Raw genomic sequence first — 53,823 nt, 5'->3', positions numbered from 1 at the left:
CGGCCCCTTCGCGCACTGGCGCCAGGACCTGCCCGCCTCGCTGGTCGTCTTCCTGGTGGCCGTCCCGCTCTGCGTGGGCGTCGCCGTCGCCTCCGGCGTGCCGGCCGAACGCGGCCTGATCACCGGCATCGTCGGCGGCCTGGTCGTCGGCCTGCTCCCCGGCAGCAGCCTCCAGGTCAGCGGGCCGGCCGCCGGACTGACCGTTCTCGTCTACGACGCCGTCCAGCAGTTCGGGCTCGCCTCCCTGGGGCCCCTCGTCCTCGCCGCCGGGGTCCTCCAGGTCACGATGGGCCTGCTGCGGATGGGCCGCTGGTTCCGCGCGATCTCCCTGTCGGTCGTCCACGGCATGCTCGCCGGGATCGGCCTCATCCTGATCCTCGGCCAGCTGTACGCCGTCTCGGGCCGCTCCGCGCCGGGCACCGGCCCCGCCAAGGTGGCCGGGCTCCCCGCGCTGCTCGGCGACTGGCTGACCGGCCGGGCCGCGATGACCGCCGTCCTCATGACCGCCGCCACGGTGGCCCTGCTGACGTGCTGGAAGAAGCTGCCCGGCCCCGTCCGCGCGGTGCCCGCCCCGCTGGCGGCGGTCGCCCTCGCCGCCGGTGCGACCGCGCTGTTCGACCTGGACGTCCCCAGGGTGGACGTGGACGGCCTGCTCGGCGCCGTCGCCGTCCCGACCGCGGACGGCTTCGGGGCCGTCGCGAGCGCGGCGGGCCTCGGCACCGTGCTCGCGTTCGCCGTCATCGCCTCCGCCGAGAGCCTGTTCAGCGCCGCCGCGGTCGACCAGATGCACGACGGACGCCGCACCGACTACGACCGGGAGCTCACCTCCCAGGGCGTCGGCAACGCCCTGTGCGGGCTGCTCGGCGCGCTGCCGATGACCGCCGTGATCGTCCGCAGCGCCGCCAACGTCCAGGCCGGCGCCCGGACCAGGACCTCCCGCGTCCTGCACGGTGTCTGGCTGCTGCTGTTCGCCGCGCTGCTGCCCGCCGTCCTGGGGCTGATCCCGCTCGCCGTCCTCGGCGGCGTCCTCATCCACGCCGGCGGCAAGCTGATCCCGCTGCGGCAGGGCGCGGCCCTGTGGCGGGCACACCGCGGCGAGGTCGTGGTGCTGACCGCCACCGCCGGCGCGATCGTCGTCACCAACCTCTTCGAGGGCGTACTGCTCGGGGTGGCCCTCGCCGTCGCCAAGAGCGCCTGGCAGACCTCCCGGTTGCACATCGATCTCACCGACGACGGTGACGGTCGACCGCTGCAGGTCCGGCTGAGCGGCAACGCCACCTTCCTGCGGCTGCCCCGCCTGCTGGACACGCTGGAGTCGCTGCCGACGGACCGCGCGGTCGACCTCGACTGGAGCGAACTGCGCCACCTCGACCACGCCTGCCGCAGCGCCCTGCTCACCTGGGCCGACCAGCACACCGCACGGGGCAGCACCGACGTACGGCTGAAGCCGCCACTGGTCATGAGCGCCTGACGATCGGACGGACGGCGGGTGGGCGGGGCGGTTCACGGAGCGCCCCGCCCACCCGCCGACGCGCCCTCGCGGAGCAGCCCGCGGCGGTTCACCGAGCCGACCGTCGACCGCCGCGGTGTCCCGGCCGGCGCCGGCCGGGCGTTCCGCTACCGTCCGGACTCCTCCGCCCCGACCCCGGCGGTGACCTCGGCCAGCTGGTCGAACGTGCGGTTGAGTACCGACCGGCGTTCGTCCTTGTAGCCCGGGGAGGGTTCCAGGTCGTCGACGGTCCGCTCCCAGACGGCCATGAACGCCGCCTTCCAGCCCGTGATCACGTCGGTTTCCGGCAGCTGGTGGACACCGTGGCCGGCCCGCGCCATGACGTGCAGCAGCTCCAGGTTGCACGGCACGGCGACGCCCCAGTACTCGTCCGGTTCGAGCTCGACGGGATCGCCGGCCATCGCCTCGGCGACCTCGGTGACGAGCCGGTCGATGAGGACCGACAGGTGGTCCAGCGCCGTGTCGCTCTCGAAGTTCCCACTGCCCCACGTGCCCACGAGGTCTCCTCTGAAGGGTGCCGCCGTCTGTCCCCGCCATCGAAGCAGGCGGCACTGACACCGCCGGGCGGCCGTCCGGTCGCGGCGACGGCGACAGCGACAGCGCCTTCCGGCGGCCGAGGAGCCGGACCGCTCAACGGGCCCACGCTCCCCCGTCGTTCGACCGTTCACCCCGGCCCGCCACGGATTCGGACACCGCGACGAAGGCCCGCACGAGGGGGCGGTCGTCTCCTCGGCGGGTGGCCAGGAAGACCCGGCTCACGGCGGAGGGCCCGTCGAGTTCGAGGCTCCGGGCACCCTCGGGGAGCAGCGTGGTGACGCCGTGGGGGGCGATGGTGACGCCCAGGCCGGCGGCGACCAGCATGGTGATGGTGTGCCAGTTCGAGCACTCCTGCGCGACCCGGACCTCGTTGCCAGTGTCCCGGATCGGCCGAGTGTTCACGTCGAAGGCGCGGGCCCCCGCCGAGCGCGGGAAGAGGATCAGGGGGTCGGCGGCCAGCGCCGCCGGTTGCACCCGCTCCCCCCTCGCGGCGGGGTGGTCGGCGGGGACGACCGCGACGAACCGTTCCGTCGCCAGGAGCGCGAGGTCGATGTCGTCGCGCTCCTCGGCGTCCCGGACGATCCCGATGTCGGCCGTGCCGCGTTCCAGGGCTGTCAGGACGTCGACGGTGAAGCCGTCGTGGAGCCTGACCTGGACGTCCGGGCGGCGGAGCGAGAAGGCGCGGAGCCGTTCACTGACGATCGCGGTGGCGGAGGTGATGAAGGCGACGTCCAGGCGGCCCGCCTCGCCGCGGCCGACCCGGCCGGCCTCGTCCAGATCGGCGGCCAGCCGGCCCAGGATGTCCCTCGCCCGCGGCCGGAACGTCACTCCGGCGTCCGTGAGGCGGACGCTCCGGGAGGTCCGCCGGAACAGCTCGACACCGACGATCCTCTCCAACTGCCTGATCTGCTGGGACAGGGCCGGCTGGGCGATGTGCAGCAGCCGGGCGGCACGACCGAAGTGCAACTCCTCGGCCAGCGCCAGGAAGTACCGCAGGTGCCGGAGCTCGATTCGCTGATCCATATCTCCAGCCTATGGATGGCGGCCGGCGTACGTATTGGACACCTGGGTGGGCACGGCCGCAGGCTGACGTGGTGCCGTCCAGGGAAGGAACCCGCCCCGTGCCGTACGCCTCAACCCCGCCCGTGGTCTCCTCGATCGCCTCGCCGAGCGACGCCGAGGCGTTCCGCACGCTGAACGAGGAGTGGATCGCGCGACTGTTCACCCTGGAGGAGGCGGACCGAGCCGTGCTCGGGGATCCGTTCGGCCGCATCGTCGACCCGGGCGGCGACGTGCTCCTGGCCCGCGAGCCGGACAGCGGAACCGTCGTGGGCTGCGTGGCGCTCCTGGCCCACCCCGACGCCGTGTTCGAGCTGGCGAAGATGGCCGTGGACCCCGACGCGCAGGGGCGTGGCATCGGCCGCCTGCTCGTGGCCGCCGCGATCGACCGGGCCCGCGAACTCGGCGGGACCAGGCTGTTCCTCGGCACCAACAGCAGGCTGGCCCCCGCCGTCCACCTCTACGAGGACGCCGGGTTCGTCAGGATCACCCGCGACCGGCTCCCGGTGGCCGACTACTACGCCCGCGCCGACATACTGATGGAACTGGGCTGAGGCCCGTGCCGCCCGTCCGTACCGCCTGCGCCTGCACCTGCACCTGCGGTGCGGACGGACGCGTGAACGGAGGAGGTCGGCATGGACGGTGGTCACCACGGTCGTGACGGCGGTGACTCGTGGCCCAGCGGTGTCGTCGTCGGCGGCGGCGGGCCCTTCGGCAGCGGCGGCGGCCGTGGCAGCGGCCCGGCAGCCCACCGGCACGATCACGGCCCGGGGTTCGGGAGCATCGAGGAACGTGACGCGCCCGGTGCGCGCAAAGCACCTCAGGACGGGGGGACGGCCATGGAGTTGCCCGACGGGATTCGTACGGAGATCAGGGCCCTGTGCCAGGAGGGTGATGCGCTGGTCGGACTGGGAGAGTTCGCCGAGGCCAAGCAGCGCTACCTCGAAGCCCTTCGGCTGCTGCCGGGCGACCACCGCGCATGGGCGGCCGCGACCTGGATCTACGTCGCGATCGGAGACGTGCACTTCCGACTGGGCGTCCACGACAGGGCCTACAAGTGCTTCCACAACGCGGTCCAGTGCCCCGACGGACTCGGCAATCCGTACGTCCACCTACGGTTGGGTCAGACCGCCTTCGAGCTGGGCGACCACGACCGCGCCGCGGACGAGCTGATCAGGGCCTTCATGGGAGGCGGGCCCGAGATCTTCGAGGAGGACGACCCCAAGTACCTCGGGTTCCTGCGGACTCGGGCCGACCTGAACCGCTCGGGCGCTGTCACCTCCTGACAGCCTGCCACCGGGCGAGCCACCCGGAACCCCATCCATGACCGCCCGGGGCCGGGCAGGTACCACGACGTCGAGCCCGGTCCGAGCCCCGCTGCGGCCGCTACGCGCCCGGGTCGACGCCGTCGGCAGCTCCTCGAACCTGGGCCGGCCGCCGCCCGATCTCGCCTGGCACCCGGGCCCGGTGGGCCCGGCGTCGGCCGGCCCCACCGGCTCACGGTCCGACGCTTCCTGCTACGCGGTCAGCTCATCAGCACGCTGAACGCCCTCCCGCTACGCATGCTCGGCAGCCCCCGCGCCCAGCGGGTTCAGCAACCACGTGGCGCGGTCCGGGTTGGGCGACCAGGGCTCGGTGGCGACGAGCACGGACGGGCGCCCGTCCAGCCGCCCGGTGCCCGCGAGCACGTCGCCGTCACCGGTCTGGACGTCCAGGGTCCCTGCCGCCGTGCCCAGCCGCCCGACTGGCACCACCGATAGCCCGCCCGGGGCCTCCCGGCCAGGAGAAGTCCCAACCGTCCACGGACACGGCCTCGACCTGGGCCTCGACGACCAGCTGGCCGAAGGCGCACTCGTCCGCATCGGTCCGCATCACGGCGGCGTAGGCGCCGTCCTGCCGGTGGATCGGCCAGCCGTCCAGCGGCCCCGTTCCCCGCTCCCCGCCTCTCGGCGGTTCCGTGACGGCCCCGAAAAACGGGTACTCACCGCCGGTACGGCCGCGCCATGATGGCGCCGCGGCGAACAGTTGCCGCTCCCGCCGACGCCCCCTGGAGGTCCTGACACCATGAGCCAGTCCGCCCTCGGCCGCTTCTACGACGATTTCGCCGACGACTACCACCTCCTCTACACCGACTGGAACGCCTCGCTCGCCCGTCAGGGCTCCGCGCTGGACGCCGTGGTCCGCGCGGCTCTCGGCGACGGCCCCGCCGAGGTGCTGGACTGCGCCTGCGGCATCGGCACCCAGGCGATCGGCCTGGCCGCCCTCGGCCACCGCGTCACCGGCACCGACCTCAGCCCGGTCGCCGCCGCCCGCGCCACCGCCGAGGCCGCCGGGCGCGGCCTCCGGCTGCCCACCGCCGCCGCCGACATGCGAGAACTCCCCTTCCCGGACGGCCGGTTCGACGTCGTCGTCTGCGCCGACAACGCGCTGCCCCACCTGCTCACGGCCGAGGACGTCCGCGCCGCGCTCGGTGAGATGCGACGGGTCCTGCGCCCGGGCGGACTACTCCTGGTCACCACCCGCCCGTACGACGAGCTGCGCCGCACCCGGCCCGCCTCCACTCCGCCGCAGACCGCCGAGCACGGCGGCCGACGGTCGGTCCTCTTCCAGCTCTGGCAGTGGCACGAGGACGGCGAGCGGTACGACCTGGAGCTCTTCCGGCTGCTGCCGGACGAGGCCGACGAGTGGCGGGTCGCAGTCCGCCGCTCCACGTACTGGGCGCTCACCCAGGACGAGCTGAGCGCCTTCGCCGCCGAGGCCGGCCTGGCCGGCATCCGCTGGGAGCAGCCCGCCGACACCGGCTTCTTCCAGCCCGTCCTGATCGCCCGGACGCCCTGACCTGCGCGGACGCAACGGCCTGCCGTGGCAGGGCCCTTTTGCGCCTCCACTTTTGCCGATCCATGTTAATTTTTACTCATGCGAGTAAATCCTGACTCCTCTCCTGACGCCCCCGCCTCCGGCCGGAGCGTCACCACTGATGCCCGACGCGCCCAGATCGTCGCCGCCGCGATCGGGACCGTCGCCGAACTCGGCTACGCCCGGGCCTCGTTCGCGCAGATCGCCAAGCGGGCGAAGCTCTCCAGCGTGCGGCTGATCTCGTACCACTTCCAGGACAAGGAAGACCTCTTCCAGGCCCTCGTCGACTCCGTCCAGGAGTCGGCGCAGGCCTTCATGCAGCCGCGCATCCATGCCAGGTCCGCGCCCGCCGCGCAGCTGGCCGCCTACATCGAGGCGAACCTGGAGTTCCTGGCGGAACACCCGGTCGAGGTACGGGCGCTGGTGGACGTCCTCGCCAACGCCCGCCGGGAGGACGGCAGCCCGCTGGTCAGCTCCGCCGGCTTCGACACCCCCGTCTCGCTGCTGGTCCGACACCTGCGGGACGGACAGCTCAGCGGTGACTTCCGGCCGTTCGACCCCGAGGCGATGGCCCTGGCGATCCGCGCCTCGATCGATGCGGCCGCCAACCGGCTGTCCGCCGGGGACGACTTCGACGTCCGCGCCTACGGGCGCGAGCTGGTCACCCTCTTCGCCCTCGCGACGGGGACCGAGGCCGGGACCGAGGAGACGAAGTGACCCTCCACGCCGCCCCGCGCCGAACCGCCCTCCTCTTACCCCTGCTGATCGATCTCGTCCTCCCTCTCGCCGTCTACTACAGGCTGCGCTCGGCAGGCGCGGACCAGTGGTGGGCCCTGCTGTGGTCCGCCGCCGTACCCGCGGTCACCGTGGTGGTACGGCTGGTCCGAACCCGCCGCGTCGACTTCCTGGCCCTGCTGATCCTCAGCATGATCGCCCTCGGTCTGGTGCTCTCGGTTCTCACCGGGGACGCCCGCACCCTGCTGATCCGCGAGGCCTGGACGGGCATGCTCGGCGGGCTCCTCGGGATCTGGCTGCTGGCCTCCGTCGGCTACGGGCGTCCGGCTCTGATGGTGGTCTTCCGCTCCTTCGTGCAGGCCAAGGCGGGCGAGGACGGGCTGCGTGCCTGGGAGGCACGCTGGGAGCAGGACTCCGCGTTCCGTCACGGCGTCCGGGTGCTCACCGCGGTCTGGGGCACTGCCAGCCTGCTCAACGCCCTTGCCCAACTGGCCTTCGCTTACCTCCTTCCCATCGACACCGCCCCGGCGGCCATGAACCTGTGCTGGCCGGTGATCGCCGCGCCGCTGCTCGTCTTCCACCTCCGGTACACCAAGCGCCACGGCCTGCGGGCCTGACCGGAACGGGGCCGGGCCGTCCGCGCTTCCTCCGCTACCCGCCCAACGCCACCACCGCCTCCGCGACCCGGCCCGCGCCGTCCTCCTTCGCCAGGGCGCGGGCCGCCTCCTGCGCCCGTTCCCGCAGTCGCCGCTCCTCGACGGCCTGACGGATGGCCTGCGCCAGCCGGTCGGCGGTCAGGTCGGCGAACCGGACGGGAGCGGTGGCGGCACCGAGCCGGCGGAGCCGGTCGGCCCAGAACGGCTGGTCCGCCGTCACCGGGACCGGGACGCTCGGCACACCCGCGCGCAGCGTCGCAGCCGCCGTGCCCGCACCCGCGTGGTGCACGACCGCCGCCATGCGCGGGAAGAGCCGGGCGTGCGGCAGTTCGCCGACCGTCAGCACGTCGTCGCCCTCCCCGGCGATCCCGGCCCAGCCGGCCTGCACCACGCCCCGGACTCCCGCCCGCCGCAGGGCCTCCACCGCCAGGGCGCTCAGCCGCTCGCCCTGCCCCGCCGCCATGCTGCCGAAGCCGATGAACACCGGCGGCGGCCCGGCCCGCAGGAAGTCCTCGACCTCGGCCGGGAGGCCGTAGTCCTCCGCCACGTACGGCCACCAGTTGCCGACCACCCGCAGCCCCTGCCGCCAGTCGGCCGGGCGCGGTACGAGGGTCGGGCTGAAGCCGTGCAGCACCGGCCAGTGCGCCCGCTCCACGGCCCGCCGGCGCGCGGTCTGGGAGAACGCCGGGAGGCCCAGCCGCGACCGCAGCCGGTGTGCGGCCCTGGTGTGCAGGCGGTCGACGACCCGTTGGCCGAGCGCTCCCGCCGTCCGGTTGCCCCAGCTCCCCAGCGAGCGGCCGCCCCCGACGACCGGCGGGAACTCCCGCGTCGGCAGCGTGGGTTGCAGGTAGACCCCGATGCTGGGGACGCCCATCGCCTCCGCGAGGTGCCAGCCCAGCGGCGCGGTGGTGGTGCTCAGCAGGAGCAGATCGGCTCCGGGTGCGGCAGCGTCCGCGAGCCCGTCACCCAGTTTCCCGATGAACGCCGCGGCCCGCGCGAGCAGTTCGGAGCGCCCGCCCGTCGGACCGGTGCCCGCCCCGCGCGGATCGACCGGGAGCGGGCGGAAGTCGAGGCCGCTGCCGGCCACCAGCTCGCGGAAGGTCTCGGGCGCCGCGAGCGCGACCTCGTGCCCCGCACCGCGCAGGTACGCCCCGAGACCGGTGTAGGGGGCGACGTCGCCGTGCGATCCGGCGGCCGTGACGAGGATTCTCATCGAGCCTCCTCCTCGGGGTCGCTCCCGCTGTGCCGCTCGGCGTTGGCGCCGATCGCCGCACGCAGGTAGCCGGCCAACCCCGGGCGCTGCTCGGCCGGCGGGACGACGAGGGCGAAGGCACGGGCGTCCGCCTCGTAGTCGTCGGCGATCCGGCAGTGCATCTCCGGCGGGCAGGGCGTGAACCACCGGGTGATGTGCTTCCGGTGCTGCTCGGCGAGGTCCAGCACCGTCCGGTGGTCGACCGGCAGTGCCCGGTCGAAGGCCTCCAGCAGTCGGCCGCGCCACTCCGCGGCCTCCGCCATCAGCTGCCGCCAGTCCTCCTTGGAGTGGGTGGCGGCGCGGGCCAGGGCCTCCTGGTGGCTGTCCCGCTCGCCCCACTTGAGGTGGGCGTCGGCCGCGTAGCTGAGGTCGAAGACGACGTCCCCGAAAACCTCGAAGCGCTCCTCCGGACTCAGCTCGACCCCGGTGCGCTGGACCTCGATGGCCCGCTCGGCGACGTCGACCAGCTTCTGCAGCCGGGCGATCTGCTCGGTGAGGGCGTGTCGTCTCGACAGCAGGTGGTCGAGGGCGTTGGCCTGCGGGTCCGCCAGGATGTCGGCGATCTCGTCGAGCGGGAACCCGAGTTCCCGGTAGAACAGGATCTGCTGGAGCCTGGCGAGGTCCGCGCCGTTGTAGAGCCGGTAGCCGGCCGGGCTTCGCTCACTGGGCGTGAGCAGCCCGGACCGGTCGTAGTAGTGCAGGGTCCGGATCGTGACCCCGGCGAAGCCGGAGACCTGGCCCACCGACCAGCTCATGCGTCCCTCCGATCATCCGTGCGTTCGCTGCGCCCCCACCGTGCGGCCTGACGTGGGGTAAGGGTCAACACGCGCAGCTCAGGGGCCTGCTCCGGATGCCGGGCGGCGTCCTCGGTCAGGTCTCGCGCTGCGGGTGGTAGGCGGTCTCGGGTATGCCGAAGGTCCAGGCGACCCCGGCTCGCGCGGTGCGGGTGCTCGGGGGGACGCGCAGCCAGTAGGTGCGGTGGGTGCCGTCCGGCTCGGGCGTGGAGTTGACCACCTCGACCATCACCACCGGCTCGTCGTCGGGCAGGACGATCCGCCAGAGCACGCCGGTCTCGTCCCGGTGGACGGGCTCGGCACCGGAGTCGGCCAAGTAGCGCTCGTAGCCGTAGTGCTCCAGCAGGACGCGGCGCAGCTCGGCGTTCTCCTCGGTGCGGATCCGCTCGGCCGTCACCTCGGCCAGGCCGGCCAGGAACTCCGGCGGGACGGGCATGCCGCGCCAGGCGTGCAGGGCGAAGCCGTCGGCGTACTCCAGGGCGGGCCCGTCCGCCCGGTCGAGCCGCCCGGCCTCGTCGCGGTGCAGGCCGGTCGGCCGTTCGCTGAGCAGGGCCACGTCCCGGTACGGCCACCACCAGCCGACCTCCCGGGCCAGCTCGGCCAGTGGTGTGGCGGCGGCGCTCGCCCCGGCGGCCTCGAAGGCGGCGAACCACGGCGCGTCGTGCTGGCCGCGCACGGCGTCCAGCAGGGCGAGCCGGACGGTGGTGCGACGGGCCCGGGCCTCCTCGGCCACGGCGGCGTCGGCCTCCCGGTCGGCCTCGGGGGCGAGCCGGTCGAGCACCGCGTTGCGCAGCCGGTCGGCGAGCGGGGTGGTGACCGGGCCGAGCTCGCCCCCGGTGAGCGCCCAGTGGCCCGCCCACCCGGCGGCGCCGACCTGCTCGACGGCCCGCCGCCTGGCCTCCTCCCAGGGCTTGGTGCGCACGGCCTCGCGCACACTCTCCGCCCCGGCGGCCCGCAGCTCCAGCGCCGCCCCGGTCGCGGCGAGCGGCGAGCCGAACCACCGGATCGCCGCGGGCTCGGGCAGCCCGGCCGCCCGGTAGGCGGCCCGGACGGCGCGCTCGGCCGCCGCCCGGTCGCCCGCTCCGGTGGCCGCCGCGGCCGCCCGCCAGCGGGCCGTCACCTCGACCGGCCCGGGCAGCTCCCGCGCCTGCGCCCGGTCGCCGTGGACCTCGTCGTGGATCACCGTCTCCATCCCTGCTCCGTTCCCGGCCGGGCTCCCCGCCCGGCCGTCCGTTCCCGTTCCGTGCCGCGGCCACGGCCGCGCTCCACCCTCGTGTCCGCACCCGCCCGCCAACCCCCGTACGGCGGGCGGAGCGGTCGTCAGTCCGCGACCATCCGCACCGCACCCGGCACGTACTCGCGCTGGCGGACCACCCGGTACCAGCCCTTGGGCAGCGGTATCGCCGCGTGCTCCTCGTGCACCACCCGGCCGCCCTCGGGCAGGTGCAGCCAGCCCGCGCCGAACGGCCCGGTCTCCCGGCGCAGCTCTCCGGGGCCGACCACGGCGTGCGCGTGCCCGGTGACCTCACCGAGCGCGAGCACCATCCGGCCTCGCGCGTCCCGGGGCTGCACGGCCAGCTCCACCACCCTCGGCGGCACCGCGCCCTCCTCTACCGGCACGATCAGCACATCGCCCTGGCGGTACATCAGTCCTCCCTCGCCGTACGGAGGGGCTCCGGCGGACGCCGGAACCCATGGCTCCGCCGCGTCCGCCGCGGTCACTCTCCGGAGCCAGGACCCGAACATAGAGCAAGGGTCTGACAACGCGCCCGGGCGGCGACCCGGCCGCCGGATTGTCAGTCCCGGCTGGTAGACAGTTGTTCGGCCCCGACCCCAGAGGAGCAGCGCATGACTGTCAACGACCACATCGAGCGGTTCCACGGCCTTCCCGTCTTCGACTTCGTCGAGGCCTTGGAGGAGGCCGAGGAGAAGGGCGGATCGGGCGCCCTCGAACTGCCGGACGCGGCCTCGGCCGCCTGGCGGGTCAAGCTCGACTACGAGTCCGAGGCGACGTTCGCCGAACGCTGGGAGCAGTTCCTCGGCGCCGTCGACACCGAGCGGGTCACCGCCCTGGTGATCGGCCAGTGGTCCCCGGAGGAGCCGGAGGGCTTCCAGGAGCCGATGGAGGCGATCGTCGCCGCCGCCGGCCGGCTGCCCGCCCTGCGCGCCCTGTTCGTCGGCGACATCACCTTCGAGGAGTGCGAGATCTCCTGGATCCAGCAGTGCGACATCACGCCGCTGCTGACGGCCTTCCCGCGGCTGGCCGAGCTGGTGGTCCGCGGGGCCTCGCAGGACTGGGACGGCAAGGGCGGTCTGGCCCTGAAGCCGCTGCGGCACGAGGCGCTCGAGGCGCTGCGCTTCGAGGCCGGCGGCCTGCCGGGCTCGGTCGTGCGCTCGGTGGCCGGCTGTGACTTCCCCGCCCTGGAGCGGCTGGAGCTCTGGCTGGGCGTGGACAACTACGGCGGCGACGCGACGATGGCCGACGTCGCGCTGTTCCTGGACGGCACCCGCTTCCCCAAGCTGCGCCACCTCGGCCTCCAGAACAGCGAGTTCCAGGACGACATCGCGGCCGCCGTGGCACACGCGCCCGTCGTCGCCCGGCTGGAGTCGCTCAGGCTCTCCATGGGTGTGCTGACCGACCAGGGCGCCACCGCACTGCTGGAGGGCCAGCCCCTCACCCACCTGCGCTCCCTCGACCTGCACCACCACTACCTCACCGAGGAGATGCAGCAGCGCCTGCGTCAGGCCCTGGCCGGTGTCGAGGTCGACCTCTCCGAGCCCGGCAAGCCCGACGACCAGTGGCGCTACGTGGCCGTGGCCGAGTAGTCGTCAACGCCCCGCGCCCGCCTGATCGCCCGACAGCCCGACCGCCCGCGTACTCGCCCACCCCGACCGACCAGGATCCGACATGTCCATCTCCCGCCACATCGAACGCTTCCACGAGCTGCCGATCCACGAGTTCGCCCCCGACGACACCCGGCCGCGGCCCGCCGCCGACAGCGTCGCCTGGCGGCTCGCCCTCGCGTACCGCTCCGAGCAGGACTTCGCCCAGCTCTGGCAGTCCTTCCTCCAGGACGTCGATCCGGCGAGCGTCCGTGCCCTGGTGATCGGTCCCTGGTGGAACGGGGCCGAGGGCTACGGCTCCATCGGCCCGGTGATCGAGGCCCTCACGGCCGAAGCCGGGCGCCTGCCCGCCCTGGAGGCGCTGTTCCTCGCCGAGGTGACCTACGACGAGTGCGAGGTCTCCTGGCTGGTGATGGACGACGTCACCCCGCTGCTGGCCGCCTTCCCCGCGCTGAAGTCGCTGGCCGTGCGCGGCGGTACGGACCTCGGCCTGGATCCGGTCCGTCACGACGCCCTGACCAGCCTGCGCTTCGAGTCCGGCGGACTGCCGGCCACCGTGGTGCGCGCGGTGGCCGCCTCCGAGCTGCCCGCACTGGAGCGTCTGGGCCTCTGGCTCGGCGTGGACGAGTACGGCGGTGACGCCACGATGGACGACCTGGCGCCGTTCCTGGACGGCTCCCGGCTGCCGGAGCTGCGCCACCTCGGGCTGGCCAACAGCGAGTTCCAGGACGAGATCGCCGCCGCCCTCGCCCACGCCCCGATAGTGGCCCGGTTGGAGTCGCTCGACCTCTCCATGGGCGTGCTGACGGACGAGGGCGCCACCGCCCTGCTGGAGGGCCAGCCCCTCACCCACCTGAACTCCCTCGACCTGCACCACCACTACCTGAGCGACGCGATGCAGGAGCGTCTGTCCGAGGCCCTGCCCGGGGTCGGGCTCGACCTCGACGAGGCCGAGGGTGACGACCCGGACGACGAGGACGACCGCTACGTCTCGGTCTCCGAGTAGGCGGGCGGCGGAGGCGATGACCGTGCGACTGACCGTCCTGGGCAACCCGGGGCACCGACGGGTGACGCTGTTCGCGGCCGCCGCCCGGGCCGCCGGGCTGCCCGAGCCCGCCGTCCTGCCCTGGCTGGACGTGCTGCGCGGCCGGTACCGGCTGCCCGAGGGCGGTCTGCTGCGCATAGAGTCGCCCGGCGAGGAGCCGGAGGTCGACCGGCTGCTGCGCGGCCAGGCGCTCGGCCCCGGCTACGCCCCGACCAGGGTCGAGGGCACGGCCGTCTGGTACGCGGGGGTCATGGCCGCGCTGCGCGGGCTGGCCGCCCGGCCCGGCGTACGGCTGCTCGGCGATCCGGAGGAGATCGCCGTGATGTTCGACAAGCGCCGTACCCACGCGCTGCTCGCCGGGGCCGGGGTGCCGGTGCCCAGGGCGCTCGGCGGCGAGGTCACCGGCTGGGAGCACCTGCGCGGGCGCCTCGCCGAGGCCGGCCTGCACCGGGTCTTCGTCAAGCCGGCGCACGGCTCCTCCGCCTCCGGGGTGATGGCCCTGGAGTTCGGACCGCGCGGGCAGCTGCAGGCCACCACCTCGGTGGAGCTGGCCGACGGCCGGCTCCACAACTCGCTGCGGGTGCGCCGCTACCGCGGCGAGCGGGAGGTCGCCGCGATCGTCGACGGCCTGGCACCGGACGGGCTGCACGTCGAGCAGTGGATCCCGAAGGCCTCGCAGTCCGGGCGCGCGGCGGACCTGCGGGTCGTGGTGGTCTCCGGCCGCGCCACCCACGCCGTGGTGCGCACCAGCGGCCAGCCGATGACCAACCTGCACCTCGGCGGCGCCCGCGGCAGCCTCGACCAGGCCCGGGAGGCCGCCGGGCCTGCCTGGCCGGCCCTGCTGGAGACGGCCGAGCGCGCGGCGGCCTGCTTCCCCGGATCACCGATGGTCGGCGTCGACGTGCTGCCCACGACCGGCTGGCGGCGCGCCCTGGTCGGCGAGGTGAACGCCTTCGGCGACCTGCTCCCCAACCTCACCGGCCTGCCCGGCGGCCCCGCCGAGGGCCTCGACACCTACGGCGCCCAACTGGCCGCGCTGACCGCCCCCTCCCCGTCGTCGCCCGCGGCGACGGACCACCAGATCACGGAACCCGCTCGATGAACCACCCGACCACCCTCCCGTCCCCCGACATGAACGCCGTCGTGGGCAGCCACGACCTGCTGCTCGTCACCCTCGACACGCTCCGCCTCGACGTCGCCGAGGAGCTGGCCGCCGCCGGCCGCATCCCGAACCTCGCCGCCGTCCTCCCCGGCGGCCGCTGGGAGCACCGGCACGCGCCCGGCAGCTTCACCTACGCCTCCCACCAGGCGATCCTGGCCGGCTTCCTGCCGACGCCCGCCTCCCCGGACGGCCCGCACCCGCGCCTGTTCGCGGCCCGCTTCGCCGGTTCCGAGAGCACCGCCCCGCGCACCTGGGTCTTCGACGCCCCCGACCTGCCGACGGCCCTGGCCGCGGCCGGGTACCGCACGGTGTGCATCGGCGGTGTCGGGTTCTTCAACAAGCAGGGCCCGCTGGGCTCGGTGCTGCCGGGCCTCTTCCAGGAGAGCCACTGGGCGCCCGAGTTGGGCGTGGCCTCGCCGACGTCCTTCGAGGAGCAGGTCGCCCGGGCCGAGCGGGTCGCCGCCGAACAGTCCGCCGACCAGCCGCTGTTCCTCTTCCTGAACGTCTCGGCGCTGCACCAGCCGAACTGGTTCCACCTGCCCGGAGCCACCCGCGAGCACGGGGACTCCCGGGCCACCCACGCCGCGGCCCTGGAGTACGTGGACGCGCACATCGGCCGGCTGTTCGCCGCGATGAGCGCCCGCCGCCCCTGCTTCGCGATCGTCTGCTCCGACCACGGCACCGCCTACGGCGAGGACGGCTACACCGGCCACCGGATCGGCCACGAGGTGGTCTGGTCGGTCCCGTACGCGCACTTCACCCTCCCCGCCCGAGCGGCGGGCACCGCCACGACCTCCGAGGAGCGCGCATGACCACCGCACCTCCGCGCCCGGACTCGCCGTACCAGTCGTACGTCTACGCGTACCCGCACAAGACGGCCTACCGCCCGCTGCCCGAGCGCCCGCCGCTGCGCGAGCTGTGGGCCGGCGAGGCGCAGCACGCGCTCTCGCTCTACCTGCACATCCCGTTCTGCGAGGTCCGCTGCGGCTTCTGCAACCTGTTCACCCGGATCGGCAGCCCCGAGGGCTTGACCACGGCCTACCTGGACGCCCTGGAGCGCCAGGCCACGGCGGTGCGCGCGGCCCTGGACGACGGGGCCCGGTTCGCGCTGGCCGCGTTCGGCGGCGGCACGCCCACCTACCTGACGGCCGGTGAGCTGGAGCGGCTGTGCGACATCGCCGAGCGGCGGATGGGCGCCGACCTGCGGGCGATACCCCTCTCGGTGGAGGCCTCGCCCGCCACCGCGACCGCCGACCGGCTGGAGGTGCTCGCCGCCCGGGGCACCACCCGACTGAGCCTGGGCGTGCAGTCCTTCGACGACGCCGAGGCGCGCTCCGCCGTCCGCCCGCAGAAGCGGGCCGAGCTGGAGGCCGCCCTCGGCCGGATCCGCGCGGCCGGGTTCCCGGTGCTCAACATCGACCTCATCTACGGCATCGACGGCCAGACCGAGGCGAGCTGGCTCCGCTCGTTGGACACCGCACTCGCCTGGCAGCCCGAGGAGCTGTACCTCTACCCGCTGTACGTCCGCCCGCTGACCGGACTGGCCCGGCGCGGCGAGCAGGAGAGCCGGGCCGCCTGGGACGCGCGCCGGCTCGCGCTCTACCGGGCCGGCCGCGACCACCTGCTCGCCCACGGCTACCAGCAGGTGTCGATGCGGATGTTCCGCCGCGCCGCCTCCCCGCAGGCCGGCGCGGGCGAGTACGCCTGCCAGACCGACGGCATGGTCGGCCTGGGCTGCGGCGCCCGCTCCTACACCTCCCAGCTGCACTACTCCTTCGACTACGCGGTGAACGCCACCGAGGTGCGCGGCATCATCGACGACTACGTCGCCACCGAGGACTTCCACCGTGCCGAGGTGGGCCACCGGATGGGCGGCGCGGAGCCGCGCCGGCGGCACCTGGTGCAGTCGCTGCTCCAGGCCGAGGGCCTGCCGTTGGCGGACTACCGCGCCCGGTTCGGCGGTTCACCGGCCGAGGACTTCCCGGCGGAGCTGGCCGAGTTCACGGAGCGCGGATGGCTCGACGACGGCGACGCGGAGTTCCTGCGGCTCAGCCCGGAGGGGCTGGCGCACTCGGACGCCGCCGGGCCGATGCTGTTCTCGCCCGAGGTCCGGGCCCTGATGGCGGCGTACGAGGCGAAATGACCTTCCTCGGCATGCCTTCCGCCTCACCGCTGCCGGAGGACGGGGCGCGGAGCCTCACCCTGCTCTACCGCGGCCCGCTCGCCTCCTGCGACTACGACTGCCCGTACTGCCCGTTCGCCAAGCGGCGCGACAGCCCGGAGCAACTGCGCTCCGACCGGGCCGCGTTGGAGCGCTTCACCGGCTGGGTCGCCGGGCGCGCGGGCACCGGCGACACCCTATCGCTGCTGTTCACCCCCTGGGGCGAGGGGCTGGTGCGGTCCTGGTACCGCCGCGCGCTGGTCGAGCTGAGCCGCCTGCCGCACGTCCGCCGGGTCGCGATCCAGACCAACCTCAGCTGCCGCACGGGCTGGCTCACCGAGGCGGACCTCGACACCCTCGCCCTCTGGGTCACCTTCCACCCCGGCCAGGTCACCCGCGAGCGCTTCCTCGCCAAGTGCCAGGAGTTGGACGCACTCGGCGTGCGCTACAGCGTCGGCGTCGTCGGCCAACCCGAGCACCTCGCCGAGGCCCGCCGGCTGCGCGCCGAGCTCCCCGAGGGCGTCTACCTGTGGGTCAACGCCGCCGAGGGCCTCGGCTACACCGACGCCGAGGCCGCTCAATGGGCCGCCGTCGACCCGCACTTCGGCTACAGCCGGCACGCCCACCCCAGCGCCGGGCTGCCGTGCCGCACCGGGGAGTCCGTGCTGTCGGTGGACGGCGACGGCACCGTGCGCCGCTGCCACTTCGTCCGGGACGTCCTCGGCAACCTCTACGACGGCAGCTACCGCGCGCAACTGCTGCCGCGAGCCTGCCCGTTGCCGGTCTGCGACTGCCACATCGGCTACGTCCACCTGGAGACGCTGCCGCTGTACGAGCTGTTCGGCGCGGGTGTGCTGGAGCGCGTGCCGCACGGCTGGTCCGGGGGCCGGTCATAAATCGGTTGCCAGTCGGCCACTCTGTGTGAAAGCGTACGAACAACCGCGCAGGACCAGCTGGTTCGGAAGGGAGGCCCTCAGATGATCAGTGGCATACGGCTCGCCGTCGTGCCGGGCCTCGTGCTCGGTGACACCCCGGCTCGCGCTTCGACGCGCGAGCCGCACCCGGCCTGACGCCCGCGCCCGCCGTCCCGGCGGCGCCACGGCCCGACGCGCCTGCTGCTCGCCTCCTCGTCGAAGTGCTCTTCGTGCCCCTTGCACGTTCGACCTCGAGGAACCCCTGGTGTCCGACACCCACCGGCCAAGCATCGTCACCCCTCCCACCACCTCCGTCCTGCCCGCACCCTGGCACAGCGAGAACGGCACGCCCCCGCCGCGCCGCCTGATCGCCGCCGACGACACCCTGCGCACCGAGGCCGCCTACCGGTCGGCCTGCGAGGGGACCGCCCTGCTCTGGCAGGGCGACTACCCCGGCGCGCTCCGCCTCCTGCACGCCATGCGCCGCCGCGCCGAGCGGCGCCGGCCCCGATCCGCCCCCGGCTCCTCGGCCGAGGCCTTCCGGCAGCACCGTCGGGAGCGCGCCCGCCTCGCGCGCGTCCTGGGCATGCTGCTGGTACCGCTCGGCGCGGATCACCGCGTCCGGCTCCACCGGGCGCCCGACGTCCGCGAGGCCTGCCGGGCGGCCTACGGACCGCTCCTTGACAATAGAATCGTGTCCCTGCGCGAGCTCCTGGGTGTGATCGGCGCCCACCAGTGGCGCACCAGAGGCGTCGAGGTCCCGGCCCTCGGCGCCCGCATCCACCCGCACTACGGGGTCTTCTCACCCGTCCGCGGCGAGTACGTCGACCTCGTCGCCCGGGCGCCGCTGCCGCCGGCCGCCCATGACCGCCCCACCGCCTACGACCTCGGCACCGGCACGGGTGTGCTCGCCGCGCTCCTCGCCCGGCGCGGCCTGCACGAGGTCCTGGTCACCGACGCCAACCCGCGCGCCCTCGCCTGCGCCCGCGACAACGCCCGCCGGCTCGGTCTCGCCGACCGCATCGAGACCGCGGGCACCGGCCTCTACCCTCCCGGCCGCGGCCGGGCCGCCCTGGTCGTCTGCAATCCCCCGTGGCTGCCCGGCCGGCCAAGCTCCGCACTCGACGAGGGCGTCTACGACCCGGGCAGCCGCATGCTCCGCGGCTTCCTCGACGGCCTGGCCGACCGCCTGCTGCCCGGCGGCGAGGGCTGGCTCGTCCTCTCCGACCTCGCCGAACACCTCGGCCTGCGCTCCCGCGCCGATCTGCTCGGTGCCGTCTCCGGAACCGGGCTGCGCGTCACCGGGCGCCTCGACACCGTCCCCCGCCACCCGAGGGCCACCACCCCCGACCGGGCCGACCCCCTCCTCCACACCGCCCGCGCCGCGGAGGTCACCTCGCTCTGGAGGCTGGCCCCCGCATGACTCCCGGCGACCTGCCGCACACAGCCCGAAGCAGCCCTGCGCCCACCGGGCGACCCGGCCCGCACGTCCCTAGCCTGGTGACAGAGAGGAGGCGAAACACCATGCTTGGAGACGCTCCGCTGCAAGCAGTCATCCCCGCCACCGATCTCGCCCGCGCCAAGGCCTTCTACACCGACACCCTCGGCCTCAAGCTCGCCGAGGAAGGTGAGGAGGAGTTCGTCTGCGACTGTGGCGGCACCCAGTTCACCGTCTACCGCACTCCCAGCGGTGGACAGGCCGCCCACACCCTCGCCAGTTTCAAGGTCGCCGACCTCGACGGCGAGATGGCCGGCCTCCGCGACCGCGGCATCACCTTCGAGGAGTACGACTTCCCCGGTCTGCAGACCGTCAACGGGGTCGCCGAGGGCGAGGGTATGCGCGCGGCCTGGTTCAAGGACAGCGAAGGCAATATCGTCTGCATGTCCCAGCGGGTCGGCCAGTAGCCGTCCCGCACCCGGCCCACCCGTCAAGCGCTGCACCGCACCCGTCGGACACGGCGCCGCTGCCCGGCCCGCTCGTACGGAACAGGCCGGGCAGCAGCGGCAGGTGTCGGATGGCCATCCCAGGCTGGACCCGCCCGAACACGAAGAACGGCCACGCCGATGGAGCGGCCGCCCCCGGGTCGCGGCCGCTCCGGACGGCTCGCTCCGGTGGCGGCCCGCCACCGCCTCGCCTTGACTGGTGCGGACCGCCGCCCGGATGCGGGAGGACCGAGGGATGAGATTGCCGAGGGGCACCCGCGGCCGCCGGAAGGAACAGCTGCTCCTGGCCCGCATGCGGGTCGTGCGGGCACGGAGTGAGGCCGAGCGGCGCTTCCCGGTGATCACCGAGCTGACCGCCCGCCTGTTCTCCCCCGGCCTACTGGACTCCGCCACCCGGATGGCCTCCCAGCTGTTCCTGACCTCCATCCCCCTCCTGTTCGCCGTGGCCGCCTTCGCCCCCGAGGGCGTGCGGAACCAGATGAACTCCTCACTGCGCTCGCTGTTCGGCATCTCCGGCGCCTCCGCCGAGCAACTGCGCCAGGCGCTGTACAGCCCCGGCGACCTGCGGCAGACCACGGGGATCATCGGCCTGCTGATGGCACTGCTGTCCGGCACGAGCTGCAGTCGGGCGGTCGCCCGGGTCTGCGAACACGCCTGGCAGCTGCCGAAGTCCGGCACCAGGGTCGCGGCCTGGCGGTGGCTGCTGTGGATCGCCTGCTGGGTGGTCGTGCTGCTGTTCCAGGGCGTACTGCGGAACGGCTTCGGCGCCGGGCTCTGGCTGGGCCTGCCACTGACCTTCACGGCCTCCTTCCTGGTCTGGTGGTGGACTGCCCGTCTGCTGTTGAGCGCACGGATCCGTTGGTTGTCCCTGGTGCCGGGAGCGCTGCTCACCGCCATCGCGTCCACCGCGATGTCGCTGACCGCCCGGATCTACATGCCGATCGCACTGAACCGCTCACTGGCCCAGTACGGCTCGCTGGGCCTGGTGCTGATGGTGCTGTCCTGGCTGATCGCCTTCTGTATCGCCGTCACCTTCGCCATCACGGCCGGCGCGGTGCTGGCCCAGGAGAGGCCGCTCAGCGCCTACCTGGGGCCGACCGGCCCCGAACGGCGCGGAACCTGACCAGCCGCCCCGGCACTGGTCACCCGCCACACCCGCCACACCGACGAACGCGCCGACGGCGTCGGACGACCCGACCGCCCGCGCACCCGCCGACAGACCGCACGGACCGAGGCGACCGGGTCGAAGGAGCCCGGGCGGTCCCGGGTCAGCGGGTAGCAGGCGAACCCGATCAGCGCCGCGCTGAAGTGGCCGATGCTCGTGTAGTCCCGGCTCTGCTGCACGCCCAGCCCGTAGACCACCAGCACTCCCACCGCGTACAGGTACCGCCAGGGCCGCACGATCAGGTAGGTGAGGACCGCGACCACGCCGGCCAGCGCGTAACTGACGCCGTAGTCCAGGGTGTAGAGGGCCCTCGGCGAGGCCAGCCCCCGGTGGATCGCCCAGCCGAGCACGCCCTCGCTGAGGTAGGTGGCGCCGACGTGCGCGAGCGCCGCCACCGAGATCCAGCGCAGCGTGCCGAGCCATCGTTCGGCGGGCACGTGGAAGAGGTTGTACAGCAGGAAGTAGAACGGCCAGCCGCCGCCCGCGATCCACAGGGCGCTGGTGACCAGGACACGCACCGGCGACACCTGGAGATGGTGGAGGTTGGTCGAACGCCGCTCCAGGATGCGGTCCGCGGTCGCCGGATCGACGTGCCGGATCACCTGCGTGGTGACGAGCAGGACCGCCAGCCAGGTGTAGGTACCGGGCGCGCGCCGGACATAGGCCCACACCGCGTGGACGGCACGCGCCCACCAGGGCCGCCGGTGCGCCCTGGCGCCCCTGGCTGTGCTGCCGGCCATCGGCGCCTCCTCGACACTCCTCCCCCTCACCCTCGCCCCCGCCCGACCTCGCCGCCACCCGCCACCCGCCGTCCCTGTGCAGCCCGCGGGAATCCGCCCACCTCACACGCCCCGCCGCCGGCCCCGACGGCCTCCACGGCGCTCGCGTACGCTGGCGCTCGGACCGTCCCGGTCGCGGCCTCCCCTCCACGCACCGGGCGGGGCCGGTACCGGGAACCGCCGAGCAAGGGCACCAGGCACGATGAGCGATCGCCTCGCGACGAGGACACCGACCGGCCCCGCCGCTCTCCGGCACCCGGCGCTGAGAGCCGCCGTCCGCCTGCGCCTCACCACGGCGTACGTCCTGCTGCTGACCGTGACGGCCTCCTGGCTGGCGAGCCAGGGCCATGCCGAGCGGGCCCGGTTCGTCCGGCACAACAGCAGCAACGTCCATCACATGGAAGTGGGCAAGTGGTGGACCCTGTTCACCAGCGGCCTGGTGGTCGACGGGGTTCCGGCCTGGGCGGGGATCGCGGCGGTCGCCGCCGTCCTGGGCCTGGCCGAGTGGCGCTGGGGTCCGGCCCGGGCCGGTGCGGTCTTCGTCTTCGGGCACCTGGGCGCCACGCTGCTCACCGAGGGCGCCATGTGGGTGATGCTGACCGCCCGCATCCCCGGCGCACTCTCCCGCGCCCGGGACGTGGGCATCAGCTACGGCCTGGTCGCCACCGGCGCCTGCCTCCTCGCGCTCGGCCCGCGCCCGCTGCGCCGTTACGGCCTGCCGGCGCTCGCCCTGGCCCTCGCCGGCGCCTGGGCGCTGGACCAGCAGCTGGCCGACGCCGGCCACCTCGTCGCCCTCGGGCTGGGCGCCCTCGCCTCCCGCACCGTCTGGATGCGCACCCGAGCGCCCGCCACGGCCTCCTGATCCACCCCAACCACCCGTCCAGTCAAGCAAGTTGACCAACGGGCCGGTCGACGCGCAGCAGCCGGGAGAACCCTCGTCGCCACCCGGGGCTCCGTATGCTCTTGCATTACTCTGCAAATCTATGCCAGAGTTCGGGCATCGGATCGATTACGCCGAATCCCGTCACACATCGCTAGATCAGGGGCCCGCTCACGCGGGTCAAGGGTGCATCCATGTCGAAGGTCTTGAGCAAGCTGCCGGTCGGTGAACGGATCGGCATCGCATTCTCCGGTGGGTTGGACACCTCCGTCGCCGTAGCGTGGATGCGCGAACACGGTGCCTTCCCCTACGCCTACACGGCCGACATCGGCCAGTACGACGAGCCGAACCTCGCCGACGTCCCGGCCCGGGGCCGCGCGTACGGCGCCGAGCAGGCCCGACTGGTGGACTGCCGGGCCGCGCTGGTCGAGGAGGGCCTGGCCGCCCTCGCCTGCGGTGCCTTCCACATCCGCTCCGCCGGGCAGACGTACTTCAACACCACCCCGCTCGGCCGCGCCGTGACCGGCACGCTGCTGGTGCGCGCCATGCAGGAGGACGGCGTCTCCATCTGGGGCGACGGCTCCACCTACAAGGGAAACGACATCGAGCGGTTCTACCGTTACGGCCTGCTCGCCAACCCCAACCTGCGGATCTACAAGCCGTGGCTGGACCAGGCGTTCGTCGACCAGCTCGGCGGCCGCAAGGAGATGTCCGAGTGGCTCGCCGAGCGGGACCTGCCGTACCGGGACTCCGCCGAGAAGGCCTACTCCACCGACGCCAACATCTGGGGCGCCACCCACGAGGCCAAGCGGCTGGAGTACCTGGACGCCTCCCTGGAGATCGTCAGCCCGATCATGGGCGTGGCCTTCTGGGACCCGGCGGTCGAGATCCAGACCGAGGACGTCACCGTCGAGTTCGAGTTCGGCCGCCCGGTCCGGATCAACGGCCAGGAGTTCTCCAGCGCCGTCGACCTGGTCCACGAGGCCAACACCATCGGTGGCCGGCACGGTCTGGGCATGTCGGACCAGATCGAGAACCGCATCATCGAGGCCAAGAGCCGCGGCATCTACGAGGCCCCCGGCATGGCGCTGCTGCACATCGCCTACGAGCGGCTGCTCAACGCCATCCACAACGAGGACACCATCGCCACGTACCACACCCAGGGACGGCGGCTCGGCCGGCTGCTGTACGAGGGCCGTTGGTTCGACCCGCAGTCGCTGATGCTCCGGGACAGCATTCAGCGGTGGATCGGCCACCCGGTCACCGGCAGCGTCACCCTGCGGCTGCGGCGCGGCCAGGACTACTCGGTCATCGACACCCAGGGCCCCAACTTCAGCTACCACCCCGAGAAGCTGTCGATGGAGCGCAGCGTCGACGCCGCGTTCGTCCCCGACGACCGCATCGGCCAGCTGACCATGCGCAACCTCGACATCGCCGACTCGCGCAGCAAGCTGGAGCAGTACGCGGTGCACGGCCAGCTGGCACCGTGGAGCGGCCTGATCGGCGAGCTCGCCCCGGGCGGCGCGGCTCCCATCGCCGCCGGCAACGGTGACGAGGAGGACCCGAACGCGCTCGACCACGCGGCGCTCGAGTCCGGCACCGACTGACGCGCCTCACGCCCGCGGAGGGCCGTCGCACCCCAGCGGTGCGGCGGCCCTCGGCCGCTCCCCCCGCGCCTCCGCTCCGCCCGCCCCCGCCTCCCGGCCCCGGCACCCGCCACCGCTCCCCGTCCACGCTCCGCCCCGCCCTCACCCGAACGGCGGCACCGGCCGTGCGCTGCCCGCCCGACGGGAGCTGAATGGCGGACGGCACCCGGCGACGGGAAGGCAGGTCCGGGGATGGGTGAAGCGATCGGCCCGATGCTGGCCTCCGCAGTGGCGGTCGCGCTCAGCCCGCTGCCGCTGATCGCCGTCCTGCTGGTCCTCGCCTCACCGCGCGGCCGGGCCAACGGGGTCGCCTTCACGGCCGGCTGGCTGCTCGGCCTCGCCACGGTGTCGGCCGCCGTCGTAACCGCGGGCACCGCGTTGAACCCCGCCCGCACCACACCGACCTGGTCGTCCTGGCTGAAGCTCGCCCTCGGCACCGTACTCGTCCTGCTGGCCGCCCGGCAGTGGCGCGAACGACCGCGACCCGGCCGGGTGACCGCGCCACCGGCCTGGCTGCTCTCGATCGACCGGCTGACCGCCGCCCGGTCCGCCGGTCTCGCCGTGGTCCTGGTCATCGCCCACCCGAAGACCCTGGTCCCGGCCGTCGGCGGCGCCGCCTCCATCGCCGCCGCGCCGACCGGCGGCGGGGAGAAGGCAGTGGCCGCCGCCCTGATGGTGCTGGTCGGTTCGCTGGGCACCCTGCTGCCGCTCGCGGCACACCTCCGGGGAAGCGCCCAGGCACGACGCACCCTCGGCGAGTGGCGCGCCTGGACAGCCACGCACAGCGCGGCGATCATGATCACCGTCCCGCTGCTGCTCGGCGCCGAGTACCTGGGCGACGCCGTCTCCGGGCTCACGTGAGCCCCCGCCTACCCGACCCCGACCGGCCCACCCCTCGGGCCGGCCCGCTTCCCCACCCACCCCGTCTCCGTCACCGGATCCGTACCACCCCCCGCCCCCGCACGGCCCGGACCCCCAACCGCCCGGGGTCGGCCGTCGGCCGCGCCGCCACCGCCTCCCGTACCGTCAGCAGGATCTCGCCGTCATAGCGCTCCGCCAGCACCCGCGCCAGCTCCGCCGCCCCGCCCGGCCGGACGTCGGGCGCCAGCTCCGGCAGCCGGCCCGGGGCGCTGAGGTCCTGGGCCTGGGCGGCCCAGCGGGCCGCGTCGCACCGTTCGCCCTCGGCGGTGTAGTGCACGGCCAGACAGTGCACGGCCAGCTGGTCCCCGTACTGGGCGGCTATCCGCCACCAGAAGACGCCGTCCGCCGCACGTCCCATGCCGTACAGCAGGCAGCCGAGGGTCCGGAAGGCGGTCTTCTCGGCGAGTTCGAGGTCCAGGGCCAGCTCCCCCGGCTCGACCGCGCCCGCCACCCCCGCGCACAGGTGCCGCAGGTCGCGCCGCAGCTCCGCCCGTCCCCCGGCCCACCGGGACTGCCCCGGGGCCGCCCCCGGACCGGAACCCGAGCCTGGACCGGATCCCGCCCCCGAACCGGAGCCCGACCGCAGGCCGGGACCGGCTCCGGCACCCGCTCCCGCGCCGAGCCCTGAACCCGCCCCCGCTGCCGCTCCCGGGCTCGGCCCCGAGAGCGGAGCGTGCGGTGGCCGGGCCCCGGCGGGCGGCCGGGCGGGGCGCTCGCGCACGGCCGGGGCGGTCCGCCGGGTGGCGGCGAGCCGCTCGGCCAGTCGGCGGGTGAAGTCCACCGGGTCGTGGTCGTCAAACTCCCGCTCCAGCTCGACGGCGTGCGCGCGCAGCAGGTCCACGACCCTCATGTCTGCGCCCCGCCGTCGTCCTGGTGCTCCAGGAGGTACTCCAGGTGACGCCGCCCGAGGCTGTAGTAGGTGCGGGCGGTGGTGTGCGCGATGCCGAGGGACCGTCCGATGTCGTGGTACGACAGCCCCGCCTGGCGCAGCCGGACCACGTCGGCCTGGACGGGTGCGGCCCGCGCGAGTTCCTCCATCGCCCAGTCCAGGGCGTCCAGCTCGGCAAGTTCGTTCAGCTCGTCCTGGCTGGTGTCGGGGCGGCGCTGGGCGATCACCCGCAGCCGCTTGCGTTCGGTGCGCCGGCGCTCGCGCATGACGTCCACCACCGCGTCCTTGACGATCTTGAAGGCGAAGGCCTGCGGATCGGGGCTGGCCAGGGCCCGGCGCCAGTTCTTGTAGAGCGTGGTGCCCGCGTTCTGGACGGCGTCCTGGGCGTCCTCACGGTGCCGCAGGCGCTGCTGGGCGTAGCGGAGGTAGCCGGAGTTCTCGCGGGTGAAGAAGGCCTCGAAGTCGTTCGGCAGGTCGCCGAGCGGGTCGGCTCGCAGACCCCGCTCCTCGCCCGGCCCGGGAGTGCTCACGCGACCCCCCTTTCGTGGTCGGCTGGCCGGCCCGCCTGGTGGCACGCCGACGGCCCCTTGGGGCTCGTGGTGTAACCGTCCGGGAGGTCCGGGATGTTGACCGGATCGGGCAGACAATTGCCGAACGTTTCCGTTCACTTTTGAACAGTGCGGCTGACCTGCCGCTTCGCCCGCGCGCACCCAGCCGGAAGACTCGCAACGTGACCCAGATCACAGTGCGCGAGGGTGCCGCTTGACAAGCCCCACGGCACCATCCGCACCATCCCCGCACCACTGCGGACCCCACCCCGCAAAGCGGCCCCCCACCCCTTAAGAGCCAAACCCGCTACGGCGCCGGCTCCACCTCCGCCGCATCCAGCGTGGCGGTCACCCGCTCCAGCAGCCCGCGCAGTGCGACCAGGTCCTCGACCGGCAGCCCGGTCGCCGCGAGCAGCCGACGCGGAACCTGCCCGGCCCGCTCGCGCAGCGCCGACCCCTCGGGGGTCAGGCGGACGGTGACCGACCGCTCGTCCTCCGGGCTCCGCTCGCGGCGCACCAGCCCGGCCGCCTCCAGGCGCTTGAGCAGTGGGGAGAGCGTCCCGGAGTCCAGCCGCAGCCGCTCGCCGATCCGCTTGACGGGCAGCTCGCCCTCCTCCCACAGCACCAGCATGACCAGGTACTGCGGATAGGTCAGCCCGAGGTCCCGCAGCAGCACCCGGTACACGCCGCCGAAGGCGCGGGAGGCCGCGTTGAGCGAGAAGCAGATCTGCTGGTCGAGGCGGAGCAGCTCCTCGTCCGCCATGCCGGGGTGAGTCGTCATGAACCCATGGTACCGATCACCACCGCGCCATTTAGTTGTGCGCAATTGAATTGCGTGCTCTACTTATCGCAACGCAGCAACGCAGCAACGCACCACCGCACCACCGCACCACCGCACCACCGCACCACCGCACCACCGCAGCAACGACCGAGCGGCCGCTGCCCAGCACACCGGGCCGGCAACCGACCGGACAACCGACCGCAGGAACACCCAGGACCCGAAGGGGAAGCCACCATGGACGCGCTCTACACCGCAGCCGCCACCGCCAACGGCCGGGAGGGCCGCGCCGTCAGCTCCGACGGACAGCTGGACCTCGCGCTGGCCATGCCGCCCGCGCTCGGTGGCAGTGGCCAGGGCACCAACCCGGAGCAGCTCTTCGCCGCCGGCTACGCCGCCTGCTTCGCCAGCGCCCTCGGCCTGGTCGGCCGCCAGGCCCGGGTGGACACCAGCGAGGTCTCGGTGACCGCCGAGGTGTCCATCGGCAAGGACGAGGCCGGCTTCGCCCTCGCCGTCGTGCTGCGCGTCGAGCTGCCCGAGTCCCTCGCGGGCGAGACCGGCGAGCTGCTGGTCAAGCAGGCGCACCAGGTGTGCCCGTACTCCCGTGCCACCCGGGGCAACATCCCGGTCGAGCTGGTCGTCGAGTAAGCACCCCCGAGAAGGAGCGCCCCGGGGGAAGAGCACCCCGAGCGGCCTCCGACCGCCCCACCAACGGACCGGGCCCGCCGCACGCGAACTGCGGCGGTCCCGGTCCGTCCTCCCTGGGCTCAGTCGCCTCCCGGCCCGTTCGCCGAACGCAGCGTGTCCAGTCGGTGCCGGTACTCCTCCGCGTCGATCTCACCCCGAGCGAACCGCTCCGCGAGCAACTGCTCCGGGGACACCCCCGGACCTCCCTGCCCTCCCTGCCCTCCCTGACTCCCTTGCCCCACCGGGCCCCAGCCGTGCGGACCGCCCACCCCGGATCCACCGGCGCCGGGTGCCGCCCGCCCGGGCGGGATCGGCTGCCGCGAGCGCGCTACGTAGCGGAACAGGGCCACGGTGAGCAGGACGACGATCACCAGGAACATCAGCGTCCCGAACGCCATCAGCCCCATGCCCCAGCCACCCACGTAGTGGCCGTGCCCGTGCCAGTACCTCATCAGGACCTCCTCCTCCGGCCCCGTCGGGGCCCGCCGAGGTGAGCAGCGCCTACCACCATCGTGCTCCCGCCGGTGGTGAAAGCGGTGTGAGGGCGGGCTGAGAAAACGTTCCGGCAACCGTTCCCGGGCCCCACCGGGGTAGCGTGCCACTGGTGACCCACCATCCGCCGCCCGCGTTCCACCCCCAGCGGCCCACGGCTCACCAGCCGTCCATGGCCTTCCACCCGCCGGAGGACGACCGCTCCCCCGAGCAGCTCGTCGCCGCCGGGGTGCTGCGGCGCCACCCGGACCCGCGCCCCCACCCGGCGCTCGGCCACTCCCCGATCGGCTACGTCGCCACCACGCTCTGGGCCGAGCTCACGGCCCTCGCCATCGCGCCGGCGGCCGCCGAGGCCACCGCCACCGCACTGCTGCGCGCGATCGCCGACCGCGCCGTGGACGCGGCGCTCGCCCCGGGCAACGAGCGCGCCCCGCGCGACGACCTGTACGTGGCCGACCCGGCCCACATCGGCCCGTACCGCCGGGCGATCTGGTTCCAGCGTTCCAACCCGCACGGCCCACACGCCCCACACGACCCGCACAACCCGCACAACCCGTACGGCTCGCAGGGCCCCCGCGGCCTGCTCACCCCCGTCGACGCACGCGGCGGGTACGCCCCCCGCGGCCCGATCACCGCCTCCTTCGCGCCCCACGAACCGTAGCCCCGGGCGCCCCTGCCCGCCCTCGCCCGCCCCGCCCCCTCAGCGCTCGACCTGGAGGCTGTGGCACACCCAGCTCAGCCGGTCCGGCCCGCCGTACGGCGGGCGGTCGTGATACGTCCCGTCCGCCACCGACATGTTGACGATCAGGTAGGCGTGCCACGCGGACCCGACCCCGTGCAGGTCCGCGTAGACCAGCTCGTCCTCCACGTACCAGTCCACCGAGTTCGCGCCGAGCACCACCCGCAGGCCGAAGGTGGCCCCCGGCCCGATCCCGGCGCTCGCACCGTGCCAGTACCGGAAGCCGCCGCGGACGTGGTTGGAGATCTCCAGCAGGTCCGGGTTGTCGGGGTGGTACTCGAAGACGTCCACCTCGTTGCCGCCGTCCCGCCAGGTCCAGATCGCCGGCCAGGCGCCGAGCTCGACCGGCAGTGTCACGCTTGCCGACAGCACGTCCCCGGCGCGGAGCTGGAAGCCGTCGGGACTGCCCTCGGTGGTCAGCAGACTGCAGCTCCACAGCCCGCCACTGTGCCTCCTGACCGCCGTGAACTGCCCGTCGGGGCAGTAGTCGCGGCTGAGGTAGTCGAGTTTGTGGTCGCTCCGGTTGGTCGGCCCCATCCGGGGATAGGCGCTGCTGCGCCCGGCGATCCACTGCCTGGTCGAAGTGAAGTCCGCGTCGAACACGACTGCCACGGCCGCCTCCCCGGAGCGCTGGCGTCCCGGCAGTCCGCACCGCCAGGCACACAGGGTGAGTTACCCGATACCCTCCGCAGTATGCGAAGTGGATCGTTCGGGTCCGGGACGAACGTGCGATTCGGGACCGGTACGGCCGGTCAGGGGTCGGCGCCGAGCAGGTCAGCCGACCGGAGCCGCGCCTCCGGCCCCGAGCCGGTCGGTCACCGAGACCACCCCGTCCACCGAGCGGCACAGGTTGAGCACGATCGGCACCAGGTGCTGCTCGGGCACGGTGCCGCTGAGCACCACCCGCCCCTGGGTGACCTCCACCCCGATCTCCGCCGGGCTGACCCCGTCGATCCGGCCGAGCACCTCCTCGACGATCTCCCGCCGGATCACCATGTCCTCGCGCAGGAAGACCCGCAGCAGGTCGCCGCGGCTGACCATGCCGACGACCCGCCCCTCCTCGTCCAGCACCGGCAGCCGCTTCAGGCCGTGCCGGCTCATCAGCCGGGCCGCCGCGACCACGCTGGTGCCGGGCGTGGTGCAGACCGGCTGCGCCGTCATCAGGTCGGCCGCGGTCACCTCGCCGTCCGGGCCCGCCTGCGCCGACTCGGGCGCGGGCAGCAGGCTGGCCGGGTCCTCCTGCGCGGCCAGGGTGCGCAGCAGGTCGGCTTCCGAGACCACGCCGAGCGGTCGCCCTTCCGGGTCCACCACCGGTACGCCGGTGATGTCGTACTCGCTCAGCAGCGTCACGATCTCCCGGAATCCGGTCTCGGGCGAGACCAGGACCACGGGGCTGGTCATCACGGATTCGACGGTGGCATGACGCACGCCGGTTCACCTCGTCCAACGATGCTGGTCCGACCGGACGCGGATCGTCCCGGCCGGTACCGGCAGCATCGCCCGTAACGGCCGCGACCGCCAGGGGCCAAGGGGCCGAACGGGCGGGACCTTGTGCCCCGACCTGCTGACACGGCCCCGACACCACGCCCCCGACCGGGCACCGGCACCACGGGCCCGGCACCACACCCCCTACCGGACACTGGCACCACGCCCCGACCGGGGCAGCCGCGGGAACGACGCCGTCAGGCGTGCGTGGTCGCCCCGCAGACGAAGACGGGCACCCGCAGGAACCCGTGGCTCCGGACGGCCGCCGCGGCCGCCGGGGAGGTGCAGAACCAGCCGTTCCGACCGAACACGGCCCGCAGCGCCCGTCCCTGCGCGTCGACACTCGTCCAGTCGCCGTCCCGCACCCCGAGGTAGAGGGTCCGGCCGTGCCAGGTCGTCAGGAAGGCCGGGTTGGTCCCGCCGTCGACCGTGGGCGCCGTTCCGTCCAGGGACTGCGGCACGAGCACTCCCGGGTCGTCGCCCGGCTTCCGGTGACCGCCGGTGACCTGTCCGACCCAGCGGCCGACCGAGTACGGGACGATCGCGTTCGGGTCGTGCAGGACCGCGTCCTCCCCCTGGTCCTCGGCGACGCCGGAGGTCACGCACGGGCCCGCGTAGAAGGTGCCCGGATCGCCGTTCGGGGAGGCGGCGGCCGCGAAGGCGGTCATCTCGTCGGAGAGGTAGGACGACCGAAGCGTGGCGGGGTCCGAGACGTGGACACCGGGTACCACGGGCCTGATCGTCGCGTCCGGAAGGCTCGGGTCGATCTGCCGCCAGTTGGTGATGTCGCAGGAGTAGATCCACCGCAGCTCGGCGGTCGTCAGGTTCTTCGGTGCGTTGCCGCCCGCCGGGGCCGCCCAGGTCACCGCGTCCCTCACGAACGGGACGAAGTCGATCCAGGTCGGGTCGCCCTGCTGCGGCGGCCTGCTCAGCCGGGCGAAGTCGACCGTTCCGCTGGTGTTGAACGCCAGGGCGTTGAGGGCGCTCCGGGTGTTGGTCGGCCGGAAGATCTCGGAGGCCCCGGTCTTGGGCGTGATCGTGCTGGATCCCCGGGCGTCCCAGCTGTAGAGCCGGGGCGAGGTGGTGTCCCCGGCCGCCGCGAGCGAGGCGTTGTAGTCCGCCGCGAGCTGGTTGAAGAGCGCGTCGGCGGCCGGGGCGCCCACGCCGACCAGGTCGGCGGCGGCCGTCGCCGCTGGTCGGCACCGGGCGGGCCGCCATCGCTCGCCGGACGTTCTTCCAGCGGTGGCGCGCCGCACGTCCGTCATATGCCCGCCGATCACCCCGGACGGCGCAACCATCACATGATCGACTCGTTGGACCATCCACCACGACAGCGGTACGGCTCCCGGGAGGGCCCCTTGGCAGTACGGACGGTGAGCACGGCCGCGCTGCGCCGGGATGTCGCGGCGCGCCCGGTGGCCCTGGCGGAGGCCTCGCTGGTGCGCCACTACCGACGGCTGGTCCGGCTCGCCTACCTGGCGCTGCCGGCCGACCGCGACCGGCACACCCGGGTGCTCGCCGCCCACTGCGCCGTCCAGCGCGCCCTGCCCACCCGCTGGGCCCGCACGGACCGAACCGCCGTCCGACCGTCCGCGCCCGGGCCCGGGCCCTCCGACGCTCCGGAAGGCACGGACGCCCCGGACGACCCGGCCTACGCCGCGCTGCGCCTGCGGGTGCTGCGCGCCGCGCTCCGGCCGCGCCCGGCCGCCCGTCTCCTCACGCCCCGGGTCTGGGGCCTGCGGCTGTTCACCCCACACGGCGGCGAGGGGGACGCGGAACTCGACCACGCGCTCGCCGCGCTCTCCGCCCCGGCCAGGGCGGCGTTCGCCCTGCGGACGGTCGAGGGGCTGGGCGTCGAACGGGCCGCCGAGGTGCTGCGGCAGGCCGGGGTGGCGCACCCGGCGGTGGCGGTGGCCGTGGCCGGGCAGGTGCCGTCCGGTCCGGATCCGCTGCCGCCCGCCTTCGACCCCTGCGCCGTCCGGGTGCAGCCCACCGACCTGCTGCGCCGGCGCCGTACGCTGACGGCCGCGCTCGCGGTCGGCGTGCTCGGCCTCACCACCACGGCGGGCGTGCTGGGCGGTTCGCACCCGGCGGCGCCCGGCCGTCCGACGACGGTGCCGCTCGCGGGCGCCGCCCCCGACCCGTCCCACCTGGTCCGGGTCACCCCCGACGCCTGGCAGCACACCAGCCGGGTCGACTTCACCGCCTGGCCCGCCCGTGGCGAGCGGCGCGAGGACGGCGCGCTGCTCGGCCGCGCCCTGGCCGCCTGGGCCCGGCCCGGCAGCCGGACCCACGCCGAGCCGGGTACGGACGCCGGTCCGCCCGCCGCGCCCTCGCCGCACCTGCTGTTCGCCGGGACGGTGGACGGCGCCGGTGTGGTGGTGTTCTCCGACGGCGAGCGGATCGCCCGCTACACCGACAGCCAGAACGGTCAGGGCGGTCGGGACAGCGGAGACCTGGACCTCGCCCGGGCCGACGACGCGGACCCGACCACGGCGGGCGCGGTGGTCCTGCGCCGTCAGGGCGCCACCGTCCGCTACCTGCTGGCGCCCTGGGTGGACTCCGCCGAGACCCGCCGGATCGACCGGCCCGACACCCCCGCCCGCCCGTTGGACCACCCCGACGGCCTCACCTCCCCGGCCCCGGCCGGCGGGCCCGCCGACTGCCAGGGCGCCACCCTGCTCCAGTTGCACTCGTCCCCGGTGGTCGCCGAGAAGGCCGAGAGGTCCGCCTTCCTGCTGGCCGACCTGGGCGGCCTGATCCCCGCACACCTCACCTACGCCCCGCCACCGGAGCGCCCCCTGCCGGACGGCTCACCACCCGACCGAGCCCAGGCCGACCGCGAGCCGCGCGAGGCGACCGCCCAGGACGCGCTGCAGGCCTGGTCCCGGGCCGGCTGCGCCGTTCCGGACGGCACACCGGGCGTCAAACAGCTGAACCTCTGGGCCTTCGCCGTCCAACCGCTGCCGCAGAACGCGGGCTCGGCCTCCTGGGTCTGCCTGCGCGCCGACCGCTGGGACGGCGCGGGCAGTGCGGCCACCGCCGTCGTCCTGCCGGGCGCCCGCGGCGCGCAGCGCACCGGCGGCGGACCGGGCCGGGCCTGCGGCCGCTTCGAGCGGGACGCCGTGGCCTGGACCTGGTGGCGTTCCCCGCACGGGACGGAGTTCGTGCTCGCGGCGGGCAGCCGCCGGGTCACCCGGCTCACCGTCAAGGGTTCGGGCTGGTCCGCCGACCGGCCCGCGCCGGACCGCACCCTGGCCGTCGAACGCCCCGCCCGCGCGGCCGTCCAGGTGGAGGCGCTGCTCGACAACGGCGCCCGGATCGACCCACCGCACTGAGCCCCGCGCCCCGTCTCCGTTCCACCCCGAGCGCTCCCGTTCAGGCCGCGGCCCGCGGCCGACGGGACAGCTCCCGCTCGTAGTCGGGCAGTTCGACGCTGCTGACCTGCTTGCCCAGCTCCAGCATCTTCTCCAGCGCCCAGCGCCGGTTGAGCAGCGCGTTGCGGAACCGCAGCCCGGTGGCCGTGCGCGGCGCGAGGAACGGACCGGTGCGGTCGCCGCCCTTCTGGCAGCCCTGCGCGTAGCCGCGCAGGAGGTGCTCGTACCGCGCGAAGGCGGCCCGGTGGTCGCCGCGGGCGCGGGCCAGCTCGCCCGCCAGGACGTACGCGGCCACCACCGCCGTCCCGGTGCCCATGCCGCCGATGGTCGCGCCGCAGGCGGCGTCGCCGATCAGGGCGATCCGACCGGTCGACCAGGCGGGCACGTCGGCGCGACTGATCGAGTCGAAGTACGGTTCGGGGGCGGCGTCCAGGCTCTCCAGCAGCTGCGGCACCCGCCAGCCGAGGCCCGCGAAGGCGGCCCGGACCAGTTCCTTCTGCCGCGCCGGGTCGTGGCGGTCGTAGCGCAGTTCGGGCGAGGCGAAGAGGCAGAACGCACCGGCCCGGCTCGGGTCGCGATGGTCGGCGCCGACGGACATCAGCCGGCCGGGGACGTTGAGGCCGACCCCGCCGACGGGCAGTCCGAGGTCGTTGGGCAGCTGCCAGGTGGCCGCGTAGTAGCCGAGGTGGCGGACGTAGCGCTGCTCGGGGCCGAAGGCGAGCCGGCGGACGGTGGAGTGCAGCCCGTCGGCGCCGATCACCAGGTCGAACTCGCGCGGCGCCCCGTGCCGGAAGGCGACCCGGACCCCGTCCGGGGTCTCCTCCAGCGCCGTGATCGAGTCGCCGAAGACGTACTCGGCGCGGGCGCTGCTGTGCCGGTGGAGCAGCTGGGCCAGCTCCCCGCGCGGGACCTCCAGGTCACCTCCGGCGAACTCGGCGGGCAGGTGCAGCAGTTGGCGCCCGTCGGGGCCGACGAAGGTCATCGGACTGCCGCCGGTGCCGAGCGTACGCAGCTCCTCCAGGACGCCCATCCGCTCCAGCACGGTCAGGTGGGTGCGGCCGCGGAAGTCGACGTCCTGGCCGCCGTCGCGCAGCGCGGGGGCCAGCTCGACCACGGTCACCTCGAAGCCGTACCGGCCCAGCCAGTGGGCGAGCGCGGGGCCGGCGATGCTCGCGCCCGAGATCAGGACCTTGGTGCTCATGGGAATCCACTCCGTCCGAGGATCGTGAAACTGTGTCTGGCGGACACTGTTTGTTGCTGTGTACGGTAGACACAGTTGAGCGGGAAGGGCAACCCCCCAGGCGGCAAGCCCCGAACGGAACCCCAGAACGGGAGCGGATGATGGCCGAGGCGGCGAACGACACGGTGCGGCTGCTCTGGGGCCCGGCCCCCAAACCCACCCGCGGGCCGAAGCCGGCCCTCAGCCTGGAGCGGATCGCCGCGGCCGGGGTCGAGGTCGCCGACGCGGAGGGGCTCGGCGCGGTCTCCATGCAGAAGGTGGCCGGGCTGCTCGACTTCACCAAGATGTCGCTCTACCGCTACGTCCCCGGCAAGGCCGAACTCGTCGCCCTGATGGTCGAGTCGGCCGTCGACGCGCCTCCGGACGCACCGGAGGGTGCCGACTGGCGGGAGCAACTCACCGCCTGGGCCCACCACTTGGCCGAGTCCTTCGCCAGGCACCCGTGGCTGCTGGACGCCACCGTCGGCGCGCGGGCGCTCGGTCCGAGGGAACTCGCCTGGCTGGAGCGGGTGGTGGCGGCGCTCGACGGCCACGGGCTGACCGGCCCCGAACGGATGGACGCCGCCGTCCTGCTCACCGGGCACGTGCGCGGAATCGCCGCGCAGTCCCGCGCCGCCGGCCCCGCCGACACCCCCGAGGCCGAACTCCTCGCCGCCCTCGGCACCGTGGTCCAGGAGAACGCCGACCGCTTCCCGGCGGTCGCCGCCGCCATGGCCGACCCCGACGGCCGCGACCAGGCGCTGGAGTTCGGCCTGGAGCGCATCCTGGACGGGCTGGCCGCCCTGATCGACCGCCGCACGGCCGGCGCCTGACCCGCGGCAGCACCCCGGATCGCCCGGTGGCGAGGAACCGGAGGCCCGGGAAAACCGCTCGGCCGGCCACCCGGTCGCTCGCTAGGATCGCGCCCCATGGCGATGTTCGTGCACCTGACCGCCGCGGCGAACGCGCCGCGCATCCGCCGCGCCGGGATCCGCGCCGACAGCCGGGGCCAGGGCGGCGCACGCGGGGTGTACTGCTTCCCCGTGCTGCCCTCGTACACGCTGACCCACCAGTGGCTGCGCGAGCTGGCCCGGTTCGGCCCCAAGGGCGCACTGGTCGCGGTGCACCTCCGGCTGGACGACGGGCAGGAGGTCCTGACCGGGCACTACCGCGACCGCGCCCTGGACGCCCAGCGGCCGGTGCGGGCCGCCGAGGCGGTCCGGCGGATCGGCGCCCTGCCCGACCCGCGCGGCTGGGAGGTCTTCCTGCCGCGCGCGGTGGGCGCCCGCGAGGTGCACCGGGTCCGCGCCGTGCCGCAGGCCACCGGCTGGCGCTACGTCCCGGACGCCCACGGCACCCGGCCCTGCACCTGTTTCGGCTGCCGTATCCGCGGCGAGTACGGCAGCCGCCGGCTGCGCGAGCGCCACCCGCACCCGCTGGACGGCCCGCCGCCGCCCGTCCCGGTGCTGCTGGCCCGGATCGCGGCGGCCGGCGAACCCGGCGACCCGTACGAACTGCGCACCGCCCTGCACTGGTTCGGGCTGCGCCGCCGCGGCCCGGTGGACCTGCTCGCCCGACTGGCCGACCACCCGCACCCGGGCGTGCGGACGGACCTGGTCTGGGCCGTCGGCGGCTGGTCGACCCCGGGCGTCGCCGAGCTGCTGGACGGCCTGGCGGACGATCCGGACCCACTGGTCCGCGGGGCCGTCGAGGCGGTCAGGGAGAGCTGAGCCCCGGCCGGCGGCCCGCCCTGGACGGGCAGCAGCACTCCGCCGGCCGGTGCGCCGCCGTCAGGAGACGCGCTTGAGCTGCCAGGAGTTCTTCTCCAGGCTCGGCACCGCCGAGTAGTTGCAGCCGGAGCCGTAGTAGGTGCTGACGATCGTCCAGCCGGCCGGCGGCCAGGTGGAGGCGCAGGCGTTGACCACGGTGCCGACCGGGTAGCCGGTGAGCTGCATGATCTTCTTGGTGTTCGGGGTGAACCCGGAGCCGCAGCCGGCGCTGTTCCACCACTGGACGTCCACGAAGCCGCCCGGCGTCAGCGAGGAGGAGCAGCTGGTGCTGGTGTCACCGGGCGCGGCCTGGGCCGTCCCCATGGTCAGGGTCAGCGCGGCGGCGGTACAGCCCAGGGTCAGGACGGCGGAACGAAGGCGTATCACGGGGCGGCTCCTCTCGGTGACGCGGCGCGTCCGCGTCCCGCCCATTCCTATCCGTGCGGAGCCGATGACGGACAGCGACTTTCCGGCCCGACCTGCGGCGCGTTCTCGCCCATTCCCCGCCGGGAGCGCTCCACCGGTACGCGGCTGACCTGCGCACTCTCCCGTCGACATGCCCGTTCGCCGGATCCGGGTGATCATGGGACGAACCGCGTCATCGGCGATTCGGCGCACCGGGCCGTCGGCCCCGGGAGCGCCCGGAAGGTGGACTGCGATGTTCCAGCTCCTGTGGATTCTGCTCATCGGCTTCGTGCTGGGCGTGCTCGCCAAACTGATCCTGCGTGGACCGCAGTCGATCCCCTGGTGGCTGACCATGCTGCTCGGCGCGGCCGGAGCCTGGCTCGGCAACGCCGTCTCCGGCTGGATCGGCGTCCGCCACACCTCGGGCATCGACTGGATCCGGCACATCCTGCAACTGGCCTTCGCCGTCGCCCTGGTGGCCTTCGTCGCGCCCGCGTGGACGAAGTCCCACCAGAACCGCTGACCGGCCGACCCCCGGCACCCGGACCGGCCGACCCGCCGGCCGGGCCCGCCCGCTCAGCCCACGTGGACGGCCGGCCGGCGGGACCGGTCCGGTTCGGCCTCGCGCAGCACCTCGCGGGTGACGGGGGCGATCTCGCCCTGTCCGAACAGGAAGAACCGCAGGAACTGGGCGAAGGGGTTGCCCTCGGTCCACTCGAAGTAGATGTGCGGCTGCTGCCCGGTGCGGTCGCGCACCTCGAGCAGCAGCGCGGCCAGCGCGTTGGGCACGCTGGAGCTCTCCAGCGCCAGCACCCGGTAGCGGTCGTGCAGCACCTCGCCGCGGACCGTCAGCACGGCCTCGAAGTCGGACGGGTCGAGCACGGTGACCTCGACGAACACCAGGTCGTCCTCGGCCGGGATGTCGTTGTCCCGCCGGATCTGGTGGATCTTGTCGCGGTACTCGGCGAGGTCCCGGCTGTTCGGCTCGTTGGCGATCAGCCGCAGCGGGCGGTGGGTGTAGTCCCGGACGAACCGGTCCGCGACGTCGTCCAGCACCACGTCGGTGACGCGCAGTTCGAAGGCCCGCTTGAGCCGGGACAGGAACGAGAGCAGCATGATGCCCGCGATGAAGCAGGCGCCGATCTTGACCCCGTCCGGCCGCTCGGCGATGTTCACCGCCGTGGTGTAGAGGAACACCCCCGCGATCACCGCGAAGCCGGTGCGCCAACGGCGCTGCCCGGCCTTGTGGGCGGCGATGGTCACCGCGATGGCGGCGGAGCTGATCAGCACCAGCACGCCGGTGGCGTAGGCGCCGCCCTGGGCGTCCACGTTGGCGTCGAAGATCCAGGTGACCAGGAAGGCGATCAGGGTGAGCACGATGACGGTCGGCCGCACCGCGCGGGCCCAGTGCGGGGCCATCCCGTAGCGGGGCAGGTAGCGCGGCATCAGGTTGAGCAGCCCGGCCATCGCGGAGGCCCCGGCGAACCAGAGGATGGCGATCGTGGACAGGTCGTAGACACTGCCGAACGTGCTGCCCAGGTACTCGTGGGCGAGGTAGGCGAGCGCCCGCCCGTTGGCCTGGCCGCCGGCCTTGAACTGGTCGGCCGGGATGAGCAGCGTGGTGATGAAGCTGGTGGCGATCAGGAACACGCTCATGATCGCGGCGGCGGTGGTCAGCAGCTTGCGGGCGCCGCGGATCCGGCCGGTGGGCTTCTCCTCGGTGTCGTCCGGGTCGCCCTCGATGTGCGGCATCACGGCGACGCCGGTCTCGAAGCCGGACAGGCCGAGCGCCAGCTTCGGGAAGACGATCAGCGCGACGCCGATCATCGCGATCGCGTTGCCGTGCTCCACGGTCAGCGCGTGCGTCCAGTCGCTGAACACGTGCGGGGCCTTGAGCACGTGCCACAGCCCGTTGGCGACCACCACGACGTTCAGCGAGAGGTACACCGCGACCAGCACCACCGCCAGGCCGATCGCCTCGCTGAAGCCCTTGAGGAAGACGGCACCGAGCAGCGCGATCATGATCAGGGTCAGCATGACCTGCTTGCCGGTCAGGGCGCTGTGCAGGTGCGGGTTCTCCACCAGGTGGGCGCTGGCGTCGGCGGCGGACAGGGTGATGGTGATCATGAAGTCGGTGGCCGCGAAGCCCAGCAGGGTGAGCACGAAGAGCTTGCCCTGCCAGAAGGAGAGCAGCCGTTCCAGCATCGCGATCGAGCCCTGGCCGTGCGGGCTCTCCTGGGCGACCCTGCGGTAGACGGGCAGCGCGCCGAGCAGGGTGACGACCACCAGCACGATGGTCGCCAGCGGCGAGACCAGTCCGGCCGCGAGCGCGGCGATGCCGGGCTGGTAGCCGAGCGTGGAGAAGTAGTCCAGGCCGGTCAGGCACATCACCCGCCACCAGCGCTGGCCCTTCTCGTGCGGGGCCTCGGCGTGCGGGCCTGGGTGCTGTTTGGCCAGGTCGGCCAGGCCTTCCAGCATCCACTCCCGGAACCGCCCGCGCCGGGTGACCGGCCCCGCCCCTGCTTCGGCCGACCCCGACGACACCACGGGCACCCCTGTCCACGACTCGGCCGGCCTCGTACGGCTCCGGACCCCCTGTGGCCGCCGGACGGCGGGCCTGGTCAGGCTAGGGGACCGGCCCACCGGGGCCGGTCAACCGCGCGGGCCGACACGCCCGGGTGCGCCCGTACGGCCCTCCCCGGTGGCGGGCCGTCCCAAGGCGGGTGCGGCCGCGCCCGGTCCGGTGTGCCAGGCTGCACGGACCTCGCGGAACACGCGAGGATGTCCGCGCGCACCGACGCACCGGGCCGGCGCCGCACAGCGCGCCACCGGCCGGGCCGGCGCGCCCACGGACCGGGCAGGGACAGGAAAAACGGAGGAAGCGGTGGCGGAGCCGAGTCGGCGGAGGATCCTGGGCCTGGGCCTGATGGCGGCCGCCGTCACTTCCTGCGGCCCCCGTCGCCCGGATGCGGCCCCCGCCGCGCACCCGTCCGCCGGGGCCGCGGGCGCGCCGGCCGCCCCGGCGTCCACGCCACCCGGCACCGCCGGCCCGGCCGCCGACGGCCACACCGGCCCGACGAGCGAGCGCTCCCGCCCCGGCAACGCCGACTGGGAGATCACCGACCCCGGCCCGGACGGTGCCATCGAGGGCTTCGCCGACCGGGTCAGCGTCCTGCCCGGCGAGCCCTTCGGCCTGCACGTCTCCACCCCCGCCGCCGCGTTCACCGTCTCCGCCTACCGGATGGGCTGGTACGACGGCGCCCGCGCCCGGCTGGTCTGGCGCCGCGAGCACGTCCCCGGCGGCAAGCAGGCCGCGCCGCACGTGGACCCGGCGACCCGCACCGTCCTGACCGGCTGGCAGCGCACCCTCGCGGTGGACACCGCCGGCTGGCCCGAGGGCGCCTACCTGCTGCGCCTGGACGCCGAGGACGGCTCCGGGCGGCGCTACGTCCCGCTCACCGTCCGCTCGGCGAGCACCGCGGGCCGGACCGTGGTGATGAGCGCCCCGGCGACCTGGCAGGCCTACAACGAGTGGGGCGGCTACAGCCTCTACAACGGCCCGACCGGCGGCCTGGCCACCCGCTCGCTGAAGGTCGTCTTCGACCGGCCGTACGACTACGACCACGGCGCCGGGCTGTTCCTGGTCTACGAGGCGCCGCTGGTCGCCCTCGCCGAACGGCTCGGCCTGCCGCTCGCCTACACCACCGGCGTCGACGTGGCCCGCGAACCCGGCCTGCTGACCGGGGCGAGCGCCGTCCTGTCGCTCGGCCACGACGAGTACTGGTCGCCCGAGCAGCGGGCCAACGTGGTCGCCGCCCGCGACGCCGGGACCAACCTGGCGGTCCTGGGCGCCAACTGCTGCTACCGCCGGATCCGGTTCGAGCCGTCCGACCTCGGGCCGGACCGCACGGTGGTCTGCTACAAGGACGCCTGGGCGCAGGACCCGGGCCACCAGGCGGGCGCCCCGGCGACCACCGACTTCCGGACCGGCCCGGGCGCCGACCCGGAGAGCTCGATGCTCGGCGTCATCTACGACGGCTACCCGGTGGACGCCCCGTACATGGTCACCTCGCCCGGGCACTGGGCGTACGAGGGGACGGGCGTCGCGGCGGGGGCCTCCTTCCCGCACCTGGTCGGGGTGGAGTACGACCGGGTGCACACCGGCTTCCCCACCCCGCGCCCGATCGAGGTGATCGCCCACTCCCCCGTGGTGTGCGACGGCCGGCGCTCCCACTCCGACACCGCCTACTACACCGTGCCGAGCGGGGCCGGGGTGTTCGCCACCGGGACGATGCGCTGGGTCGAGGCGCTGGAGGCCCGCGGCCCCGGCGGCGGCCGGGCCGACCACGGCATCGACTCGCACGCCGGGGACCTGGTCCGCCAGGTCACCGAGAACGTCCTGCGCGCCTTCGCCGCCGGCCCGGCCGGCCGGACCCGCCCGGCCCAAGACAACCTCGACGCCGTCTACGGCCCGGCCTAGCCGCCCCGGCTCAGCCCGCGGACGGCGCGGTGAAGGTCTCCGCGGGGCCGAAGTCCGAGAGGCGTTCCCTCGTCACGACGGGCCGGCCGGCCACCACCGTCGAGTGTTCGACCCGGACCGTCCGGCCGAGCCGGTCGATCCACAGCTGGACGTCGGCCGCGTCCGAGCCCTGGTTCTGCCGTCCGTCCCCGTACGTCGGGTCCGCGCGGCGCAGCTCAGCCGGGGAGAGCCGGGCGGCCAGGTGGAACACCGGCACGCCCGCCTCGGTCTCCATGCCCTTGCGGGCGGCGGGCCCGGCGTCCAGCAGGACCTTGGCGTAGCCGTCCGTGTCCTGCGCACCGGTCCCGGCGCTCGCCGGGGGCTTCTGGTCCGTCGTCCAGCCGGTCCCGCCGTTCTCCTTGTCCCGCCGGTAGACGGCCTGGTCGACGACCACCTTCTCCTCCCAGGCCAGGACGGAGGACCCGCGGACCATCTTGGTCTCCAGGCGGGATCCCTCGGCCGGGGTGTTGTGGTTCGCCCGGCCGGTGACGGTGAGCACGTCCTTCTCGGCGCCCTCGCCCGTCTCGACGGTCATCTCGGAGGTCGCCGCGTACGACTCCCGGGAGCGGTGGGCAACCGCGACCGCGGGGTCGAAGGCCCCGGTCGGGTCGGCGGGCGCCCCGGTGGCCTCCGCCGGTGCCCCGGTGGCTTCCGGTGGTGCTCCGGTGGTGGCGCCGGCGGGCACACCGCCCGCGGACGTCCCGGCGGCGGGCGGCGGCGCGGCGCCGTCGGAGCCGCAGCCGGTGAGCGCGGCCAGCGCGACGACGAGGGCGGTGGCGGGCAGGACAGTGGTGCGACGGATCGTCATGGGAGGTCTCCGGGGCTACTGTTCCGGGCGTTCGCGGCCCGTCACGGTACCGCATCGTGATCGAACGGGCTTCCGACCTCCGGCCGGGGCAGGAGGCGGTCGGAACGCCCGATACACTCGCACGGTCTCATCCGGAGCAGGCACGAGGGAAACAGAACATGGTCGAGGCCTCCCCCAAGGTCGTTGTGGTCGTCCCCACGTACAACGAGCGGGAGAACCTCCCGGTCCTCGCGGGCCTGCTCGCGGAGCTCCCGGTGCCCGACCTGCACCTGCTGGTGGTCGACGACAACTCCCCCGACGGCACCGGCGAGATCGCCGACAAGCTCGCCGCGGACTCCGGCGGCACCGTGGGCGTGCTGCACCGCACCGAGAAGGACGGCCTCGGCCGCGCCTACCTGGCCGGCATGGCCAGGGCCCTGGACGAGGGCGCCGACGTCGTGGTGCAAATGGACGCCGACCTCTCCCACCCGGCCTCGGCGATACCCGCGATGGTCGAGCTGCTGCTCGGCGGCGACACCGCCGTGGTGCTGGGCTCCCGCTACGTCCCCGGCGGCTCCACCGCCGAGGAGTGGCCCTGGCACCGCAAGGCGCTCTCGGCCTGGGCGAACTTCTACGTCAACACGATCCTCAGCCTCGGGGTCAGGGACGCCACCGCCGGGTTCAAGGCCTGGCGGGCGGACACCCTCCGCGCCATCGACCTGCCGACGGTGCGGAGCAACGGCTACTCGTTCCAGGTCGAGATGAACTACCGCGTCGTCAAGCAGGGCATGACGATCCGCGAGGTGCCGATCCGCTTCGAAGAGCGGATCGAGGGCGCCTCGAAGATGAGCATGGGCGTGCAGGTCGAGTCCGCGCTGGCGCCCTGGAAGCTGCGCTTCAACCGCGAGGGCTGACGGGGCGCCGACGGGACCGGGCACCGCAGGACGCCGGCCCAGTGCGGTCGTACGGGTGCCGGACCGCCGCCGGAGCGGTGTGAACGGCCGCCGCGGGGAAAGAAGGGCGACATGGCCCTTCTCCCGGAGACACTCACGGACCTGGTCCGCCGCGGCGCCCGAGAACCGTTCGTGGTCCAGAGCGTCCGGGCCACCGTCGCGGCCACCATCGCCTTCGCGGTGGCGACGCGGCTGAGCAGTGAGCCCGCCCCGCTGACGGCGCCGCTGACCGCGCTGCTGGTCGTCCAGGTCACCGTCTACTCGACGCTCAAGACCAGCATCCGCCGGGTCAACTCGGTGGTGGTCGGGGTGCTGATCGCGATCGGGTTCAGCGCGGTGGTCGGGCTCTCCTGGTGGAGCCTCGGGCTGATCATCCTGGCCTCGCTGGTCGTCGGCCGGTTCGTCCGGGTCGAGGAGTTCGTCCAGGAGGTCGCGATCAGCGCGATGCTGATCCTGGGCGTGACCAAGCTGGCCTCGCAGGCCTGGGACCGGGTGCTGGAGACCCTCATCGGCGCGGCCGTCGGCCTGCTGTTCAACCTGGTGTTCGCGCCGCCGGTCTGGGTGGACACCGCCGGGGAGTCGATCGAGGACCTGGCCCGGCGGGCCCGCCAGTTGCTGCTCGACATCTCCGAGGAGCTGGGCCGCCCCACCCCGGTGGCCCGGGCCGCCGAGCGGCTGCACGAGGCCCGCCGGCTGGACCAGGCGATCGCCGACGTGGACGCGGCACTGCGCCAGGCCGAGGACAGCCTGCGGTTCAACCCGCGGATCAGCGAGGGGCTGCTGTCCCGGCTGGTGCTGCGCACCGGGCTGGACACCCTGGAGATCTGCGTCGTCGTGATCCGGGTGCTGGCCCGTTCGCTGACCGACCTGGCCAAGCGGCGCGCGCCCGGCGAACGGCTCTTCCCGCCGGATGTCGCGACGGGGTTGGAGGAGCTGCTGGCGCACGTCGGCGGCGCGATGGTGAGCTACGCGGTGCTGGTGACCACCCAGGTGAGCCGCAGCGCCGAGGAGGCGGAGGAGCGGCTGACCGCCGAGCTGGCGGCGGCCTGGGCCTGCCGGGAGAACGTCGCCCAGGTGCTGCTGCGCAAGGTCCAGGAGCACCCGGAGGCCTGGCAGCTGCACGGTTCGATACTGGCCGAGGTGGACCGCATCCTGGACGAGATGGACCTGGAGCACCGCGGCCGGCGGCTGATGGAGGAACTGGACCGGGCCTCGGTGGCGAACCGGGAGCGGTTCTCCCGCTACGCCTGGCTGCGCCTCCTGCTGCGGGGCGAACGGGCCCGCGGCGGCCGGACGTCCGCTGCGGCGGACCGCCCGGCGGCGTAGCGGTGGAACACCCGGCGGTTTGGCGGGCGCCGGGGTCTCAGGGCATCAGCCAGGGCTCCTGCGGCAGCGGGTGGCCGGTCTCCAGGTAGGTCTTGAGGTTGGCGAGCACCGCCGACCAGCCCTGTTCGGCGTCCGCCCGGGCGGCCTCGTCGGCGAGGTCAACGTGGGTGACGGTGAGCCGGGTGAGGTCGTGCCAGCCCTGGAGTTCGAAGGTGACCCGGGAGGGGAAGGCGGCGCGCCCCTCCTGCGGCCCGGCCCAGGTGGTGACCAACAGGTGCGGGCGGTCGACCGCCTCGACGGTGCCGATGACGTCGGCGGTCCCGGAGCCGTCGGTCCGCTGGTGCTCCCAGGGCGCGCCGAGCAGCCAGGTGGAGACGTTGCGGTGGCCCCAGTAGAGGCCGGACTCGTCGGCGTTGGTGAGCGCGTGCCAGACCCGCTCGGGGGTGGCCCGCAGGTAGGTGATGCCGCGGTGGCTGAAGGCGGTCACGGGCTCACCCCTTCGCCGCGTCGAGCAGCGGCTGGATCTCGATCTTCTGCATCTGCAGCATGGCCGCGAAGACGCGGTCCGCCGTGGCCCGGTCCTCGCCCGAGACCAGGTCGAGCAGCACCCGGGGGGTGATCTGCCAGGAGAGGCCGTAGCGGTCCTTGAGCCAGCCGCACGGGCCGGGCTGTCCGCCGTCGGCGGTGAGTTCCGCCCAGAGCCGGTCGACCTCCTGCTGGTCGTCGCACGCCACCTGGAGCGAGATCGCCTCGGTGAAGTGGAACGCCGGGCCGCCGTTGAGGCCCACGTACGCGCGGCCGGCGAGCTCGAACTCGACGGTCATCACCGAGCCCGCCGGGCCGGGGCCGGTCTCGCCGTAGCGGGTGGTCCTGAGGACCCGGGAGTTCGGGAACAGCGTGGTGTAGAAGGCGGCGGCCTCTTCGGCCTGGTCGTCGAACCAGAGGGAGGTGGTGATTTTCTGCATGCGCCCGACGGTAACGGCGGGGTCCGTCGGGGCGGCCGAGCCACGGCCGGGGGTCACCGGATCGGCGCCCCCGGCCGTCGCCGGGTCAGTGCACCCAGCCCGCGAAGCGCCGGACGAAGCGCTGACCGGTGTGGGCGGTCACCACGACGTCGTAGCGGCCCTGCTCGTCCAGCGGCCAGGCCAGGTCGGCCTGCTTGCCGGGCTTGACCCAGACGGTCTGCGCGGTGCCCGCGAAGTCGTTGGGCGCGGCGGTGAAGGCCACGTCGGTCATGCCGTCGTTGACCAGCTGAAGGGTGAGCTTGCGGCTGCCGCGCAGGTCGACGGTGACCATCGGCACGCCGATGTCGTTCTGGCCGTCCTGCCCGTCGCGGACCACGGTGCCTGCGAAGCGCCGGACGAAGCCGTCCGGGCCGTGCACGGTGAAGTCGTAGCGGCCGTCGGTGGTGGCGGCGTCCCAGACGTACCGGGCGGTGGCACCGGGGGCGACGGTGTACGGGGTGCCGGCGAAGGGGAGCAGGATGTTCGGGTAGACGGTGTACGGGAAGGCCACCGAGCCGTCGTTGCTCATCGTGCAGGTGACCTTGCCGGTCTTCCGGTCCACCTCGACGTCCGCCCACGGCTGGTACGGCAGCGGGCGGTGCGGGCGCTCGCCGCGCTCCTGGACGGGCATCGCCTGGGCGCCGACCGCCGGCAGCGCGACGCCGGGCAGCCTGGTGCCCGCGTCGGCCCTGGCCATCAGGGCCTTGGTGTCGGGCAGCACCGGGATCGAGAGCTCGGGGGCGGCGAAGTCGAAGCAGCTGGTGAGGTCGCCGCAGACGGCCCGGCGCCAGGCCGAGATGTTGGGCTCGGCCACCCCGGTGACCAGTTCCATGAAGCGCAGCACCGAGGTGTGGTCGAAGACCTGGGAGTTGACCCAGCCGCCGCGCGACCAGGGCGACACGACCCAGAGCGGCACCCGGTTGCCGAGGCCGATGGCCCGTCCCTGGGTGAACTCCTCGGGGGTGCCGGGCTCGGGGGTGGGCGGGACCATGTGGTCGAAGTAGCCGTCGTTCTCGTCGTACATCACCAGGAAGACGGTGTGCCGCCAGACCTCCGGGTTGGACGTCAGCGACCGCAGGGCCTGGTCGACCCAGTGCGCGCCGTAGGCCGGGCCGGCCTCCGGATGCTCGGAGAACAGGTACGGCGCGACCAGCCAGGAGACGGTCGGCAGGGTGCCGTCCTTGCAGTGGCGGTCGAAGTCGGCGGGGTCGAACCTCGTCATCGCGTTGACGTAACGCGGGTCGTCGTGCGGGAAGTTGTGGAACTGCTTGAAGTAGGAGAGCGCGTTGTCGTCGTAGTCGCCGGTGCGCTCGTCCTTGCTGGGGTTGTGGTAGACGCGCCAGCTGACGCCGGCCGCTTCCAGGCGCTCGGCGTAGGTGGTCCAGTCGGCGACGGGGTTGTCGGTGACCGGGGTGTTGTCGATCCACGGGCCGGTGGTGCCGTCGCGGCCGGGGCCGGACGTGCCGGTCCACAGGTAGAGCCGGTTGGGGTCGGTCGGACCGGCCAGCGAGGTGAAGTAGGCGTCGCAGACGGTGAACGCGTCGGCCAGGGCGTACTGGTAGGGGATGTCGTCCCGTGTGAAGTAGCCCATGGTGCGCTCGCCCTTGGCGGCGATCCACTTGTTCATCGCGCCGTTGTTGATGGCCTGGTGGCCGGTGGCCCAGTCGTGCGGCAGGCCGCCGGCGTTCTGCGCGTTGTACTTGGCGGTGTCCATCCGGTACGGCAGCATCACGCCGCCGTCGCTGCGCCGGCCGTCGGGCTGGCGGAAGACGTCGGTGCCGTCCGGGAACTGGAGCGCCTGCTTGTCGCCGAAGCCTCGGACGCCGGCCAGGGTGCCGAAGTAGTGGTCGAAGGAACGGTTCTCCTGCATCAGGACGACGACGTGCCTGACGTCCTTGATGGTGCCGGTCAGCGGGGTGCCGGGCTTGGCACCGGCGGCGGGAGCGGGGGCCGGGGCGGCGGCGGCCTGGGCGGCCGTCAGACCGCTCAGGGCGGTGGCGCCGGCGGCCGCGGTGGCGCCGACGAAGGTGCGGCGGGAGAGCTCGGGCATGACGAACTGGCCTCTCGGAGCTGGGAGTCGGGGAGCCTGGGAGCTCAGAGCTGGAAGGTGGCGACCGCGGCGGCGGTGTCGGAGGGCCACTCGTTGGCGGCGGAGCCGGGCTCGGGCTGCGGCCAGCCGACGGCCAGGGTGTGCGCCTCGACCAGCTTCAGCGGGCCCGCGTACTGGACGTAGTCGGTGCGGTCCTGCGGCTCGGGGCGGTCGCCGCGCCGCTTGCGGGTGGGCGACCAGGTCGCACCGGGGGCCTTGACCGGGTCGCGGTTCTCCTCGCGGAAGGTGTCGGTCAGTCCGGCGCCCTGGAGGGCCACGGTGACAGGCCAGGCGAGCGCGCCGACCCCCTGGTGGGCGGCGGCGGTGGCGGCCGTCCAGTCCCGGTGCGAGGGCGAGGAGAGCGCACCGGCCAGCACCACCGGGGTGCGCCGGGCGATGTCCGCGCGGACGGCGGCGGCCAGCGCCTTGGCCTGCCTCAGCCGCAGCGAGCCGTTCTCGGCGGCCTCCACCTCGGCGGCGGTCCGGCCGTCCTGGACGGCGTACGGGCCGTAGCCCGCCTCGTCCAGGTGGGCGGCCCAGAAGCGGACGGTGCGGCCGCCGGGCAGCCGCAGGGTGGCCGCGGCGGCGGGCAGTTCGGCGGTCGGCGGGGTGACGTCGGTGAGCGGGTGGCGGCTGAGGATGCCGACGCTGCCCGGGCTCTGGTAGGCGTACCAGCCGAGGGCGTCGGCCAGGGTCCTGGCCCGCTCCCCCGCGGTCTCCTGGAGGGCGAGCACGTCCAGGCCCTGGGCGAGGACCACGCGCAGCTGCTTCTCCAGCGCGTCGGTGTGCGCCGAGCCCGCGTCGTGCAGGTTCCAGCTGGCGGCCTTGAGGCGCGGCGGGGCGGCCGGGTCCGCCACCGGGACGAGGACGGTGACGGTGTCGGTGGCACCCGCGCTGTCCTTGACGCCGACGACCACCGGCTCGGGGTTCCGGCCGGGGGTGGCGGGGGCGGTGCCGGTGAGCGTCCCGTCGGCGCCGACCGAGGCCCAGGCGGGGCCGCTCACCTTGCGGTAGGTGGCGGAGCCGGCCGGGTTGCCGGCCGGGCGGGACCAGAGGCCGCCGAGCCGGACCGTCACCGCGGCACCCGGGGCGACGGGCGTGGCGGTGAACGCGTCGACGGCGGCGTGCGGGCGGACGACGGCGGGCTTGGGGCGGAAGGTGAACGGCCCGGTGCGGGCCAGGATGCCGTAGCCGTCCTTGGCGAGCAGGTAGGCGGTGTACGGGCCGCCGGTCAGCGCGGAGGTGTCGAGCTGGACGTCGCCCGAGGTGCCCGCGGTGTACTTCCACAGCAGCGAGCCGCCGTTGCCGGGCTGGCGGTCGCCGTCGTAGATGCCGACCCAGTTCTTGGCGTCGGGGGCGTCGGTGCTCCAGTGGAAGGTGAGCCGGTCGCCTTCGGTGGGGTTGGTGGAGGAACTGAACGTCAGGGCGCTGCCTGCGGCCACGGTTGTCCTGTCCGCCGCCCGGGGCCGGACCGCCGGGGGACGGTTCGCCGGGGCCGGGTTCGGCTGGTCACGGAGACTGGGAGGAGGGGAGCGCCCGCAGTTGGCTGTACAACTGCGGGCGGCCCTCATTCACCCGAAGGCTGGCGACCGGCGCGTGAACGACGCATGACGGAGCGTCGGGCGGTACGGGAACTTCGCTGGGCGGGGCCGTCGGCCCGCGGCGCGGGTGTGGTCGCGGGTGCTTCGGCGGGCAGGTTCGCGGATGCTTCCTCCGGTGTTTCCGCCGACATGCCGCGAGGGCCGCGGCGGGAGGATCCGCCGCGGCCCTCGTCGGACCGTACCGCCGAACCGGGTGCCGCCCGGTCAGGCCAGGGCGAGGAAGAGCTTCTCCAGCTCGGCCTCGCTCATCGGCGCGGCGTCCTGGTCGGCGGCGGCCATGCACTGGCGCATGCCGCTCGCGACGATCTTGAACCCCGCCCGGTCGAGCGCGCGCGAGACGGCGGCGAGCTGGGTGACCACGTCCTTGCAGTCCCGGCCCGCCTCGATCATCGCGATCACTCCGGCCAACTGGCCCTGCGCGCGGCGCAGCCGGTTCAGGACCGCGCCGACCGCTTCCTCGTCCACCTGCATGTCGGGGCCGCCTTTCACATCGACTGTCGATGGACAAGTGTACCCGGCGGGGTATTCATTCCCGGATGGCGAAAGCCGTGCCCGGCGGCCCCGGGCACAGCTCGGCTCAGCGGCGGGCCAGGCGGCGCTCCCCGCCCGCGCCGGTCGCGTACGGCAGCTCGTAGTGTGCGAACACGGCGGGCTCGTCCTCGGCGGGCAGCACGTCGTCGGTGCCGATCGCCGGGGCCTGCTTGACCTGGTTGCGCGGGTAGGCCACCCGGAGGTAGTCCGGCCCGGCCACCGCCCCGTCCAGCGGGACGAAGACCAGGCGGCGCCGGCCGGCGAAACCGACCGTGACCGTGCCGAAGAACGGCTCGTCACTGGCCGTCTCGACGTAGACCGACTCCAGCGACCCGATGCGGTGGCCCTTCTCGTCGACCACGGCGTGGCCGCGCCACTCGCGGATGTCCGCCATCGCGATGCCCACGGGCCTGACCTCCCGTCCCCGGCTGTTCCCCCGCCCGGACCTCCATCCTCCGCCGGGAGCGGCAGGGGCGCGCGGCGAGCCCGGGAACCCTCCCCGCCCGACGAAAAGGGACATACGGGGGTGACCCGACCAACCGGCACCCGGGCCGTGACCTGGGCTTTAGGCTGTCCGCCAACAGGGCCGCGAGTGGATCGTCCGTGGCGCCCGGGGCAGAGGAGACGGCAACCGTGGGATACGAGAACATGTGGGAGTCCGGCGGGGCCGGGATCCCGGCCGACCTGCGGCCCGACGTGCCGCACCCGGCCCGGATGTACGACTACTACCTCGGTGGGAAGGACAACTTCCCCTCCGACCGCGCCGCCGCCGAGAAGGCGCTCGCCGCCAACCCGGAGTTCCGCTCCACCGCCCGCGCCAACCGCGGCTTCCTCACCCGCGCGGTGCGGTGCGTCGCCGAACTCGGCATCGACCAGTTCCTCGACATCGGCACCGGCATCCCCACGGCCGGCAACACCCACGAGATCGCCCAGGCGGCCCGACCGGGCGCGCGGACCGTCTACGTGGACAACGACCCGATCGTGCTCAGCCACGCCCGCGCCCTGATGGCCGGCTCGGGCCCCGGCCACACCACCGTCATCCGGGCCGACCTGCGCGAGCCCGCCGCGCTGTTGGACGCCGTCCGGGCGGCGGACCTGCTCGACTTCTCCCGCCCGGTCGGACTCGTCCTCGCCGCCGTCCTCCACTTCCTGCGGGACGAGGACCAGCCCCACCAGGCCCTCGCCGCCCTGCTGGACGCCCTGCCCTCCGGCAGCCACCTGGTCCTCTCGCACGGCACCGCCGACTTCATCCCGGCCGAGATCCGCGACCGGGTCACCGGTGTCTACGACAAGGCCACCGCACCCCTCGTCGGCCGCTCCCGCGAGGCGGTCCGGGCCTTCTTCGACGGCCTCGACCTCCTCGACCCCGGCGTGACCACCGTCCCCCTCTGGCGACCCGACACCACCCCCGCCCCGGGCGCCGACCGCGTCAGCATGTACGGCGCCGTGGCCCGCAAGCCCTGAGCCCCGGGGCCGGACCGGCCACCGCCGACCGGGCGGGCCTCAGTTCGGGCGGCCGGGCGGGACCAGGCCGGTCTGGTAGGCGATGGCGACGAGCTGGGCGCGGTCGCGGGCGTCGAGCTTGGACATCGCCCGGTGGACGTGGGTGCGGACGGTGAAGGGGCTGACGAACATCCGCTCGGCGATCTCCTCGTTGGTGAGGCCGGTGGCGGCCATCGACATCACCTCGCGCTCGCGGGCGGTGAGGACGGACAGCCGCTCGCTCGTGGAGGCGGCGGAGGCCGGCTCGGGCTGGGCCAGGAACTGGTCGATCACGGCCCGGGTGGCGGCGGGCGAGAGCAGTGCCTCGCCCGCCGCGACGGTGCGGACGGCGGCGAGCAGCTCCTTCGGGTCGGCGCCCTTGCCGAGGAACCCGCCGGCGCCCGCGCGCAGCGCCTGGGCCACGTACTCGTCGATCTCGAAGGTGGTGAGGATGAGCACCCGGGTGCCGGACAGCGCCTCGTCACCGCAGATCTCGGCGGTGGCGCCGAGGCCGTCGGTGCCGGGCATCCGGATGTCCATCAGTACGACGTCGGGCCTGGTGGCCCGGGCGAGTTCGACGGCCTCCCGGCCGTCGGCGGCCTCGCCGACCACCTCCATGTCCTCCTCCGCGTCGATCAGCAGCCGGAAGGCGCCGCGCAGCAGGGCCTGGTCGTCGGCGAGCAGTACCCGGATGGTCATGCGTGGTCCCTCTCCTCTCGGACCGCGCCGTCCGCTCGGGTGGCGCCGTCCTGTCCTTCGGCTGGTGTCGGGCGATCGGTGCGGGCGGCGCGCGCGGCCCTGGCGGCCCGGGCGACGTCGGCGGCGGTGAGGGCGACCGCGGACTCGGGGCCGTCGTCGCGGGCGCCGGTGCGCAGCGGCAGTTCGGCGGTGACCAGGAAGCCCCCGTCGGACCGCCGGTCGGCGCTGAGCCGGCCGCCCACCGCCCCGGCCCGCTCGCGCATGCCGATCAGGCCGAAGCCGCCCTCGCTCGGCGGGTGCTGGGGCAGCGGCACCGCGCGGCGGCGGCCGGTCGCGGTCGGGCGGCCGTTGGCGACGCTGACCGCGACCCGGCTGCCGCTGTAGGCGAGGGTGATCTCGGCGTCGGCGCCGTGGGCGTGCTTGGCCACGTTGGTGAGCGACTCCTGGACGATCCGGAAGGCGGTGAGGTCCACGCCGGGCGACAGCGGGCGGGCCTCGCCCTCGACGGAGAGCCGGATCGGCAGACCGGCCCGCTCGAAGGTGTTGATCAGTTCGGGCAGCCGGTCGAGGCCGGGGGCGGGTTCGAGCGGGGCGCGGTCCTCGGCGCGGCGCAGCAGGCCGACGGTGGCGCGCAGTTCCTGGAGGGCCGAGCCGGTGGCGTCGGTGATGTGGCTGAGCACCTCCCGGGCCTGGACGGGGTGGTTGTCCATGAGGTGGACGGCGATGGCGGCCTGGGCGTTGGCGAGGGCTATGTGGTGGGCGACGACGTCGTGGAGGTCGCGGGCGATCCTGATCCGCTCGTCGGCGACCCGCCGGCGGGCCTCCTCCTCGCGGGTGCGCTCGGCGCGTTCGGCGCGCTCCTCGATGGCCGCGAGGTGGGCGCGGCGGTTGCGGATGGAGTCGCCGAGGGCGCCGGGCAGCAGGGCCCAGGCGAGCACGCCGAGCCGTTCGCTGATCGGCCCGCCGGGGCCGAGCAGCAAGGTGATCCCGGTGAGCAGGACGGCGGTGACGACCGAGGCGCGCAGCGCGGTGGCACGGTCGGTGCGGATGGCGAGGAAGTAGAGGGCGAGCAACAGCGGCGTGGCCACGGTCGGGGTGAGCCGGGGGCTGACCATGGCGAGCGCCATCGTGCAGAGCAGCGTGACGGCGACCACCGCGCGCGGGTGGCGGCGGTGGGCGAGCACGGTGACGGCGGAGAACAGCGCGATGGCGAAGGTGGGCGCGGCGAACGGGGTGAAGTGGCCGCCGTTCTGGTCGATGGTGGCACCGAGGCCGGTGACCGTGATCACGCCCGCGCCGCCTGCCGCGTCGAGCAACCGGGGATGGTCGCGGCGCAGGCGCTGCCAGATGTCGCTCATGCTCGTGCTCTCCGGTCGGGGGACGCTGGCCGCGCCCGCGCCCGGGCATCGCCAGTTCGTGCCGCGCCGCTCCCGGGGGGAGCGGCGGGCGGGGTCGGGGGTCTCCGGACGTACGGCGGTCCCCGACAGCAACGGTAACGGTTGGGGTTCGAACCGCTGTCCGAGCCGTACGGGATCGGGCCGCGCGGGGTCGGGCCGAGGGGCGGTGCCCGGCCCGGGCCCGCGC

At 74.2% G+C, this 53,823-nt stretch carries 55 protein-coding genes (1 of these 55 only partly in view); 28 read left to right on the top strand and 27 right to left on the bottom strand.

Features of this window, described 5'->3' with window-relative positions:
• Nucleotides 1-1,471, top strand: the 3' portion of a protein-coding gene (locus ACWDCZ_RS02140; RefSeq protein ID WP_449814997.1) for a SulP family inorganic anion transporter. Its footprint begins 101 nt before the window's first position; the window shows 1,471 of its 1,572 coding nt (coding positions 102-1,572); the start codon falls outside the window, past its left edge; its stop codon occupies nt 1,469-1,471.
• Between the two features lie 146 nt (nt 1,472-1,617).
• Here ACWDCZ_RS02140 and ACWDCZ_RS02135 read toward each other — a convergent pair whose 3' ends face one another.
• Nucleotides 1,618-2,007, bottom strand: a complete 390-nt coding sequence (locus tag ACWDCZ_RS02135) for a hypothetical protein (RefSeq protein ID WP_049653418.1) — start codon at nt 2,005-2,007, stop codon at nt 1,618-1,620.
• 133 nt (nt 2,008-2,140) lie between these two features.
• On the bottom strand, nt 2,141-3,070 hold the full coding sequence (locus ACWDCZ_RS02130; protein ID WP_449814996.1) for a LysR family transcriptional regulator: 930 nt from the start codon (nt 3,068-3,070) through the stop codon (nt 2,141-2,143).
• A 98-nt stretch (nt 3,071-3,168) separates the two neighbouring features.
• On the opposite strand from ACWDCZ_RS02130, the gene ACWDCZ_RS02125 reads away from it, so the two are divergent.
• Together ACWDCZ_RS02125 and ACWDCZ_RS02120 are read left to right on the top strand one after the other, a co-directional pair.
• A complete protein-coding gene (locus ACWDCZ_RS02125) occupies nt 3,169-3,660 on the top strand; it encodes a GNAT family N-acetyltransferase (RefSeq protein ID WP_074004827.1) in 492 nt (163 codons plus the stop codon).
• A gap of 285 nt (nt 3,661-3,945) precedes the next feature.
• Nucleotides 3,946-4,392 (top strand): tetratricopeptide repeat protein, encoded by a 447-nt coding sequence (locus ACWDCZ_RS02120; RefSeq protein WP_449814995.1) that lies wholly within the window; start codon nt 3,946-3,948, stop codon nt 4,390-4,392.
• A 270-nt stretch (nt 4,393-4,662) separates the two neighbouring features.
• Here the strand turns inward: ACWDCZ_RS02120 and ACWDCZ_RS02115 are convergent, their stop codons facing one another.
• Nucleotides 4,663-4,860, bottom strand: a complete 198-nt coding sequence (locus ACWDCZ_RS02115) for a hypothetical protein (RefSeq protein WP_449814994.1) — start codon at nt 4,858-4,860, stop codon at nt 4,663-4,665.
• A gap of 310 nt (nt 4,861-5,170) precedes the next feature.
• On the opposite strand from ACWDCZ_RS02115, the gene ACWDCZ_RS02110 reads away from it, so the two are divergent.
• The 3 genes from ACWDCZ_RS02110 to ACWDCZ_RS02100 all read left to right on the top strand — a co-directional run bounded on the left by ACWDCZ_RS02110 (nt 5,171) and on the right by ACWDCZ_RS02100 (nt 7,314).
• A complete protein-coding gene (locus ACWDCZ_RS02110) occupies nt 5,171-5,944 on the top strand; it encodes a methyltransferase domain-containing protein (protein WP_449814993.1) in 774 nt (257 codons plus the stop codon).
• A 78-nt stretch (nt 5,945-6,022) separates the two neighbouring features.
• Complete coding sequence (locus ACWDCZ_RS02105) at nt 6,023-6,679, top strand: TetR/AcrR family transcriptional regulator (protein WP_449814992.1); 657 nt, start codon at nt 6,023-6,025, stop codon at nt 6,677-6,679.
• Nucleotides 6,676-7,314 (top strand): VC0807 family protein, encoded by a 639-nt coding sequence (locus ACWDCZ_RS02100; protein ID WP_449814991.1) that lies wholly within the window; start codon nt 6,676-6,678, stop codon nt 7,312-7,314. Before ACWDCZ_RS02105 ends, ACWDCZ_RS02100 begins: the two co-directional genes overlap by 4 nt.
• 34 nt (nt 7,315-7,348) lie before the next feature.
• Here the strand turns inward: ACWDCZ_RS02100 and ACWDCZ_RS02095 are convergent, their stop codons facing one another.
• The 4 genes from ACWDCZ_RS02095 to ACWDCZ_RS02080 all read right to left on the bottom strand — a co-directional run bounded on the left by ACWDCZ_RS02095 (nt 7,349) and on the right by ACWDCZ_RS02080 (nt 11,046).
• Complete coding sequence (locus tag ACWDCZ_RS02095) at nt 7,349-8,566, bottom strand: glycosyltransferase (RefSeq protein WP_449814990.1); 1,218 nt, start codon at nt 8,564-8,566, stop codon at nt 7,349-7,351.
• Nucleotides 8,563-9,360 (bottom strand): MerR family transcriptional regulator, encoded by a 798-nt coding sequence (locus tag ACWDCZ_RS02090; RefSeq protein ID WP_449814989.1) that lies wholly within the window; start codon nt 9,358-9,360, stop codon nt 8,563-8,565. Before ACWDCZ_RS02090 ends, ACWDCZ_RS02095 begins: the two co-directional genes overlap by 4 nt.
• A 115-nt stretch (nt 9,361-9,475) precedes the next feature.
• Nucleotides 9,476-10,591 (bottom strand): DUF6745 domain-containing protein, encoded by a 1,116-nt coding sequence (locus ACWDCZ_RS02085; RefSeq protein WP_449814988.1) that lies wholly within the window; start codon nt 10,589-10,591, stop codon nt 9,476-9,478.
• 128 nt (nt 10,592-10,719) lie between these two features.
• Nucleotides 10,720-11,046 (bottom strand): hypothetical protein, encoded by a 327-nt coding sequence (locus ACWDCZ_RS02080; protein WP_049652826.1) that lies wholly within the window; start codon nt 11,044-11,046, stop codon nt 10,720-10,722.
• Between the two features lie 201 nt (nt 11,047-11,247).
• On the opposite strand from ACWDCZ_RS02080, the gene ACWDCZ_RS02075 reads away from it, so the two are divergent.
• The 9 genes from ACWDCZ_RS02075 to ACWDCZ_RS02035 all read left to right on the top strand — a co-directional run bounded on the left by ACWDCZ_RS02075 (nt 11,248) and on the right by ACWDCZ_RS02035 (nt 20,592).
• Nucleotides 11,248-12,225, top strand: coding sequence for an STM4015 family protein (locus ACWDCZ_RS02075; protein WP_388046565.1), 978 nt, complete (start codon nt 11,248-11,250; stop codon nt 12,223-12,225).
• An 82-nt stretch (nt 12,226-12,307) separates the two neighbouring features.
• Complete coding sequence (locus ACWDCZ_RS02070) at nt 12,308-13,249, top strand: STM4015 family protein (protein WP_449814987.1); 942 nt, start codon at nt 12,308-12,310, stop codon at nt 13,247-13,249.
• Nucleotides 13,250-13,265: 16 nt separating this feature from the next.
• Complete coding sequence (locus ACWDCZ_RS02065) at nt 13,266-14,390, top strand: STM4014 family protein (protein WP_449814986.1); 1,125 nt, start codon at nt 13,266-13,268, stop codon at nt 14,388-14,390.
• Between the two features lie 29 nt (nt 14,391-14,419).
• Nucleotides 14,420-15,262 carry an STM4013/SEN3800 family hydrolase gene (locus ACWDCZ_RS02060; protein ID WP_380737292.1) on the top strand — a complete coding sequence of 281 codons (843 nt, stop codon included), beginning with the start codon at nt 14,420-14,422 and terminating at the stop codon, nt 15,260-15,262.
• Nucleotides 15,259-16,593, top strand: a complete 1,335-nt coding sequence (locus ACWDCZ_RS02055; protein WP_449814985.1) for an STM4012 family radical SAM protein — start codon at nt 15,259-15,261, stop codon at nt 16,591-16,593. The genes ACWDCZ_RS02060 and ACWDCZ_RS02055 overlap by 4 nt, the downstream gene beginning before the upstream one ends.
• Nucleotides 16,594-16,604: 11 nt before the next feature.
• The gene (locus ACWDCZ_RS02050; protein ID WP_449814984.1) at nt 16,605-17,507 is read left to right on the top strand and encodes an STM4011 family radical SAM protein; all 903 of its coding nucleotides are present in this window, start codon (nt 16,605-16,607) and stop codon (nt 17,505-17,507) included.
• A 283-nt stretch (nt 17,508-17,790) separates the two neighbouring features.
• Nucleotides 17,791-18,948 carry a methyltransferase gene (locus ACWDCZ_RS02045; RefSeq protein WP_449814983.1) on the top strand — a complete coding sequence of 386 codons (1,158 nt, stop codon included), beginning with the start codon at nt 17,791-17,793 and terminating at the stop codon, nt 18,946-18,948.
• Between the two features lie 101 nt (nt 18,949-19,049).
• A complete protein-coding gene (locus tag ACWDCZ_RS02040) occupies nt 19,050-19,430 on the top strand; it encodes a VOC family protein (protein ID WP_380737163.1) in 381 nt (126 codons plus the stop codon).
• Between the two features lie 274 nt (nt 19,431-19,704).
• Nucleotides 19,705-20,592 carry a YhjD/YihY/BrkB family envelope integrity protein gene (locus ACWDCZ_RS02035; protein WP_079272594.1) on the top strand — a complete coding sequence of 296 codons (888 nt, stop codon included), beginning with the start codon at nt 19,705-19,707 and terminating at the stop codon, nt 20,590-20,592.
• Here ACWDCZ_RS02035 and ACWDCZ_RS02030 read toward each other — a convergent pair.
• Entirely contained in the window at nt 20,553-21,374 is an 822-nt protein-coding gene (locus ACWDCZ_RS02030) for a rhomboid-like protein (RefSeq protein WP_449814982.1), read from the bottom strand. The two genes, ACWDCZ_RS02035 and ACWDCZ_RS02030, sit on opposite strands and share 40 nt — an antisense overlap.
• 241 nt (nt 21,375-21,615) lie before the next feature.
• Here ACWDCZ_RS02030 and ACWDCZ_RS02025 point away from each other — a divergent pair, with 241 nt between their 5' ends.
• The 3 genes from ACWDCZ_RS02025 (at nt 21,616) to ACWDCZ_RS02015 (ending at nt 24,800) form a co-directional block, all read left to right on the top strand.
• Complete coding sequence (locus tag ACWDCZ_RS02025; protein ID WP_375873804.1) at nt 21,616-22,275, top strand: rhomboid-like protein; 660 nt, start codon at nt 21,616-21,618, stop codon at nt 22,273-22,275.
• 212 nt (nt 22,276-22,487) lie between these two features.
• Nucleotides 22,488-23,900 (top strand): argininosuccinate synthase, encoded by a 1,413-nt coding sequence (gene argG / locus ACWDCZ_RS02020; protein ID WP_449814981.1) that lies wholly within the window; start codon nt 22,488-22,490, stop codon nt 23,898-23,900.
• Between the two features lie 231 nt (nt 23,901-24,131).
• Nucleotides 24,132-24,800 carry a GAP family protein gene (locus tag ACWDCZ_RS02015; RefSeq protein WP_449814980.1) on the top strand — a complete coding sequence of 223 codons (669 nt, stop codon included), beginning with the start codon at nt 24,132-24,134 and terminating at the stop codon, nt 24,798-24,800.
• 70 nt (nt 24,801-24,870) lie between these two features.
• Here the strand turns inward: ACWDCZ_RS02015 and ACWDCZ_RS02010 are convergent, their stop codons facing one another.
• The 3 genes from ACWDCZ_RS02010 to ACWDCZ_RS02000 all read right to left on the bottom strand — a co-directional run bounded on the left by ACWDCZ_RS02010 (nt 24,871) and on the right by ACWDCZ_RS02000 (nt 27,078).
• Nucleotides 24,871-25,710, bottom strand: coding sequence for a hypothetical protein (locus ACWDCZ_RS02010; protein ID WP_449814979.1), 840 nt, complete (start codon nt 25,708-25,710; stop codon nt 24,871-24,873).
• Nucleotides 25,707-26,279: an RNA polymerase sigma factor gene (locus ACWDCZ_RS02005; RefSeq protein ID WP_049658113.1), complete on the bottom strand. Its 573-nt coding sequence runs from the start codon at nt 26,277-26,279 to the stop codon at nt 25,707-25,709. The genes ACWDCZ_RS02010 and ACWDCZ_RS02005 overlap by 4 nt, the downstream gene beginning before the upstream one ends.
• Nucleotides 26,280-26,604: 325 nt before the next feature.
• Nucleotides 26,605-27,078, bottom strand: a complete 474-nt coding sequence (locus ACWDCZ_RS02000) for a MarR family winged helix-turn-helix transcriptional regulator (RefSeq protein ID WP_049658111.1) — start codon at nt 27,076-27,078, stop codon at nt 26,605-26,607.
• Nucleotides 27,079-27,312: 234 nt separating this feature from the next.
• Between ACWDCZ_RS02000 and ACWDCZ_RS01995 the strand changes: the two genes are divergently transcribed.
• Nucleotides 27,313-27,723 carry an organic hydroperoxide resistance protein gene (locus tag ACWDCZ_RS01995; RefSeq protein ID WP_049658109.1) on the top strand — a complete coding sequence of 137 codons (411 nt, stop codon included), beginning with the start codon at nt 27,313-27,315 and terminating at the stop codon, nt 27,721-27,723.
• A gap of 119 nt (nt 27,724-27,842) precedes the next feature.
• Here the strand turns inward: ACWDCZ_RS01995 and ACWDCZ_RS01990 are convergent, their stop codons facing one another.
• Nucleotides 27,843-28,214 (bottom strand): SHOCT domain-containing protein, encoded by a 372-nt coding sequence (locus tag ACWDCZ_RS01990; protein WP_449814978.1) that lies wholly within the window; start codon nt 28,212-28,214, stop codon nt 27,843-27,845.
• A gap of 152 nt (nt 28,215-28,366) precedes the next feature.
• Here ACWDCZ_RS01990 and ACWDCZ_RS01985 point away from each other — a divergent pair, with 152 nt between their 5' ends.
• Nucleotides 28,367-28,915, top strand: a complete 549-nt coding sequence (locus ACWDCZ_RS01985; RefSeq protein WP_449814977.1) for a hypothetical protein — start codon at nt 28,367-28,369, stop codon at nt 28,913-28,915.
• Between the two features lie 39 nt (nt 28,916-28,954).
• Here the strand turns inward: ACWDCZ_RS01985 and ACWDCZ_RS01980 are convergent, their stop codons facing one another.
• The 3 genes from ACWDCZ_RS01980 to ACWDCZ_RS01970 all read right to left on the bottom strand — a co-directional run bounded on the left by ACWDCZ_RS01980 (nt 28,955) and on the right by ACWDCZ_RS01970 (nt 31,743).
• Nucleotides 28,955-29,605: a LamG domain-containing protein gene (locus ACWDCZ_RS01980; RefSeq protein ID WP_063780338.1), complete on the bottom strand. Its 651-nt coding sequence runs from the start codon at nt 29,603-29,605 to the stop codon at nt 28,955-28,957.
• Nucleotides 29,606-29,767: 162 nt separating this feature from the next.
• Entirely contained in the window at nt 29,768-30,394 is a 627-nt protein-coding gene (locus ACWDCZ_RS01975; RefSeq protein ID WP_241853098.1) for a CBS domain-containing protein, read from the bottom strand.
• A gap of 281 nt (nt 30,395-30,675) precedes the next feature.
• A complete protein-coding gene (locus ACWDCZ_RS01970; protein WP_449814976.1) occupies nt 30,676-31,743 on the bottom strand; it encodes a substrate-binding domain-containing protein in 1,068 nt (355 codons plus the stop codon).
• 93 nt (nt 31,744-31,836) lie between these two features.
• On the opposite strand from ACWDCZ_RS01970, the gene ACWDCZ_RS01965 reads away from it, so the two are divergent.
• Complete coding sequence (locus ACWDCZ_RS01965; RefSeq protein ID WP_449814975.1) at nt 31,837-33,816, top strand: hypothetical protein; 1,980 nt, start codon at nt 31,837-31,839, stop codon at nt 33,814-33,816.
• Nucleotides 33,817-33,856: 40 nt separating this feature from the next.
• Here ACWDCZ_RS01965 and ACWDCZ_RS01960 read toward each other — a convergent pair whose 3' ends face one another.
• The gene (locus tag ACWDCZ_RS01960) at nt 33,857-35,056 is read right to left on the bottom strand and encodes an FAD-dependent monooxygenase (protein WP_117493018.1); all 1,200 of its coding nucleotides are present in this window, start codon (nt 35,054-35,056) and stop codon (nt 33,857-33,859) included.
• 137 nt (nt 35,057-35,193) lie between these two features.
• Here ACWDCZ_RS01960 and ACWDCZ_RS01955 point away from each other — a divergent pair, with 137 nt between their 5' ends.
• Both ACWDCZ_RS01955 and ACWDCZ_RS01950 read left to right on the top strand, forming a co-directional pair.
• Nucleotides 35,194-35,907 (top strand): TetR/AcrR family transcriptional regulator, encoded by a 714-nt coding sequence (locus tag ACWDCZ_RS01955; protein WP_449811554.1) that lies wholly within the window; start codon nt 35,194-35,196, stop codon nt 35,905-35,907.
• Nucleotides 35,908-36,003: 96 nt separating this feature from the next.
• Nucleotides 36,004-36,804, top strand: a complete 801-nt coding sequence (locus ACWDCZ_RS01950; protein WP_449811555.1) for a HEAT repeat domain-containing protein — start codon at nt 36,004-36,006, stop codon at nt 36,802-36,804.
• 60 nt (nt 36,805-36,864) lie between these two features.
• Here ACWDCZ_RS01950 and ACWDCZ_RS01945 read toward each other — a convergent pair whose 3' ends face one another.
• Nucleotides 36,865-37,230, bottom strand: coding sequence for a hypothetical protein (locus ACWDCZ_RS01945; RefSeq protein ID WP_049651510.1), 366 nt, complete (start codon nt 37,228-37,230; stop codon nt 36,865-36,867).
• 271 nt (nt 37,231-37,501) lie between these two features.
• Here ACWDCZ_RS01945 and ACWDCZ_RS01940 point away from each other — a divergent pair, with 271 nt between their 5' ends.
• The gene (locus tag ACWDCZ_RS01940; protein WP_049651509.1) at nt 37,502-37,771 is read left to right on the top strand and encodes a GlsB/YeaQ/YmgE family stress response membrane protein; all 270 of its coding nucleotides are present in this window, start codon (nt 37,502-37,504) and stop codon (nt 37,769-37,771) included.
• Nucleotides 37,772-37,824: 53 nt separating this feature from the next.
• Here ACWDCZ_RS01940 and ACWDCZ_RS01935 read toward each other — a convergent pair whose 3' ends face one another.
• Entirely contained in the window at nt 37,825-39,726 is a 1,902-nt protein-coding gene (locus ACWDCZ_RS01935; protein ID WP_387826484.1) for an APC family permease, read from the bottom strand.
• A gap of 406 nt (nt 39,727-40,132) precedes the next feature.
• Here ACWDCZ_RS01935 and ACWDCZ_RS01930 point away from each other — a divergent pair, with 406 nt between their 5' ends.
• Nucleotides 40,133-41,728 (top strand): N,N-dimethylformamidase beta subunit family domain-containing protein, encoded by a 1,596-nt coding sequence (locus ACWDCZ_RS01930; RefSeq protein WP_449814974.1) that lies wholly within the window; start codon nt 40,133-40,135, stop codon nt 41,726-41,728.
• A gap of 10 nt (nt 41,729-41,738) precedes the next feature.
• On the opposite strand, the gene ACWDCZ_RS01925 is transcribed toward ACWDCZ_RS01930, so the two are convergent.
• A complete protein-coding gene (locus ACWDCZ_RS01925) occupies nt 41,739-42,575 on the bottom strand; it encodes a hypothetical protein (RefSeq protein WP_387826480.1) in 837 nt (278 codons plus the stop codon).
• 158 nt (nt 42,576-42,733) lie between these two features.
• On the opposite strand from ACWDCZ_RS01925, the gene ACWDCZ_RS01920 reads away from it, so the two are divergent.
• Nucleotides 42,734-43,468 (top strand): polyprenol monophosphomannose synthase, encoded by a 735-nt coding sequence (locus ACWDCZ_RS01920; protein WP_049651506.1) that lies wholly within the window; start codon nt 42,734-42,736, stop codon nt 43,466-43,468.
• A gap of 111 nt (nt 43,469-43,579) precedes the next feature.
• A complete protein-coding gene (locus ACWDCZ_RS01915) occupies nt 43,580-44,833 on the top strand; it encodes an FUSC family protein (protein WP_449814973.1) in 1,254 nt (417 codons plus the stop codon).
• Nucleotides 44,834-44,870: 37 nt separating this feature from the next.
• Here ACWDCZ_RS01915 and ACWDCZ_RS01910 read toward each other — a convergent pair whose 3' ends face one another.
• From ACWDCZ_RS01910 to ACWDCZ_RS01885, 6 genes are all read right to left on the bottom strand, one after another.
• A complete protein-coding gene (locus ACWDCZ_RS01910; protein WP_049651504.1) occupies nt 44,871-45,320 on the bottom strand; it encodes an SRPBCC domain-containing protein in 450 nt (149 codons plus the stop codon).
• A gap of 4 nt (nt 45,321-45,324) precedes the next feature.
• A complete protein-coding gene (locus ACWDCZ_RS01905; protein ID WP_449814972.1) occupies nt 45,325-45,798 on the bottom strand; it encodes a VOC family protein in 474 nt (157 codons plus the stop codon).
• A gap of 85 nt (nt 45,799-45,883) precedes the next feature.
• Nucleotides 45,884-47,887 carry a phosphocholine-specific phospholipase C gene (locus tag ACWDCZ_RS01900; protein ID WP_449814971.1) on the bottom strand — a complete coding sequence of 668 codons (2,004 nt, stop codon included), beginning with the start codon at nt 47,885-47,887 and terminating at the stop codon, nt 45,884-45,886.
• A gap of 44 nt (nt 47,888-47,931) precedes the next feature.
• Nucleotides 47,932-49,368, bottom strand: a complete 1,437-nt coding sequence (locus ACWDCZ_RS01895) for an endonuclease/exonuclease/phosphatase family protein (protein WP_449814970.1) — start codon at nt 49,366-49,368, stop codon at nt 47,932-47,934.
• 363 nt (nt 49,369-49,731) lie between these two features.
• Nucleotides 49,732-49,998: a metal-sensitive transcriptional regulator gene (locus ACWDCZ_RS01890; protein WP_049651499.1), complete on the bottom strand. Its 267-nt coding sequence runs from the start codon at nt 49,996-49,998 to the stop codon at nt 49,732-49,734.
• 106 nt (nt 49,999-50,104) lie between these two features.
• Entirely contained in the window at nt 50,105-50,452 is a 348-nt protein-coding gene (locus tag ACWDCZ_RS01885; RefSeq protein ID WP_049651501.1) for a PRC-barrel domain-containing protein, read from the bottom strand.
• Between the two features lie 254 nt (nt 50,453-50,706).
• On the opposite strand from ACWDCZ_RS01885, the gene ACWDCZ_RS01880 reads away from it, so the two are divergent.
• Nucleotides 50,707-51,522: an SAM-dependent methyltransferase gene (locus ACWDCZ_RS01880; protein ID WP_449815038.1), complete on the top strand. Its 816-nt coding sequence runs from the start codon at nt 50,707-50,709 to the stop codon at nt 51,520-51,522.
• A gap of 39 nt (nt 51,523-51,561) precedes the next feature.
• Here ACWDCZ_RS01880 and ACWDCZ_RS01875 read toward each other — a convergent pair whose 3' ends face one another.
• Together ACWDCZ_RS01875 and ACWDCZ_RS01870 are read right to left on the bottom strand one after the other, a co-directional pair.
• Nucleotides 51,562-52,239: a response regulator transcription factor gene (locus ACWDCZ_RS01875; protein ID WP_049651497.1), complete on the bottom strand. Its 678-nt coding sequence runs from the start codon at nt 52,237-52,239 to the stop codon at nt 51,562-51,564.
• Entirely contained in the window at nt 52,236-53,597 is a 1,362-nt protein-coding gene (locus ACWDCZ_RS01870; RefSeq protein ID WP_449814969.1) for a sensor histidine kinase, read from the bottom strand. Before ACWDCZ_RS01870 ends, ACWDCZ_RS01875 begins: the two co-directional genes overlap by 4 nt.
• Between the last annotated feature and the right edge of the window lie 226 nt (nt 53,598-53,823).

The organism is Kitasatospora sp. NPDC001225, assembly GCF_053597855.1.
Note: the sequence above shows the minus strand (reverse complement) of the source record. Positions and strands in the feature narration are given on the sequence as shown.

Bases quoted from the DNA above. Each gene is read 5' to 3' on its own strand.
- ACWDCZ_RS02130 (WP_449814996.1), bottom strand. From the start codon at position 3,070: ATGGATCAGCGAATCGAGCTCCGGCACCTGCGGTACTTCCTGGCGCTG.
- ACWDCZ_RS02120 (WP_449814995.1), top strand. From the start codon at position 3,946: ATGGAGTTGCCCGACGGGATTCGTACGGAGATCAGGGCCCTGTGCCAG.
- ACWDCZ_RS02110 (WP_449814993.1), top strand. From the start codon at position 5,171: ATGAGCCAGTCCGCCCTCGGCCGCTTCTACGACGATTTCGCCGACGAC.
- ACWDCZ_RS02105 (WP_449814992.1), top strand. From the start codon at position 6,023: ATGCGAGTAAATCCTGACTCCTCTCCTGACGCCCCCGCCTCCGGCCGG.
- ACWDCZ_RS02095 (WP_449814990.1), bottom strand. From the start codon at position 8,566: ATGAGAATCCTCGTCACGGCCGCCGGATCGCACGGCGACGTCGCCCCC.
- ACWDCZ_RS02090 (WP_449814989.1), bottom strand. From the start codon at position 9,360: ATGAGCTGGTCGGTGGGCCAGGTCTCCGGCTTCGCCGGGGTCACGATC.
- ACWDCZ_RS02085 (WP_449814988.1), bottom strand. From the start codon at position 10,591: ATGGAGACGGTGATCCACGACGAGGTCCACGGCGACCGGGCGCAGGCG.
- ACWDCZ_RS02080 (WP_049652826.1), bottom strand. From the start codon at position 11,046: ATGTACCGCCAGGGCGATGTGCTGATCGTGCCGGTAGAGGAGGGCGCG.
- ACWDCZ_RS02075 (WP_388046565.1), top strand. From the start codon at position 11,248: ATGACTGTCAACGACCACATCGAGCGGTTCCACGGCCTTCCCGTCTTC.
- ACWDCZ_RS02070 (WP_449814987.1), top strand. From the start codon at position 12,308: ATGTCCATCTCCCGCCACATCGAACGCTTCCACGAGCTGCCGATCCAC.
- ACWDCZ_RS02065 (WP_449814986.1), top strand. From the start codon at position 13,266: ATGACCGTGCGACTGACCGTCCTGGGCAACCCGGGGCACCGACGGGTG.
- ACWDCZ_RS02060 (WP_380737292.1), top strand. From the start codon at position 14,420: ATGAACGCCGTCGTGGGCAGCCACGACCTGCTGCTCGTCACCCTCGAC.
- ACWDCZ_RS02055 (WP_449814985.1), top strand. From the start codon at position 15,259: ATGACCACCGCACCTCCGCGCCCGGACTCGCCGTACCAGTCGTACGTC.
- ACWDCZ_RS02050 (WP_449814984.1), top strand. From the start codon at position 16,605: ATGCCTTCCGCCTCACCGCTGCCGGAGGACGGGGCGCGGAGCCTCACC.
- ACWDCZ_RS02040 (WP_380737163.1), top strand. From the start codon at position 19,050: ATGCTTGGAGACGCTCCGCTGCAAGCAGTCATCCCCGCCACCGATCTC.
- ACWDCZ_RS02035 (WP_079272594.1), top strand. From the start codon at position 19,705: ATGAGATTGCCGAGGGGCACCCGCGGCCGCCGGAAGGAACAGCTGCTC.
- ACWDCZ_RS02030 (WP_449814982.1), bottom strand. From the start codon at position 21,374: ATGGCCGGCAGCACAGCCAGGGGCGCCAGGGCGCACCGGCGGCCCTGG.
- ACWDCZ_RS02025 (WP_375873804.1), top strand. From the start codon at position 21,616: ATGAGCGATCGCCTCGCGACGAGGACACCGACCGGCCCCGCCGCTCTC.
- argG (WP_449814981.1), top strand. From the start codon at position 22,488: ATGTCGAAGGTCTTGAGCAAGCTGCCGGTCGGTGAACGGATCGGCATC.
- ACWDCZ_RS02015 (WP_449814980.1), top strand. From the start codon at position 24,132: ATGGGTGAAGCGATCGGCCCGATGCTGGCCTCCGCAGTGGCGGTCGCG.
- ACWDCZ_RS02010 (WP_449814979.1), bottom strand. From the start codon at position 25,710: ATGAGGGTCGTGGACCTGCTGCGCGCGCACGCCGTCGAGCTGGAGCGG.
- ACWDCZ_RS02000 (WP_049658111.1), bottom strand. From the start codon at position 27,078: ATGACGACTCACCCCGGCATGGCGGACGAGGAGCTGCTCCGCCTCGAC.
- ACWDCZ_RS01995 (WP_049658109.1), top strand. From the start codon at position 27,313: ATGGACGCGCTCTACACCGCAGCCGCCACCGCCAACGGCCGGGAGGGC.
- ACWDCZ_RS01990 (WP_449814978.1), bottom strand. From the start codon at position 28,214: ATGAGGTACTGGCACGGGCACGGCCACTACGTGGGTGGCTGGGGCATG.
- ACWDCZ_RS01975 (WP_241853098.1), bottom strand. From the start codon at position 30,394: ATGACCAGCCCCGTGGTCCTGGTCTCGCCCGAGACCGGATTCCGGGAG.
- ACWDCZ_RS01970 (WP_449814976.1), bottom strand. From the start codon at position 31,743: ATGACGGACGTGCGGCGCGCCACCGCTGGAAGAACGTCCGGCGAGCGA.
- ACWDCZ_RS01960 (WP_117493018.1), bottom strand. From the start codon at position 35,056: ATGAGCACCAAGGTCCTGATCTCGGGCGCGAGCATCGCCGGCCCCGCG.
- ACWDCZ_RS01955 (WP_449811554.1), top strand. From the start codon at position 35,194: ATGATGGCCGAGGCGGCGAACGACACGGTGCGGCTGCTCTGGGGCCCG.
- ACWDCZ_RS01950 (WP_449811555.1), top strand. From the start codon at position 36,004: ATGGCGATGTTCGTGCACCTGACCGCCGCGGCGAACGCGCCGCGCATC.
- ACWDCZ_RS01940 (WP_049651509.1), top strand. From the start codon at position 37,502: ATGTTCCAGCTCCTGTGGATTCTGCTCATCGGCTTCGTGCTGGGCGTG.
- ACWDCZ_RS01935 (WP_387826484.1), bottom strand. From the start codon at position 39,726: ATGCTGGAAGGCCTGGCCGACCTGGCCAAACAGCACCCAGGCCCGCAC.
- ACWDCZ_RS01925 (WP_387826480.1), bottom strand. From the start codon at position 42,575: ATGACGATCCGTCGCACCACTGTCCTGCCCGCCACCGCCCTCGTCGTC.
- ACWDCZ_RS01920 (WP_049651506.1), top strand. From the start codon at position 42,734: ATGGTCGAGGCCTCCCCCAAGGTCGTTGTGGTCGTCCCCACGTACAAC.
- ACWDCZ_RS01915 (WP_449814973.1), top strand. From the start codon at position 43,580: ATGGCCCTTCTCCCGGAGACACTCACGGACCTGGTCCGCCGCGGCGCC.
- ACWDCZ_RS01905 (WP_449814972.1), bottom strand. From the start codon at position 45,798: ATGCAGAAAATCACCACCTCCCTCTGGTTCGACGACCAGGCCGAAGAG.
- ACWDCZ_RS01900 (WP_449814971.1), bottom strand. From the start codon at position 47,887: ATGCCCGAGCTCTCCCGCCGCACCTTCGTCGGCGCCACCGCGGCCGCC.
- ACWDCZ_RS01890 (WP_049651499.1), bottom strand. From the start codon at position 49,998: ATGCAGGTGGACGAGGAAGCGGTCGGCGCGGTCCTGAACCGGCTGCGC.
- ACWDCZ_RS01885 (WP_049651501.1), bottom strand. From the start codon at position 50,452: ATGGCGGACATCCGCGAGTGGCGCGGCCACGCCGTGGTCGACGAGAAG.
- ACWDCZ_RS01880 (WP_449815038.1), top strand. From the start codon at position 50,707: ATGTGGGAGTCCGGCGGGGCCGGGATCCCGGCCGACCTGCGGCCCGAC.
- ACWDCZ_RS01875 (WP_049651497.1), bottom strand. From the start codon at position 52,239: ATGACCATCCGGGTACTGCTCGCCGACGACCAGGCCCTGCTGCGCGGC.
- ACWDCZ_RS01870 (WP_449814969.1), bottom strand. From the start codon at position 53,597: ATGAGCGACATCTGGCAGCGCCTGCGCCGCGACCATCCCCGGTTGCTC.